The sequence below is a fragment of the Serratia sp. 22278 genome (genome assembly GCF_052045405.1).
Taxonomy (GTDB): Bacteria; Pseudomonadota; Gammaproteobacteria; order Enterobacterales; family Enterobacteriaceae; genus Serratia; species Serratia marcescens.
On sequence record NZ_JBQEOW010000002.1, the window covers coordinates 114597 to 172267 of the forward strand.

The 57671-nt window shown below is 59.7% G+C and carries 49 protein-coding genes, 1 tRNA gene and 1 other RNA gene (2 of these 51 cut by a window edge); 25 read left to right on the plus strand and 26 right to left on the minus strand.

Annotation, left to right across the window (positions count from 1 at the left end):
- Nucleotides 1-967, minus strand: partial view of a fused PTS fructose transporter subunit IIA/HPr protein gene (gene fruB / locus ACTJJ6_RS05160; protein WP_033639846.1) — the 5' portion only. 167 nt of this gene lie to the left of the window's left edge; only the first 967 of its 1134 coding nucleotides appear in the window; its start codon is at nt 965-967; its stop codon lies beyond the left edge, outside the window.
- Between the two features lie 247 nt (nt 968-1214).
- On the opposite strand from fruB, the gene ACTJJ6_RS05165 reads away from it, so the two are divergent.
- The 4 genes from ACTJJ6_RS05165 to ACTJJ6_RS05180 all read left to right on the plus strand — a co-directional run bounded on the left by ACTJJ6_RS05165 (nt 1215) and on the right by ACTJJ6_RS05180 (nt 6830).
- Nucleotides 1215-1637 carry a nucleotide triphosphate diphosphatase NUDT15 gene (locus tag ACTJJ6_RS05165; protein ID WP_016926985.1) on the plus strand — a complete coding sequence of 141 codons (423 nt, stop codon included), beginning with the start codon at nt 1215-1217 and terminating at the stop codon, nt 1635-1637.
- Between the two features lie 214 nt (nt 1638-1851).
- Nucleotides 1852-3012 (plus strand): NapC/NirT family cytochrome c, encoded by a 1161-nt coding sequence (locus ACTJJ6_RS05170; RefSeq protein ID WP_016926984.1) that lies wholly within the window; start codon nt 1852-1854, stop codon nt 3010-3012.
- Between the two features lie 12 nt (nt 3013-3024).
- On the plus strand, nt 3025-5499 hold the full coding sequence (torA, locus tag ACTJJ6_RS05175; protein WP_016926983.1) for a trimethylamine-N-oxide reductase TorA: 2475 nt from the start codon (nt 3025-3027) through the stop codon (nt 5497-5499).
- A gap of 155 nt (nt 5500-5654) precedes the next feature.
- Nucleotides 5655-6830, plus strand: coding sequence for a sugar efflux transporter (locus ACTJJ6_RS05180; RefSeq protein ID WP_016926982.1), 1176 nt, complete (start codon nt 5655-5657; stop codon nt 6828-6830).
- Here ACTJJ6_RS05180 and ACTJJ6_RS05185 read toward each other — a convergent pair.
- Nucleotides 6827-7081 carry a YkgJ family cysteine cluster protein gene (locus tag ACTJJ6_RS05185; RefSeq protein ID WP_015378527.1) on the minus strand — a complete coding sequence of 85 codons (255 nt, stop codon included), beginning with the start codon at nt 7079-7081 and terminating at the stop codon, nt 6827-6829. The genes ACTJJ6_RS05180 and ACTJJ6_RS05185 overlap by 4 nt on opposite strands.
- A 271-nt stretch (nt 7082-7352) precedes the next feature.
- Between ACTJJ6_RS05185 and mtr the strand changes: the two genes are divergently transcribed.
- Both mtr and yeiP read left to right on the plus strand, forming a co-directional pair.
- A complete protein-coding gene (gene mtr, locus ACTJJ6_RS05190; protein WP_440803153.1) occupies nt 7353-8597 on the plus strand; it encodes a tryptophan permease in 1245 nt (414 codons plus the stop codon).
- A 126-nt stretch (nt 8598-8723) separates the two neighbouring features.
- On the plus strand, nt 8724-9296 hold the full coding sequence (gene yeiP / locus ACTJJ6_RS05195; RefSeq protein WP_004935725.1) for an elongation factor P-like protein YeiP: 573 nt from the start codon (nt 8724-8726) through the stop codon (nt 9294-9296).
- A 42-nt stretch (nt 9297-9338) separates the two neighbouring features.
- Here yeiP and uxuA read toward each other — a convergent pair whose 3' ends face one another.
- Entirely contained in the window at nt 9339-10529 is a 1191-nt protein-coding gene (gene uxuA / locus ACTJJ6_RS05200) for a mannonate dehydratase (RefSeq protein WP_049300476.1), read from the minus strand.
- Nucleotides 10530-10822: 293 nt separating this feature from the next.
- On the opposite strand from uxuA, the gene ACTJJ6_RS05205 reads away from it, so the two are divergent.
- Entirely contained in the window at nt 10823-12295 is a 1473-nt protein-coding gene (locus ACTJJ6_RS05205) for a mannitol dehydrogenase family protein (RefSeq protein WP_049300475.1), read from the plus strand.
- 62 nt (nt 12296-12357) lie between these two features.
- Here the strand turns inward: ACTJJ6_RS05205 and ACTJJ6_RS05210 are convergent, their stop codons facing one another.
- Complete coding sequence (locus ACTJJ6_RS05210; protein WP_016926977.1) at nt 12358-12666, minus strand: type 1 fimbrial protein; 309 nt, start codon at nt 12664-12666, stop codon at nt 12358-12360.
- Nucleotides 12667-12984: 318 nt separating this feature from the next.
- On the opposite strand from ACTJJ6_RS05210, the gene ACTJJ6_RS05215 reads away from it, so the two are divergent.
- The 8 genes from ACTJJ6_RS05215 to yejF all read left to right on the plus strand — a co-directional run bounded on the left by ACTJJ6_RS05215 (nt 12985) and on the right by yejF (nt 23366).
- Nucleotides 12985-13959 (plus strand): CobW family GTP-binding protein, encoded by a 975-nt coding sequence (locus tag ACTJJ6_RS05215; RefSeq protein WP_049300474.1) that lies wholly within the window; start codon nt 12985-12987, stop codon nt 13957-13959.
- A gap of 77 nt (nt 13960-14036) precedes the next feature.
- Nucleotides 14037-14747, plus strand: a complete 711-nt coding sequence (locus tag ACTJJ6_RS05220) for a phosphatase PAP2 family protein (protein ID WP_049300473.1) — start codon at nt 14037-14039, stop codon at nt 14745-14747.
- Between the two features lie 410 nt (nt 14748-15157).
- Nucleotides 15158-15733: a bifunctional murein DD-endopeptidase/murein LD-carboxypeptidase gene (gene mepS / locus ACTJJ6_RS05225; RefSeq protein WP_025303553.1), complete on the plus strand. Its 576-nt coding sequence runs from the start codon at nt 15158-15160 to the stop codon at nt 15731-15733.
- Between the two features lie 413 nt (nt 15734-16146).
- On the plus strand, nt 16147-17733 hold the full coding sequence (locus tag ACTJJ6_RS05230) for a cyclic di-GMP phosphodiesterase (RefSeq protein WP_440803150.1): 1587 nt from the start codon (nt 16147-16149) through the stop codon (nt 17731-17733).
- Between the two features lie 89 nt (nt 17734-17822).
- A complete protein-coding gene (locus tag ACTJJ6_RS05235; RefSeq protein WP_049300472.1) occupies nt 17823-19631 on the plus strand; it encodes an extracellular solute-binding protein in 1809 nt (602 codons plus the stop codon).
- A 9-nt stretch (nt 19632-19640) separates the two neighbouring features.
- On the plus strand, nt 19641-20732 hold the full coding sequence (locus ACTJJ6_RS05240) for a microcin C ABC transporter permease YejB (RefSeq protein ID WP_016926973.1): 1092 nt from the start codon (nt 19641-19643) through the stop codon (nt 20730-20732).
- Nucleotides 20729-21754: an ABC transporter permease gene (locus tag ACTJJ6_RS05245; RefSeq protein ID WP_016926972.1), complete on the plus strand. Its 1026-nt coding sequence runs from the start codon at nt 20729-20731 to the stop codon at nt 21752-21754. The genes ACTJJ6_RS05240 and ACTJJ6_RS05245 overlap by 4 nt, the downstream gene beginning before the upstream one ends.
- A gap of 1 nt (nt 21755) precedes the next feature.
- Complete coding sequence (yejF, locus tag ACTJJ6_RS05250; protein WP_016926971.1) at nt 21756-23366, plus strand: microcin C ABC transporter ATP-binding protein YejF; 1611 nt, start codon at nt 21756-21758, stop codon at nt 23364-23366.
- An 8-nt stretch (nt 23367-23374) separates the two neighbouring features.
- On the opposite strand, the gene ACTJJ6_RS05255 is transcribed toward yejF, so the two are convergent.
- The 3 genes from ACTJJ6_RS05255 to rsuA all read right to left on the minus strand — a co-directional run bounded on the left by ACTJJ6_RS05255 (nt 23375) and on the right by rsuA (nt 26265).
- Nucleotides 23375-23719, minus strand: a complete 345-nt coding sequence (locus tag ACTJJ6_RS05255) for a YejG family protein (protein WP_004935763.1) — start codon at nt 23717-23719, stop codon at nt 23375-23377.
- A 594-nt stretch (nt 23720-24313) separates the two neighbouring features.
- Complete coding sequence (locus tag ACTJJ6_RS05260; RefSeq protein ID WP_015378537.1) at nt 24314-25510, minus strand: Bcr/CflA family multidrug efflux MFS transporter; 1197 nt, start codon at nt 25508-25510, stop codon at nt 24314-24316.
- Nucleotides 25511-25551: 41 nt separating this feature from the next.
- Nucleotides 25552-26265 carry a 16S rRNA pseudouridine(516) synthase RsuA gene (rsuA, locus tag ACTJJ6_RS05265; RefSeq protein WP_016926969.1) on the minus strand — a complete coding sequence of 238 codons (714 nt, stop codon included), beginning with the start codon at nt 26263-26265 and terminating at the stop codon, nt 25552-25554.
- Between the two features lie 319 nt (nt 26266-26584).
- Between rsuA and ACTJJ6_RS05270 the strand changes: the two genes are divergently transcribed.
- Together ACTJJ6_RS05270 and rplY are read left to right on the plus strand one after the other, a co-directional pair.
- Nucleotides 26585-28342, plus strand: a complete 1758-nt coding sequence (locus ACTJJ6_RS05270; RefSeq protein WP_440803146.1) for a DEAD/DEAH box helicase — start codon at nt 26585-26587, stop codon at nt 28340-28342.
- A 162-nt stretch (nt 28343-28504) separates the two neighbouring features.
- Nucleotides 28505-28789 carry a 50S ribosomal protein L25 gene (gene rplY / locus ACTJJ6_RS05275; protein ID WP_004935776.1) on the plus strand — a complete coding sequence of 95 codons (285 nt, stop codon included), beginning with the start codon at nt 28505-28507 and terminating at the stop codon, nt 28787-28789.
- Between the two features lie 84 nt (nt 28790-28873).
- On the opposite strand, the gene yejK is transcribed toward rplY, so the two are convergent.
- The gene (gene yejK / locus ACTJJ6_RS05280) at nt 28874-29881 is read right to left on the minus strand and encodes a nucleoid-associated protein YejK (RefSeq protein WP_004935779.1); all 1008 of its coding nucleotides are present in this window, start codon (nt 29879-29881) and stop codon (nt 28874-28876) included.
- A gap of 211 nt (nt 29882-30092) precedes the next feature.
- Between yejK and ACTJJ6_RS05285 the strand changes: the two genes are divergently transcribed.
- The 4 genes from ACTJJ6_RS05285 (at nt 30093) to ACTJJ6_RS05300 (ending at nt 32431) form a co-directional block, all read left to right on the plus strand.
- Entirely contained in the window at nt 30093-30320 is a 228-nt protein-coding gene (locus ACTJJ6_RS05285; RefSeq protein ID WP_004935782.1) for a YejL family protein, read from the plus strand.
- Nucleotides 30321-30329: 9 nt separating this feature from the next.
- Nucleotides 30330-32111 (plus strand): LPS biosynthesis-modulating metalloenzyme YejM, encoded by a 1782-nt coding sequence (yejM, locus tag ACTJJ6_RS05290; RefSeq protein ID WP_016926966.1) that lies wholly within the window; start codon nt 30330-30332, stop codon nt 32109-32111.
- Between the two features lie 78 nt (nt 32112-32189).
- Nucleotides 32190-32266 (plus strand) — tRNA-Pro (locus tag ACTJJ6_RS05295).
- Nucleotides 32267-32301: 35 nt separating this feature from the next.
- Nucleotides 32302-32431: non-coding RNA, RtT sRNA (locus tag ACTJJ6_RS05300), on the plus strand.
- A 139-nt stretch (nt 32432-32570) separates the two neighbouring features.
- On the opposite strand, the gene maiA is transcribed toward ACTJJ6_RS05300, so the two are convergent.
- The 4 genes from maiA to mhbT are packed head-to-tail and all read right to left on the minus strand — an operon-like array spanning nt 32571 to nt 36358.
- Nucleotides 32571-33215: a maleylacetoacetate isomerase gene (maiA, locus tag ACTJJ6_RS05305; RefSeq protein WP_028127735.1), complete on the minus strand. Its 645-nt coding sequence runs from the start codon at nt 33213-33215 to the stop codon at nt 32571-32573.
- 20 nt (nt 33216-33235) lie between these two features.
- The gene (locus ACTJJ6_RS05310; RefSeq protein ID WP_176062883.1) at nt 33236-33937 is read right to left on the minus strand and encodes a fumarylacetoacetate hydrolase family protein; all 702 of its coding nucleotides are present in this window, start codon (nt 33935-33937) and stop codon (nt 33236-33238) included.
- A 15-nt stretch (nt 33938-33952) separates the two neighbouring features.
- Complete coding sequence (gtdA, locus tag ACTJJ6_RS05315; protein WP_440803143.1) at nt 33953-34990, minus strand: gentisate 1,2-dioxygenase; 1038 nt, start codon at nt 34988-34990, stop codon at nt 33953-33955.
- An 18-nt stretch (nt 34991-35008) separates the two neighbouring features.
- Nucleotides 35009-36358 (minus strand): 3-hydroxybenzoate transporter MhbT, encoded by a 1350-nt coding sequence (mhbT, locus tag ACTJJ6_RS05320; RefSeq protein WP_440803141.1) that lies wholly within the window; start codon nt 36356-36358, stop codon nt 35009-35011.
- 125 nt (nt 36359-36483) lie between these two features.
- Between mhbT and ACTJJ6_RS05325 the strand changes: the two genes are divergently transcribed.
- Nucleotides 36484-37392: a LysR family transcriptional regulator gene (locus ACTJJ6_RS05325; protein ID WP_016926961.1), complete on the plus strand. Its 909-nt coding sequence runs from the start codon at nt 36484-36486 to the stop codon at nt 37390-37392.
- Between the two features lie 38 nt (nt 37393-37430).
- Here the strand turns inward: ACTJJ6_RS05325 and ttrA are convergent, their stop codons facing one another.
- Genes ttrA through ttrB form a run of 3 tightly spaced genes read right to left on the minus strand, consistent with a single transcriptional unit; the run spans nt 37431 to nt 42254 of the window.
- A complete protein-coding gene (ttrA, locus tag ACTJJ6_RS05330) occupies nt 37431-40502 on the minus strand; it encodes a tetrathionate reductase subunit TtrA (protein ID WP_440803139.1) in 3072 nt (1023 codons plus the stop codon).
- Nucleotides 40495-41520 (minus strand): tetrathionate reductase subunit TtrC, encoded by a 1026-nt coding sequence (gene ttrC, locus ACTJJ6_RS05335; RefSeq protein WP_016926959.1) that lies wholly within the window; start codon nt 41518-41520, stop codon nt 40495-40497. The genes ttrA and ttrC overlap by 8 nt, the downstream gene beginning before the upstream one ends.
- Nucleotides 41517-42254, minus strand: a complete 738-nt coding sequence (ttrB, locus tag ACTJJ6_RS05340; RefSeq protein ID WP_143778331.1) for a tetrathionate reductase subunit TtrB — start codon at nt 42252-42254, stop codon at nt 41517-41519. The genes ttrC and ttrB overlap by 4 nt, the downstream gene beginning before the upstream one ends.
- Before the next feature lie 229 nt (nt 42255-42483).
- On the opposite strand from ttrB, the gene ttrS reads away from it, so the two are divergent.
- The 3 genes from ttrS (at nt 42484) to ACTJJ6_RS05355 (ending at nt 45110) form a co-directional block, all read left to right on the plus strand.
- Nucleotides 42484-44202 (plus strand): tetrathionate respiration histidine kinase TtrS, encoded by a 1719-nt coding sequence (gene ttrS / locus ACTJJ6_RS05345; protein ID WP_239044589.1) that lies wholly within the window; start codon nt 42484-42486, stop codon nt 44200-44202.
- Nucleotides 44177-44776, plus strand: a complete 600-nt coding sequence (ttrR, locus tag ACTJJ6_RS05350) for a tetrathionate respiration response regulator TtrR (protein WP_164053377.1) — start codon at nt 44177-44179, stop codon at nt 44774-44776. The genes ttrS and ttrR overlap by 26 nt, the downstream gene beginning before the upstream one ends.
- Nucleotides 44777-44867: 91 nt before the next feature.
- Entirely contained in the window at nt 44868-45110 is a 243-nt protein-coding gene (locus ACTJJ6_RS05355) for a DinI family protein (RefSeq protein WP_004935803.1), read from the plus strand.
- 154 nt (nt 45111-45264) lie between these two features.
- Here the strand turns inward: ACTJJ6_RS05355 and ACTJJ6_RS05360 are convergent, their stop codons facing one another.
- The 11 genes in view from ACTJJ6_RS05360 to ACTJJ6_RS05410 are tightly spaced (at most 56 nt apart) and all read right to left on the minus strand, a layout consistent with a single transcriptional unit that may run on beyond the window.
- Nucleotides 45265-47286, minus strand: a complete 2022-nt coding sequence (locus tag ACTJJ6_RS05360) for a prophage tail fiber N-terminal domain-containing protein (protein WP_440803135.1) — start codon at nt 47284-47286, stop codon at nt 45265-45267.
- Nucleotides 47283-48440 carry a tail fiber domain-containing protein gene (locus tag ACTJJ6_RS05365; protein ID WP_049300463.1) on the minus strand — a complete coding sequence of 386 codons (1158 nt, stop codon included), beginning with the start codon at nt 48438-48440 and terminating at the stop codon, nt 47283-47285. Before ACTJJ6_RS05365 ends, ACTJJ6_RS05360 begins: the two co-directional genes overlap by 4 nt.
- Before the next feature lie 49 nt (nt 48441-48489).
- Nucleotides 48490-52077, minus strand: a complete 3588-nt coding sequence (gpJ, locus tag ACTJJ6_RS05370) for a TipJ family phage tail tip protein (protein WP_440803133.1) — start codon at nt 52075-52077, stop codon at nt 48490-48492.
- A 53-nt stretch (nt 52078-52130) separates the two neighbouring features.
- Nucleotides 52131-52757: a tail assembly protein gene (locus ACTJJ6_RS05375; RefSeq protein ID WP_049300461.1), complete on the minus strand. Its 627-nt coding sequence runs from the start codon at nt 52755-52757 to the stop codon at nt 52131-52133.
- A 56-nt stretch (nt 52758-52813) separates the two neighbouring features.
- On the minus strand, nt 52814-53173 hold the full coding sequence (locus ACTJJ6_RS05380) for a hypothetical protein (protein WP_143778336.1): 360 nt from the start codon (nt 53171-53173) through the stop codon (nt 52814-52816).
- A gap of 39 nt (nt 53174-53212) precedes the next feature.
- Nucleotides 53213-53917: a C40 family peptidase gene (locus ACTJJ6_RS05385; protein ID WP_049300460.1), complete on the minus strand. Its 705-nt coding sequence runs from the start codon at nt 53915-53917 to the stop codon at nt 53213-53215.
- A 9-nt stretch (nt 53918-53926) separates the two neighbouring features.
- Complete coding sequence (locus tag ACTJJ6_RS05390; protein WP_049300459.1) at nt 53927-54679, minus strand: phage minor tail protein L; 753 nt, start codon at nt 54677-54679, stop codon at nt 53927-53929.
- A gap of 9 nt (nt 54680-54688) precedes the next feature.
- Nucleotides 54689-55027: a phage tail protein gene (locus tag ACTJJ6_RS05395; RefSeq protein WP_019453671.1), complete on the minus strand. Its 339-nt coding sequence runs from the start codon at nt 55025-55027 to the stop codon at nt 54689-54691.
- Nucleotides 55027-57204 (minus strand): phage tail tape measure protein, encoded by a 2178-nt coding sequence (locus ACTJJ6_RS05400; protein ID WP_143778339.1) that lies wholly within the window; start codon nt 57202-57204, stop codon nt 55027-55029. The genes ACTJJ6_RS05395 and ACTJJ6_RS05400 overlap by 1 nt, the downstream gene beginning before the upstream one ends.
- Nucleotides 57197-57418 (minus strand): hypothetical protein, encoded by a 222-nt coding sequence (locus tag ACTJJ6_RS05405; protein ID WP_004935830.1) that lies wholly within the window; start codon nt 57416-57418, stop codon nt 57197-57199. Before ACTJJ6_RS05405 ends, ACTJJ6_RS05400 begins: the two co-directional genes overlap by 8 nt.
- Before the next feature lie 17 nt (nt 57419-57435).
- Nucleotides 57436-57671, minus strand: partial view of a phage tail protein gene (locus tag ACTJJ6_RS05410; RefSeq protein WP_016926947.1) — the 3' portion only. It continues 130 nt past the right edge of the window; 236 of the gene's 366 nt are visible here — the last part of the coding sequence; its start codon lies beyond the right edge, outside the window; the stop codon is at nt 57436-57438.

Sequence of the window (57671 nt, forward strand, 5' to 3'; positions counted from 1 at the left end):
CCAGGTTGGTGACGGTGATGTCACTGTTGAAACTTTTGATCACGTTGACCAGCGCCGTGCCCGGCCGCGCGTGCAGACCATGCTCGTTGCGGATCACGAATTCGGCGCTCAGCACGCTGCTTTCCTCAGCCACTTCACTGGTCAGCAGCGCCAGCACCCCGGCGGCATCCGCCTTCAGCAAACGTTCAGCTTTACTGGCCAGCAGCAGATCGCTGAGGTAGTTGAGCACCGCCAGCGGCTGCGCGTCGGCGACCGACACCGTCAGCAGCAGCGCCACCGGCTCGCCGTCTTCCACGAAAGCCTGCGCCGGGCGGCTGACGGTGGCCGCGCTGGCCAGGTTGCCTTCGACGCTGTCGCTCAGCCAGATGCCCTGCCCCAGGTTCAGCGGCTTGCGGGTGATGACATCACTGACGAACTGCGCGTTGACCGCGCCGGCCTTTTGCAGCCGGCCGGCGTTCAGCGCCTGCAGCGTCATCAGGCTGTCGGCGGCGACGTCGAGCGCAATCAGCGAGACGTCGAACTGGAATTCGGCGCTCTGCTGTTCGCCCATCAGCAGGCTGCGCAGTTCCTCCGCAGAGGTGGTTTGCGCCAGCCGCTCCGCCACGCTGTCATCGCTCAGGACGTGAGTGAGCTGGCGCAGCAGCGCCAAATGCTCGTCGGAGCGGGCGGCGATGCCGATCGCCACATAGGCGGTCTGGCCTTCGCCCCACGCAATGCCCTGCGGGAACTGGAACACCTGCACGCCGGTTTTCAACACCAGATCGCGAGTATCGGTGGTGCCGTGCGGAATGGCGATGCCGTTACCCAGATAGGTGGACGTCTGCAGTTCGCGCTGCAGCATGCCGTCCACGTAACCGGCGCTGACGCAGCCGGCGTCGGTCAGGGCGGCGGCCACCAGGCGGATGGCCTCTTGCTTACCGTCGGCAACGGCGCCCAGATGAATGTCTTGCGGTGACAACTGGAACATGATTCTCCTCTCCTGCTGAATTGAATCGTTTCAGCTTTATTGAGAAAAAGGAGCGTTACCCGTTCGCCACAAGCGGCCGGACAACGCTGAAACGTTTCAAGGAGTGTGTGAGCTGCACAAGACGAAAGCAAGCTTTCTCCCTTTCGCCATTGCAGATTTTTGAGCTTACGCACACTTTCATCGGCTCATTGGTCAGCGCCGGAGCAAAATGACATACTGTGCTGAAACTTTGCTGACGGAGAAAAGCATGAACGTAGTGACGGGCGTCGGGGTGATCATCGTCAACCCTCAAGGCGAGATTTTGTTGGGTAAACGCTGCGGCTCCCACGCGCCCTTTTGGTCGATCCCCGGCGGGCATCTGGATGCCGGTGAAACCTTCGAGCAGTGCGCCCAGCGCGAAATCGCCGAAGAAACCGGGTTGCTTATCGATCCGCCGCGCTTCGTTGGCGTCAGCAACAATCTGCAAACCTGGCGCGCCGAAGGCAAACACACCGTGTCTATCTGCCTGCAGGTGGATCACCCCGGCGGCAACGCCGAGCTGAAAGAGCCCGAGAAATGCGCCGAATGGCGCTGGTGCGCGCCGGACGCCCTGCCGGAACCCCATTTCGAAGCCAGCCGCACGGCGATCCGCCTGTGGCTGAGCGGCCAGGCCTATCTGCCCACGGCCTGACCCATCGCGAGCGCGCGCTGCGCCGCCCACCGCTATATAAAATAGAATATAACGCTATTTTTTGCGATATATGCCATTTTTTTGACTACGGATAACCCTATAGGGTTAACCCTCTTCTATCATTACCCCTGCAATCGACGTGGCATTCTGACCTCCGGTCGGTGGCCTTTTGGCAAGATTTTATTTTAAATTCATAATTATAAGCGGGTTTACCATGAGCAAAAAACTGACTGGCTTTGAAAAAAAGCGCCGGTGGGGATGGCTATGGCTTTTGCTGCTGGGGATTATCCTCGGCGCGGCGCTGTTGGCCGGGACCGCCACCGTCTTCCATAAAACCAGCGATACCACCTTCTGCGTTTCCTGCCACACCATGCAACAGCCGCTGGCCGAATATCAGGGCAGCGTCCACTTCCAAAACACCAAGGGCATCCGCGCCGAGTGCGCCGACTGCCACGTGCCGCACCAGCCGATCGACTACCTGTGGACCAAGATCCGCGCGGTGAAAGACATTTACGGCGAGATGGTCGGCACCATCGATACGCCGGAAAAATACGAAGCGCACAAGCTGGCGATGGCGCAGTCGGTCTGGAAAACGCTGAAAGAGAACGACTCGGCCACCTGCCGTTCCTGCCACAGCTACGACGCCATGGACATCACCGCCCAGCGCCCTGAGGCGCGCCTGCAACACCCGGTGGCGATCAAACAGGGCGAAACCTGCATCGACTGCCACAAGGGCGTGGCCCACATCCTGCCGGACATGAGCGGCGAAACCCAGGCCGGCGCCGCCGAGCTGGCGAAGGCCGCGGCGTTGACCGCCCCGGGCGCCACCACCCTCTACACCATCGCCACCGAACCGTTCTTCCTCGGCGCGGACGACAGCCATAACGCCGGCAACCTGATGCCGTCCACCGAAGTGCAGGTGGTGAAACAGGAGGGCGACAAGGTGCTGGCCACCGTGAGCGGCTGGCAGCAAGACGGCGTCAGCGAAGTGTTTTACGCCGCGCAGGGCAAGCGCATCCTCAGCGTGCTGCTGGGTGAGGACGCGCGCCAACAGCTGAAGACCGCGTCGACTCAGACCGATGCGGAAACCGGCCTGGTCTGGCATCAGGTTTCTTTGCAGGTGTGGCTGCCGCGCAAGCAGCTGATCGACGATCAGCAAAAAATCTGGCGTTACGCCGCGGACATGATGTCGGCCAACTGCACCGGCTGCCACGGGCTGACCGCGCTCGATCGCTTCAACGCCAACCAATGGATCGGCGTCATCAAAGGCATGGCGCCGCGCACCTCGCTGACGCAGGAACAGCTGCGCGTGCTGACGCAATACGTACAAAAACACGCCAGCGACATGCCACCTGCCGCACCGGCCAAGCTTTAAGGGAGAAGCGCAATGAGCAACCAACAACCGTTAAAAATGAGCCGCCGCCGCTTCCTGACCGGCGCCGCCGCGCTGACCGCCGCCCCGCTGCTGGCGGGCTTATGGCCCAAAGCGGCACTGGCGCAGGCCATCAGCGAAGCGCTGCCGCAGTTCATCGTCTTGCGTCAGGCGCAAAAAGGCATCCTGACCGGCGCCCACTGGGGCGCGTTTGAGGCCATCGTGCAGGACGGCAAGATGGTCGGCGTGCAGCCGGTGCAGGACGATCCGTATCCCAATGAGCTGATCACCATGGCGCCTTATCAGGTGCACGCCGAGAACCGCATCAAATACCCGATGGTGCGCAAAAGCTGGCTGGAAGGCGGCCCCGGCAGCCGCACCGAGCTGCGCGGCCGCGATGAGTGGGTGCGCGTCAGCTGGGACAAAGCGACCGAGCTGGTGTGCAATGAGATCGTTCGCCTGCAGAAAGATCACGGCCCGCAGTCGATCTACGCCGGTTCCTACGGCTGGAAAAGCGTCGGCATGCTGCACAACAGCCGCACGCTGCTGCAGCGCCTGATGAACCTGACCGGTGGTTTCCTCGGCTACGCCGGCGACTACTCCACCGGCGCGGCGCAGGTGATCATGTCGCACGTGGTCGGTTCGATGGAGGTCTACGAACAGCAGACCGCCTGGCCGAACGTGATCGAGAACAGCGAGTTGGTGATCCTGTGGGGCTGCAACCCGATGGTCACGCTGAAGAACAGTTGGAACGTGCCGGATCACGTCGGCCAGACCGGCTTCGAAGCGCTGAAGAAGAAAGGCACCCGGGTGATCAGCATCGATCCGGTGCACAATGACAGCGCCAAGTTCGTCAATGCGCAGTGGATCGCCCCGCGCCCTTACACCGACGGCGCCATGCTGATCGGCATCGCCCACACGCTGCTGACCGAGAAGCTGCATAACCCGGACTTCCTGAAAACCTATACCGTCGGCTTCGACAAGTTCCAGGCCTACCTGCTGGGCGAGAACGACGGCGTGGCGAAAACCGCCGAATGGGCGGCCGACATCAGCGGCGTCGATGCCGACACGCTGCGCGCGTTGGCGCGCGAGATGGCGAAGAGCCGCACCATGATCATGGGCGGCTGGGGCATTCAGCGTCAGCACCACGGCGAACAGCAGCACTGGCTGTTGGTGACGGTGGCGGCGATGCTCGGCCAAATCGGCCTGCCGGGCGGCGGCTTCGGCTTCAGCTACCACTATTCGTCCGGCGGCAGCCCGACCGCCAAGGGCGGCATCATCGCCGGCATCTCCGCCGGCAATGCGCCGAAGAACTCGCCGGCGCCGATCCCGGTGGCGCGCATCGCCGAATGCCTGAGCAATCCGGGCAAAACCATCGACTTCAACGGCGCCAAGGTCACCTACCCCGAGGTGAAAATGGTGTATGTGGCGGGCGGCAACACCTTCCACCAGCATCAGGACACCAATAACCTGGTCAAAGCCTGGCAGCGGCCGGACACCATCGTGGTCAACGAGCCTTACTGGACCGCCACCGCCAAGCATGCCGATATCGTGCTGCCGGCCACCACCAGCTACGAGCGCAACGATCTGGAAATGGGCGGCGACTATTCGCAGCTCTACGTGTTCCCGATGCATCAATGCGTGCCGCCGCAGCACGAATCGCGCAGCGACTTCGACATCTTCTCGGCGATGGCGGCCAGGCTGGGCGTGCAGGAAGCCTTTACCGAAGGCAAGGACGAAACCCAGTGGCTGAAAGGCATGTACGACGACATGAAAAACCAGGCGCGCGCCGCGCGGGTGGCGCTGCCGCCGTTCGACATGTTCTGGCAATCCAACAACTACGTGCGTTTCCCGGTGCCGGAGGCCAATAAGCAGTGGGTGCGCTTTGCCGACTATCGCGACAACCCGCTGCTTAACCCGCTGGGCACGCCGTCGGGCAAGATCGAAATCTACTCCGACGCCATCGCCAAAATGCATTATGCGGATTGCCCCGGCATCCCGACCTGGATGCCGCCGCACGAGTGGTATCGCGGGCCGGAAGCGGCCAAGTATCCGCTGTCGCTCAATACCGCGCACCCGACCAATCGGCTGCATTCCCAGCTCGACAATACGCCGCTGCGCAAGAAATACGCGGTGGCGGATCGTGAGGCGATCCTGATCCACCCGCAGGACGCGCAGCCGCGCGGCATCACCGGCGGCGATCTGGTGCGGGCGTTTAACGATCGCGGCCAGATCCTGGTGGGGGCGGTGGTCAGCGAAGACGTGCGGCCCGGCGTGGTGCGCATCAGCGAAGGCGCCTGGTTCGATCCGGCCGATCCGGCGCAGCCCGGCTCGCTGTGCAAGAACGGCAACGTCAACTGCCTGACCTTCGACATCGGCTCTTCCAGCCTGGCGCAGGGCAACTGCGGGCAGATGGCGCAGCTGCAGATCGAGAAATATCAGGGGCCGGCGCTGAAAAATACCGCACACGCGGTGCCGCAAGGCGCCTGATTTACCGGCAAGCAAGGGGGCGCGGCGCGCCCCTGTTTTCCTCGTCGCCGCGCGACAGAGTCGCTGACTCTGCGCCGAGGGATAGCGGTTTGCGTTTCTTTTCAACGGGCGTATGATGCGCGCGACCTCCCTTTTTCGACGAATTATCAACCGCCATGCCGACTTCATCCGCAGTAACGCGACGCACGCCCGATCTCACTTCACTGGCCTTTTTGGCGGTGGCCTTCCTGACCGGTATCGCCGGCGCGTTGCAAACCCCGACGCTGAGCCTGTTTCTGGAAACCGAAGTCAAGGTGCGGCCGGCGCTGGTTGGGTTGTTCTTTACCGGCAGCGCGGTGATCGGCATTCTGGTCAGCCAGTTTCTCGCCGGCCGTTCGGATAAAAAAGGCGACCGCAAATCACTGATCTTCCTCTGCTGCATGCTGGGCGCGTTGGGGTTCACCCTGTTCGCCTGGAGCCGCAACTATTACCTGCTGCTGCTCGTCGGCGTGCTGCTCACCAGCTTCGGCTCCACCGCTAACCCGCAAATGTTCGCGCTGGCGCGCGAACACGCCGATCGCACCGGGCGCGAGGCGGTGATGTTCACCTCTATCATGCGCGCCCAGGTCTCGCTCGCCTGGGTAATCGGCCCGCCGATCGCCTTCGCGCTGGCGCTGGGATTCGGCTTCAAGACCCTGTATCTGGCGGGCGCGGCGGCCTTTGTGTTGTGCGGCCTGCTGGTGTGGCAGCGGTTGCCTTCGATGCCGAAAGCCGTGGCGACGGGCGCCCCGCTGGCCGCGCCGCGGCAGCATCGCCGCGATGCGCTGCTGCTGTTCGCCGCCTGCACCCTGATGTGGACCGCCAACAGCATGTACCTGATCACTATGCCGTTGTATGTAGTGCACGAACTGCGGCTGCCGGAGCGGCTGGCCGGGATATTGATGGGCGCCGCCGCCGGGCTGGAGATCCCCATCATGCTGCTCGCCGGGCTGGCGGCGAAACGCTGCGGCAAGCGTTTCCTGATGCGCGTGGCGGCGGCCGCCGGCGTGCTGTTCTACGCTGGTCTGCTGCTTATCACCGGCAGTGGGCAACTCATCGCTCTGCAGCTGCTGAATGCGGCGTTTATCGGCGTGCTGGCGGGGATAGGCATGCTCTATTTCCAGGATTTGATGCCCGGTCAGGCCGGCACGGCCACCACGCTGTTCACCAATACCATTCGGGTGGGTTGGATCATCGCCGGCGCCCTCGCCGGCGCAGTGGCGGAAATCTGGAGCTACCATGCGGTGTTTTACGCCGCGCTGGCGATGGCGGCAGGCGCGACGCTGTGTCTGTGGCGGTTGAAAGACGCTTAAGGCGCGGTGTCCGCTTCCAGCCTGGCGAGATAAATCAGCGCCTGATCGCGGTGATCGTGGCACATGTCGCGGCTCGGCTGCAGGCTGCCGCACACCTTCGGCCGCAACGGCGAATGAAACAGGCCGCAGCGCAGCCGTTCATCCAGATGAATGCAGCGGGTATTGGCGGGCTTGCCGTTCGGCATGCCGGGGATCGGGCTGGATATTGACGGCGCGATACAGCAGGCGCCGCAGTCGCTGCGACAGTCCATCAGCGCTACTCCTGGCGGGCTGGGGAAAAGAAGCGCGACAATAGCAGCCGCGCGCGGTGGCCGCCAGCAGAATCCCTGCGCCTTGGCGATCTTTACACTCGTCCCGCACCCCTCTTACCCCGGCCGATTCACCGCATGGCGAATAAACGCCCAAAAAGCCGCAATTTAAAGACAAAAACGCGTGAAGCGTGCAATTCCCACGCTTTACATGCGCCACACACACATGTACCATTGAGCTAGTACAAAAGAACCTCTTCCCTCAGGAGCACGCATGTCTACGGACACCATCCAGAAGCTGGCCCGCCCTTCCGTCCTCGGCGGCGCGATGATCATTGCCGGAACCGCCGTTGGCGCCGGCATGTTTTCCATTCCGATCGTCACTTCCGGTGTCTGGTTCAGCGGCTCCGTCGCGCTGCTGGTGTATACCTGGGCCTGCATGCTGCTTTCCGGCCTGATGATCCTCGAAGCCACGCTGAACTACCCGAGCGGCGCCAGCTTCAACACCATGGTCAAGGATCTGCTGGGCAAAGGCTGGAACGCCGTGAACGGCCTGTCGGTGGCGTTCGTGCTGTACATCCTGACCTACGCCTATATCTCCGCCGGCGGCTCGATCATCGCGCACACGCTGGAGGGCATCGTCGGCGTCGGCCAGACCACCGCCGGCCTGGTGTTCGCGCTGGTCGTGGCGTTTATCGTCTGGCTCTCCACCCGCGCGGTCGACCGCCTGAGCACCATTCTGATCGGCGGTATGGTGATCACCTTCGTGATGTCGGTGGGCGACATGTTTACCCACGTGCAGCCCGCGGTGCTGTTCAACACCGGCGATGACCAGGCCAGCTATCTGCCTTACGCCCTGGCGGCGCTGCCTTACCTGCTGACCTCATTCGGCTACCACGGCAACATTCCCGGGCTGGTGAAGTACTACCGCAAGGACAGCGGCTCCGTGGTGCGCAGCCTGGTGTACGGCACCCTGCTGGCATTGGCGATCTACATCCTGTGGCAGTATGTGATTCAGGGCAATATCGCGCGCGACGCCTTTAAGCAGGTGATCGCCGAGGGCGGCAATATCGGCAGCCTGCTCAAGCAAATGGGCAACGTCTCCAGCAGCCAGACCGTCAGCCAACTGCTGAACGCCTTCTCTTATATGGCGCTGGCCAGCTCGTTCCTCGGCGTGTCGCTGGGCCTGTTCGACTACCTGGCGGACTTCTGCAAGTTCAAGGACGACGCCGTCGGGCGCAGCAAGACCGCGCTGGTGACCTTTGTGCCGCCGACCCTGGCCGCGCTGCTGTTCCCGAACGGTTTCCTGTACGCCATCGGCTTCGCCGGGCTGGCGGCCACCATCTGGGCGGTGATCGTGCCGGCGCTGATGGCGCGCGCCAGCCGCCGCCGCTATCCGCAGGCCGGTTACCGCGCACCGGGCGGCAACGGCGTGATCCTGTTCGTCATCCTGTTCGGCTTGATCAACGCCGCCGCGCATATTCTGTCGCTGTTCGGCCTGCTGCCGGTCTTCCGGTAATCCTCGAAGGGAGAGCGCCTGCTCTCCCTTTCCCGCACTGTTTTTACGCCGGGCTATTGCCTGAAATCGGCGGCGCGAGTACCTTGTCGCAACTTCTCTAATACTCTTCATTGCGGATGAATTGAAATGGCAAGAGCTAACGAAATTAAGCGCGGCATGGCGATCAGCTACAACGGCAAGCTGCTGCTGGTAAAAGATATCGACGTGCAGAGCCCGAGCGCCCGCGGCGCCAGCACCCTGTACAAAATGCGCTTCTCCGACGTGCGCACCGGCCTGAAAGTGGAAGAACGCTTCAAGGGCGACGATATCCTGGACACCATTTCCCTGTCGCGCCGCAAGGTGAACTTCTCCTATATCGACGGCGAAGAATACGTGTTCATGGATGACGAAGATTACACGCCGTACATCTTCAAGAAAGACCAGATCGAAGACGAGCTGCTGTTCATTCCGGAAGGCGGCCTGCCGGGCATGCAGGTGCTGACGCTGGATGGCCAGGTGCTGGCGCTGGAGCTGCCGCAGACCGTGGATATGGAAATCGTCGAGACCGCGCCGGGCATCAAAGGCGCTTCCGCCAGCGCCCGCAACAAACCGGCCACCATGGCGACCGGTCTGGTGATCCATGTGCCGGAATACCTCAGCGCCGGCGACAAGATCCGCATTCATATCGCCGAACGCCGCTACATGAGCCGCGCCGACTAGTCGCGCCAGCGGGGCCGATGCTCGGCCCCGTTTCATTTTCCGCTACGGCAATTCCGGGAAAAAGCGCCGCTTGAGCGCCAGCTCGACGCCGCGCAGCTCCGCCAGCCCTTTCAACCGCCCGATGGCCGAATAGCCCGGATTGGTTTTCTTTTTCAAATCGTCCAGCATCTGATGCCCATGATCGGGGCGCATCGGGATCGGCCGCCGATCGCCCGCCCGCTGCCGACGCAGTTCTTCGGTCAGGATCGCTTCGATCACCGCCACCATGTCCACATCGCCCTGCAGATGCGCCCCCTCGTGGAAGCTTTTCGGGTTCTCCTCGCGGCAGGTGGCGCGCAGGTGGGTAAAGTGAATGCGATCGCCGAAGGTTTCAATCATCCGCACCAGATCGTTGTCGGCGCGCACGCCGTAGGAACCGGTGCACAGGGTGAAGCCGTTATGAATGCTGTCGACGGTCTGCTTCAGCCACTGCATGTCTTCAATCGTGGAGACGATGCGCGGCAGGCCGAGGATCGGCCGCGGCGGATCGTCGGGATGCACCGCCAGCCGGATGCCGGCCTCTTCCGCCACCGGCACGATGGCGCGCAGAAAGGCCGCCATGTTTTCGCGCAGCTGCGCCTTGTCGATGCCGTCGTATTCCGCCAGGCGGCGGCGGAACTGCTCCAGCGTATAACCTTCTTCCGCCCCAGGCAGCCCGGCGATGATATTGCCCGTCAGCGTGGCTTTCTCCTCCTCGCTCATGGCGGCGAAATAGGCTGCCGCCTGACTGCGCTCTTGCGGCGTATAGTCAGCCTCGGCGCCGGCGCGCTGCAGGATATGCAGCTCGAACGCGGCGAAGGCGATCTGATCGAAACGCAGCGCTTTGGCGCCGTCCGGCAGCGAATAGGCCAGATCGGTGCGCGTCCAGTCGAGGATCGGCATGAAGTTGTAGCAGACGGTATCGATGCCGCAGGCCGCCAGGTTGCGCAGCGTCTGCTGGTAATGGGCGATATGCCGCTGCCAGTCACCGCTGTGAGTTTTGATTTCCTCATGCACCGGCACGCTCTCGACCACCGACCACACCAGTCCTTTTTCCGCCAGTAACGTCTGGCGCGCGCGGATCTCATCGATCGGCCAGACTTCGCCGTTCGCGATATGATGCAGCGCCGTCACCACCCCGGTCGCCCCGGCCTGACGCACGTCGTCCAAAGAAACCGGATCGTTCGGGCCATACCAACGCCATGTTTGTTCCATGTATTGTCCTTATGCCTGTCTCGCACCGCAATGCTGTTATACCAGTTTAATTTAGATGTCAGTTATCTTTAACTTACTCTTTCGCCACGCGCTGTCAAAACCGAACCCCTCATTGGTTGATCCACTTCACGCTTCTGGCTTATTTTGGGCTGACCAATTCCTTTAACCGGCCGACATCCTTACACTGGTCGCAGTTTTTTATCGCCGGCGCCACCCTGTCTATGTGGCAGAAAACTGGTCTGCTAACTTGGCGCAAGTGGCCCGCCAGCTGTCTTACACGCTTTGGAGATGAGATGAAAACGATCGCCAACACCCCGCTGCCCGGCGCCGTCCGGCAGCCGGGCTATGACCGCCGGGCCCTGCGCAGCCGCATCGTGCACCTTGGCTTCGGCGCGTTCCACCGCGCGCATCAGGCGCTGCTGACCGATCGGGTGCTGAACGCCCACGGCGGCGACTGGGGCATTTGCGAGATCAGTCTTTCCGGCGGCGTGCCGCTGTTTGAGGCGCTGCGGCAACAGGATCATCTGTACAGCGTGCTGGAGAAAGGCGCGGACGGCCATCAGGCCATCGTGGTCGGCGCGGTGCATGAGAGCCTGCACCGCAAGCTGGAGGGCATCGCCGCGGTGCTGGAGAAGCTGGCCGAACCGCAGGTGGCGATCGTCTCGATGACCATCACCGAAAAAGGCTACTGCATCGAACCCGGCAGCGGACGGTTGGATCGACAGCATTCGGGGATCGTCGCCGATCTGGCGTGGCCGCATCAGCCGCAGACCGCGCCCGGCATTTTGGTGGAAGCGCTGCGGTTGCGGCGCGAACGCGGCCTGCCCGCCTTCTCCCTGCTTTCCTGCGACAATATTCCGGAGAACGGCCACGTGTTGCGCCGGGCGGTGCTCGATCTGGCGCAGGCGCGGGATCCGTCGCTCGCCGACTGGATCGCCACCGCCGCCACCTTCCCCTGCACCATGGTGGATCGCATCGTGCCGGCCGCCACGCCGGCCACGCTGGATGAGATCGCCGCCGCGCTGGGCGGCGTGCGCGACGAATGCGCCATCGCCTGCGAGCCCTTCATTCAATGGGTAGTGGAAGACAACTTCACCGCCGGACGCCCGGCGTGGGAGTTGGCCGGCGCCCAGTTGGTCAGCGATGTGCTGCCGTTTGAACACATGAAACTGCGCATGCTGAACGGCAGCCACTCGTTCCTGGCTTACTTAGGCTACCTGGGCGGCTACCGCTATATCAACGAGTGCATGGCGGATGAGCACTACCGCCGCGCCGCCCTGCGGTTGATGCTGGACGAACAGGCGCCGACGCTGAGCGTCACCGGCATCAGCCTGCCCGACTACGCCGCGCAGCTCATCGCGCGCTTTAGCAATCCGGCGCTGCAACACCTCACCTGGCAGATCGCCATGGACGGCACGCAAAAGCTGCCGCAGCGCCTGCTGGACGCCGTGCGCTGGCATCTGCGGCACGGTGGCGACTATAGCGGGCTGGCGCTGGGCGTGGCGGGCTGGATGCGTTACGTCGGCGGCGTCGATGACGCCGGTGAGCCGATCGACATTCGCGATCCGCTGGCAGACGTGCTGAAGCAGACGATCGCCGCAACGCCGGACGATCGGCGGCGCGTAGCGGCGCTGTTGGCGTTGAAATCGGTATTCGGCGAAGCGCTGGCGGCGCATGCGGCATTTACCGACGCGGTGACGCAAGCCTATTTATCGCTGCGCGATCGCGGCGCGCGTGAAACGGTGAAGGAGTGGGTGATGCGGTGAGGAGCCTGCAGGGCCGAGAATAACCATGCCGGCGTAACGTTACGCCGGCATGGCGGAACGACTTAACGATAAACGACCGTCATAACAGCGAGTTTCTTCTGTTGGTCCACCCACTTCATTTCGGTTGTGCCTAGATTTAGCGGAAGTTCTTTGCGTGTAGCATCAAAACCTGACAACGCTTGCTGGGCCTGATAACGCTGGCCGTTGCGGTAACATTGCGTATTCGCCTTAGAATCTGCAATCTTGACCGTGCAAGGACTTTCAACGATAGAACCGACGAAGCGAATTACCCCACCGGCCACGCCTGCATGACTCACTGCCGTCCATGAAAACAACATTCCTACGATCAAAAATAACCGAAAGGCATTCATGGCAACCTCATTTTTAGTTAAGCCAATTTAACCATAGAGGATCTTGTTAGGAATAATCGCAAGGAAAGGGACAGGATTTGATCGTTAATCGCGTCATTAACAATGTAAAAACAAGCTACTAACAAAAGTTAACCGTATCTAATACAGGGTTTTATCTAAGAATTTTCTTGCAAAGAAAGATGGATTTTATCGGTTGAAAAGCGCAGGGTGACGTGCAAAATTTGCGAGATAGAGCACAAATTAAATCGCGGTCGTTTCACCGATACGGCTGCGTAACTCATTTATTAAGCAGGTTAATTTTTGCGCCAGGAATGATTAATGACCAAAACCAATTTGATTACCGGTTTCCTCGGCAGCGGTAAAACCACCACTATCCGCCATTTGCTGGCTCATAAACCCGAACATGAACGCTGGGCGGTATTGGTCAATGAATTCGGCGAGATTGGCATCGACGGCGCGCTGCTGGCGGACAGCGGCGCGGTGCTCAAAGAGATCCCCGGTGGCTGCATGTGCTGCGTCAACGGCCTGCCGATGCAGGTGGGCTTGAATATGCTGTTGCAGCAGGCCAAACCGGACCGGCTGCTGATCGAGCCGACCGGGCTCGGGCATCCGAAACAAATCCTGTCGCTGCTGACCCAGGAGAGTTATGCCGGCTGGATCGATCTGCAGGCCACCCTGTGCCTGCTGGATGCCCGCCAGCTCAGCCAGCCCCGCTACCGCGACAACGAAAACTTCCGCGATCAGCTGGCCGCGGCCGACGTTATTTTGGCCAGCAAAAGCGACACCTATCAGCCGGAAGACAGGCGGGCGCTGGAGGCCTGGAGGGCGCAAGACCCGCTGCAGCGGCCCTGCTACGCCATCGCGCAAGGCGAAACGGATGTCGCGCTGTTGTCACTTCCGCGCACGAATCGTACAGAATTGCCGGACGCACAGCATCATCATGGTCAGGCGAAAAAGCAGGGGCTGGCGGCGCTGCGGCTGCCGGAGCACGCCCGCTGGCGGCGAGCGTTGAATGAAGGGCAAGGCTTCACCAGCTGCGGCTGGATTTTTGACGGCGATACCCGGTTCGACACCGTCGGTTTCATGGAATGGGTGCGACTCGCGCCGGTCGAACGCGCCAAAGGCGTGGTGCGCATCCCCGAAGGCACATTGCTGATCAATCGTCAGGGGCAGGATCTCAACATCGAAACCCGCCCGGTCGCGCCGCTCGACAGCCGAATTGAGCTTATCCACAGCGAAAATGCCGATTGGAATGCCCTGCAATCCGCCTTGTTTAAGATTCGTTTAAGTTAGACCCCGTACCGTTGCCCCCCGGTTGCCGCAGGGTAGCCGGGTTTTATTTCGTTTTCATTTTTCCAACAGGTTATGTCATGACACGCCGCAATTTACCCTTCATTCTCTTCTTCAATTTACTGGGCGTTGCGCTGTTTCTGTCCTGGTTCCTGCCGGCCAATCACGGCGGCTGGTTTACCCTGGATTCGGCGATCTTCTTCTTCTTTAACCGCCATCTGGCCACCGACCCGGCGTTTTTGCATCTGGTCGCCATCACCAACAACCGCGCGTTCGACGCGATCTCGCTGCTCGCCATGGGGCTGCTGTATCTGTACTTTTATCTGAAGCAGGACGCCGCCGGCCGCCGCCGCCTGGTGATCACCGGCGTGGTGATGCTGCTGACCGCCGTGGTGCTGAACCAGCTTGGCCACCTGCTGCCGGTGAAACATCCAAGCCCCACCCTGACCTTTGACAATATCCATCGCGTCAGCGAGCTGACCGGCATCCCCACCAAGGACGCTTCTGGCGACAGCTTCCCCGGCGACCACGGCATGATGCTGATTATTTTTTCCTGCTTTATGCTGCGCTATTTCGGCCGCGGCGCCTTCGCCGTCGCCCTGCTGATTACGGTGGTCTTCTCATTGCCGCGCGTGATGATTGGCGCCCACTGGTTTACCGATATCGCCGTCGGCTCATTGTCCGTAGTGCTGGTTGGCGCCAGCTGGGTGCTGATGACGCCTTGCAGCGACTGGATCGTCGATCGGTTGAATCGCCTGTTGCCCGGCAAGCACCGCCCCGGCCAACCATAATTTGTGTCTATGACTCATTCCGGGAGGCGCCCGCCTCCCGTCCTCTCCCCCTCGCCGCGCGCAAAAATTTCCCCGCCGTTCGTTAACGCTTTTGCAACCTGATTTCACGCCAGATTCATACATCGGACAATTGGCGTTTTTTATATGAAGATTTACATTATGTTACATCACAAATTCATATAAAAAAGACGGGAAAAAGGCTCGCAATCCCCTATTGGTTCCGGTAATCTCAGATGCGTTTGTGCCTGGTTTAAGTCGAATCAGTATGAAATCCGATAAAAATGTGCGTTCTCGCACGTTTTCAACGGTAACTGGTTGTCGATGCAACAGGTGCGGACTAGGCTCGTTTCGTTTGGCATTTTTCAGGTAGCGACTTTCGTCGTTAAGGACTTCAAGGGAAAACAACAACAATGGTCAAATCTCAACCGTTTCTGAGATATTTTTTGCGGGTAGTCCCTGCAATTGCCGCTGCGGTTATGCTGTCAGCGTGCAGCTCGACTCACACTTCGAACTTGAATAACGCACAAACTGAGATGCGTGCAGTTAATGACAAAGACGGTCTTTTACTGCAAGCCTCTCAGGATGAATTCGAAGCGATGGTCCGCAACGTTGACGTCAAGTCAAAGATTATGGATCAGTACGCGGACTGGAAAGGCGTTCGCTACCGCTTAGGCGGTGACACCAAGCGCGGCATCGATTGCTCGGCGTTTGTGCAGCGCACCTTCCGCGAACAGTTCGGCATGGATTTACCGCGTTCAACCTATGAACAGGAAGATCTCGGCAAGAAAATCCAGCGCACCAAGCTGCGCGCCGGCGATTTGGTGCTGTTCCGCGCCGGTTCTACCGGGCGCCATGTCGGCATCTATTTAGGCAACGATCAGTTCGTTCACGCCTCCACCAGCAGTGGGGTCATGATTTCCAAGCTGACCGATAACTATTGGAATAAACGTTATCGAGAAGCGCGCCGGGTGCTGACCAACGGCTGACGGCGCAACGCCCTGAAGATCCTGAATACCAAACGAGCGATAAGCGCCGCCCACGGGCGGCGTTTTTTTTGGGCTGTCGAACGGGTATCATCAAGATTGATCCCTGCCTTATCGTCACCGTTCCCCACTTAACACTGCCGCACGTCGTTATTTTGATAAACTGTTGGCAGGAAATCGCGCCGTCGAGGAAAAACTCGCCTATTATCGTCAGATGACGGCAACGGCGCCCCGGCGTTATTTAAAACGTTTCCGCTGATATTATGCGCATGATATTTCTGTCGGCGACGCCGCATATTTAAACGGCGCCGCCGGTTGGTACGGGATAAAAAGGCAAAAATGAAAAAAAAGCCGCTGGCACAATCCATTAACTGGCTGCGCGACACGCCTGACGCCCTGTTGCAGAGGGCTCGGTTATGGGCTTGAAAAGAGCTTTCGCCCGCAGCGTGTCTCACCGACAACGCAGCCTGGCCAAAAGCGGTGTCGCCGCCCTGGTATTTTTTACGCTATTCACCGCGGTCACGCTTTCTTTGATCAATCACCAGCGCACGCAATATCAACATAAGGTCGAAGCGCGCACGCAAAAGTTCACGCTGGGTTATATCTCGCATCTGACGGCGGTGATGCGGCAAATGATGCCGCTGCTGGACAAGCCTTGCCTCTCCAGCCAGTCGGACATTACCTACCAGGCGGCCTTTACCAGCGGCGTGCGCACCTTCCTGTTGGTGAAGGACGGTTACGCCTATTGCTCCTCCGCCACGGGCGACATGATGTTGCCGATGAAAAATATCTACCAGGATATCGACTGGGATCTGCCTCTGGATCTCAAGCTGCAGCAGGGTACGCCGATGGTGCCAAACAAACCGGCGGTTGCGGTTTGGCTGCGGCATCCCGGCGAAAAGGCCACCGGCATCCTCGCTACGCTGGACATCGATCTGATGCCCTACCTGCTGTTCACCTCGCACGACGAACAGGCGCCGGGCATCGCCATCGTGATGGGCAACCGCGCGCTGACCACTTTCAGCCCGAACCTGATGCCGGTCAATCAGCTGCCGAAGGGCAAGGCGGATAACCTGACGCTGCCCAATCTGCCGCTGACCATCCTGTTCTACAACGAGAAACTGACCCCCAACGACATTCGCCTGACGCTGCTGGGCAGCTTGGTGCTGTCATTGATGACCGGCGTACTCTGCTACTACATGCTGCTGCTGCGGCAAAGCCCGGAACGCGCGCTGCTGCGTGGCATCAAGCGCAACGAGTTCTTTATCGAATACCAGCCGGTGTTCCACACCGACAGCAACAGCATCGGCGGGCTGGAAGCGCTGATCCGCTGGCAGCATCCGATCGAGGGCCGTATTCCGCCCGATGTCTTTATCCCCTACGCCGAAAGCAACGGGCTGATCGTGCCGCTTACCCGCCACCTGTTCAGGCTGATCGCCGAAGATGTGCCACAGCTCGCCAAAGCGCTGCCACGGAGAGGTAAAGTTGGCCTCAACATTTCCCCCGCCCACCTCAGCGCGCCGTCGTTCCACCAGGACGTGTATGAACTGTTGACGCAGCTGCCGGGCGATTACTTTACGCTGGTGTTTGAAATCACCGAACGCGGCATGGTGGAAGAAGAGAGCGCGCTGGCGGAGTTTGACTGGCTGCACAAACAGGGCATCGAGATCGCAGTGGACGATTTTGGCACCGGGCACAGCGCGTTGATCTATCTTGAGCGCTTCACCATGGATTATCTGAAGATTGACCGTGGCTTCGTCAACACCATCGGCCAGGATACGGTCACCGCGCCGGTGCTGGATGCGGTGATCTCGCTGGCGAAAAAGCTGAAAATGCTGACAGTGGCCGAGGGCGTGGAAACCGCCGAGCAGATGCAGTTCCTGCAAGAGCACGGCGTCAACTTCATGCAGGGGTACTACTTCAGCAAGCCGCTGAGCATCGATGATTTCGTCGCTTACTGCAATGCTCATCAGGTCTTTGATTATCAGGAAAAAAATAGTTAATCTTTAAGCATCTTTACCCTGCGCCCGCCCGAAGAATGTTATGCTGGGCGCAGGCTGTACTTTATTCCACAGCAGGAGCTTACCGTCTGATGTCCGTGCGCATTTTCGCTGCTCTGGTGCTCTCGGCACTGAGCTTCGGTCTGCGGGCCGAAGCCCTCAACGAAAGCTACGCTTTCGCCCTTCTCGGTGAACCGAAATACGCCACCGACTTCAGCCATTTCGACTACGTCAACCCGGCGGCGCCCAAGGGCGGCGACGTGCGGCTGGCGGCCATCGGCACCTACGACAACTTCAACCGCTTCGCTACCCGCGGCGTGCCCGGCGAGCGCACGATGGAGCTGTACGATACGCTGTTCACCAACTCCGACGACGAACCCGGCAGCTATTACCCGCTGATTGCCGAATCGGCCCGTTTCCCGGCCGACATGCGCTGGATGGAATTGGATATCAACGCCCGCGCCCGCTTCCAGGACGGCAGCCCGATCACCGCCGCCGACGTGGCCTTTACCTTCAATAAATTCATGGCCGAAGGCGTGCCGCAGTTTCGCTCCTATTACAAAGGCGTCACGGTCAAGGCCATTTCCCGGCTGACGGTGCGCATCGAGCTGCCTAAGGCGAACCGTGAGCAAATCCTCAGTCTGCTCAGCCTGCGCGTATTGCCGGAAAGCTTCTGGAAAAACCATAAGCTCAACGAACCGCTCAGCACCCCGCCGCTCGCCAGCGGCCCGTATAAAATCGGCGATTACCGCCTCGGCCAGTACATCATCTATCAGCGGGTGCGCGACTACTGGGCCGCCAATCTGCCGGTGAACCGCGGCCGCTACAACTTCGACAGCATTCGTTACGATTATTACCTGGACGATAAGGTATCGCTGGAAGCCTTCAAGGCCGGCGCTTACGATTTCCGCATCGAGCCGTCGCCCAAAAGCTGGGCCACCCAATATCAGGGCGGCAACTTCGCGCGCAACTACATCATCAAGCAAGACGAGACCAACCAGGCGGCGCAGAATACCCGCTGGCTGGCGTTCAATCTGCAAAAACCGCTGTTCGCCGATCGTCGGATACGGGAAGCGATCGGCCTGGCTTTCGATTTTAACTGGATGAACAAGGCGCTGTATTACAACGCCTATCAGCGCGCCGACAGCTATTTCCAAAACACCGCCTACGCCGCCCGCGGCTACCCGGACGCCGCTGAACTGGCCTTGCTGGCACCGCTCAAGGGCCAGATACCGCCGGAGGTATTTACCAGCATCTACCAACCGCCCTCCTCCGACGGTAGCGGCAACGATCGACAAAACCTGCTGAAGGCGACCCAACTGCTGAAAGAAGCCGGTTGGGTGGTCAAAAATCAAAAGCTGGTCAACGCCAAAACCGGCCAGCCGTTCACCTTTGAACTGATGTTGCTGAGCGGCAGCAACTTCCAGTACGTGCTGCCGTTCCGCCACAACCTGCAACGGTTGGGCATCGAGATGCAAATCCGCGAGATTGACGCCTCTCAGTACACCCGCCGCATGCGCGAGCGCGATTTCGACATGATGTCGACGGTGTATATGGCGATGCCGTTCCCCAGCGCCGATCTGCAAATTCTGTGGGATTCGCAGTACATTGATTCCAGCTATAACACCCCCGGCGTCAAAGATCCGGCGGTCGACAGCCTGGTCAGGCAAATCGCCGCCCATCAGGGCGACGAAAAAGCCCTCTTGCCGCTCGGCCGCGCGCTGGACCGGGTGCTGACCTGGAACAACTACATGCTGCCGATGTGGTACTCCAACCACGACCGCTACGCCTATTGGGACAAATTCTCCACGCCGTCGATTCGCCCGGCCTATGCGATCGGCTTCGACAACTGGTGGTACGACGTCAACAAGGCGGCGCGCTTACCGGCTCAGCGGCAATAAGGAGTCGGAATGGCGGCCTATCTGATACGCAGACTGTTATTGGTGATCCCCACGCTGTGGGCGATCATCACCATCAACTTTTTTATCGTGCAAATCGCCCCCGGCGGTCCGGTCGATCAGGCCATCGCCGCCATCGAGCTCGGGCACGGCAGCGGGTTTGGCAGCGGCGGTGTCGGCGAAGGCCTGGGCCACGCCCGGACGGGCATCGCGGCTGGCGACGGCCAATATCGCGGTTCGCGCGGCCTGGATCCGGAGGTGATCGCCGAGATCACCCAACGTTACGGTTTCGACAAACCGCTGCACGAGCGCTACTTCACCATGCTGTGGAACTATATGCGCTTCGACTTCGGCGACAGCCTGTTTCGCGGCGCTTCGGTGATGCAGCTGATCGGCCAGAGCCTGCCGGTCTCCATCACGTTGGGCCTCTGGAGCACGCTGATCATCTATCTGGTGTCGATCCCGCTCGGCATCCGCAAGGCCGTCCACAACGGCAGCGCGTTCGATACCTGGAGCAGCACGCTGATTATCATCGGCTACGCCATTCCGGCTTTTCTGTTCGCCATTCTGATGATCGTGCTGTTCGCCGGCGGCAGCTACCTGGACTGGTTCCCGCTGCGCGGCCTGGTATCGAGCAACTTCGACACCCTCTCATGGCCGGCGAAGATCGCCGACTATCTGTGGCATATCACCCTGCCGGTGCTGGCGACGGTGATCGGCGGCTTCGCCACCCTGACCATGCTGACCAAAAACGCGTTCCTCGACGAGATCCGCAAACAGTACGTCACCACCGCCCGTGCCAAAGGGCTGGACGAGAAAAAAATCTTGTACCGCCACGTGTTCCGCAACGCCATGCTGCTGGTGATCGCCGGTTTTCCAGCCACCTTTATCAGCATGTTCTTCACCGGCTCACTGCTGATTGAGGTGATGTTCTCGCTCAACGGCCTGGGGCTGCTGGGTTACGACGCCACGCTGCAGCGCGACTACCCGGTGATGTTCGGCACGCTGTATATCTTCACCCTGATCGGCCTGCTGTTGAATATCCTCAGCGATATCACCTACACCCTGGTCGATCCGCGCATTGACTTCGAGGCCCGCCAATGAGCCGCCTTAGCCCGATCAACCAGGCGCGCTGGGCGCGTTTTCGCCGCAACCGCCGCGGCTACTGGTCGCTGTGGATCTTTTTGGTGCTATTCACCCTGAGCCTGGCCGCCGATCTGATCGCCAACGACAAACCGCTGTTGGTGCGTTATGAAGGCCGGTTGTACCTGCCGTTTATGATTAGCTACAGCGAAACCACCTTCGGCGGCGAACTGAATACCGAAGCCGACTATCAGGATCCGTTCGTGCAGCGGCAGATCGAACGGCACGGCTGGGCGGTCTGGGCACCGATCCGCTTCAGTTACGACACCATCAACTTCGCCACCGAGGTGCCCTTCCCTTCGCCGCCTTCGCGGCACAACCTGCTGGGCACCGACAGCAACGGCGGCGACGTGCTGGCCCGGGTGCTGTACGGTTTTCGCATTTCGATGCTTTTCGGCCTGGCGCTGACGCTGTTTTCCAGCCTGATCGGCGTGTGCGTCGGCGCGACGCAGGGGTATTACGGCGGGCGTTTCGATCTGTGGGGGCAACGCTTTATCGAAGTGTGGTCGGGCATGCCGACGCTGTTTCTGATCATTCTGCTGTCTAGCATCGTCCAGCCCAATTTCTGGTGGCTGCTCGGCATCACCATCCTGTTCGGCTGGATGAGCCTGGTGGGCGTGGTGCGCGCCGAATTCCTGCGCACCCGCAATTTTGACTATATCCGCGCCGCGCGCGCCATGGGCGTGCCGGATCGGGTAATCATGTCCCGCCATATGCTGCCCAACGCCATGGTGGCGACGCTGACCTTCCTGCCGTTTATCCTCTGCGGCTCGATCACCACCCTGACGTCGCTCGATTTCCTCGGTTTCGGTCTGCCGATAGGCTCGCCGTCGCTCGGCGAATTGCTGCTGCAAGGCAAAAACAATCTGCAGGCGCCGTGGCTCGGCATCACCGCATTCCTGGTATTGGCAGTGCTGCTGTCGTTATTAATCTTTATCGGCGAAGCGGTGCGCGACGCCTTTGACCCCAGCAAGGCGCATTGATATGGCCACTCCTTTGCTCGCTATTCAGGATCTCAGCATCGCCTTCCGCCAGGGCGACACCGTCACGCCGGTGGTCAACGAACTCTCGCTGCAAATAGCGCCGGCGGAAACGCTGGCGCTGGTAGGGGAATCCGGCTCCGGCAAAAGCGTCACCGCCCTGTCGATACTGCGTCTGCTGCCCGCGCCGCCGGTGGTTTACCCTGCCGGCGATATTCTGTTCAACGGCGAGTCGTTGTTGCATGCGCCGGAAGCGGCACTGCGCAAGGTGCGCGGCAATCAGATCGCGATGATCTTTCAGGAACCGATGGTGTCGCTCAATCCGCTGCACACCATCGAGAAGCAACTGGCGGAAGTGCTGATGCTGCACCGCGGCCTGCGGCGCGAAGCCGCGCGCGCAGAGATCGTCGAATGCCTGGAGCGCGTCGGCATCCGTCAGGCCAAGAGCCGGCTGCAGGATTACCCGCATCAGCTGTCCGGCGGCGAACGCCAGCGGGTGATGATCGCCATGGCGGTGTTGACCCGCCCGAAACTGCTGATCGCCGACGAGCCCACCACCGCGCTCGACGTGACTATCCAGGCGCAGATCCTGACGCTGCTGCAAGAGCTGAAGCAAGAGATGGGCATGGGGTTGCTGTTCATCACCCATAATCTGAATATCGTGCGCCGCCTGGCGGACAACGTGGCGGTGATGCGCCAGGGGCGCTGCGTAGAGCAAAACGGCCGCGCGCAGCTGTTCAGCCGGCCGCAGCATCCCTACACGCAGCAGTTGCTGGCCGCCGAAGACGTCGGTGAGCCGCTGCCGTTGCCTGCCGCGGCCAACGCGCGCTCCGGTGACGAGCGGCCGCTGCTCAAGGTGGAAGATCTGCAGGTGCGCTTCCCCATTCGGCGTGGCCTGCTGCGCCGCACGGTGGATTATCATTATGCATTGAAATCATTGAGTTTCGAGCTGCGCGCCGGGGAAAGCGTCGGGCTGGTGGGAGAATCCGGCTCGGGTAAAAGCACCACCGGGCTTGCGCTATTGCGTCTGCTGGCCTCGCAGGGCGCCATCTGGTTCGACGGCGAACCGCTGCACCCGCTCACGATGAAACAGATGCTGCCCTACCGCAGCCGAATGCAAATCGTCTTCCAGGATCCTTATTCCGCACTGAATCCGCGCCTGAGCGTGCAGCAGATCATCGCCGAGGGGCTGGAGGTGCACCAGCGACTTAGCCCCGAGCAGCGGGAACAACGCGTGATCGAGGTGTTGCGGGAAGTCGGCCTGGATCCGCAACTTCGCCACCGCTATCCCACCGAGTTCTCCGGCGGCCAACGCCAGCGCATCGCCATCGCGCGCGCGCTGATCCTGCAGCCGCAGCTGCTGATCCTCGACGAGCCGACCTCTTCACTGGATAAATCGGTGCAGGCGCAAATCCTGACGCTGCTGAAATCGCTGCAGCAACGCCATCGGTTGGCATATCTGTTCATCAGCCATGACCTGCAGGTGGTGCGTTCGCTATGTCACCAGGTCATCGTACTGCGACAGGGGGAAGTGGTTGAACAGGGAGACTGCCGGGCGATTTTCGCGGCGCCCGCGGCCGACTATACCCGTCAACTGCTGCAGTTGGCGGATTAGCGGCGAATTCAGAAGGGGTATTGCGCGCTGAGCGGTTCGGCGATCGCGGCACCGACGTTTTTCAGGCGGCACATGGTGGCGCTCTCGTCGCTGCGCTGCACGAACAGGCAAGGTTCCCCTTCCCATTCGACGATCGCACAGTCGACCTGAATCTCCTGCAACGACAGATTGAGCTGTTGCATGACCTGCCAGGCCTCGGCTCCTTCATGGCTGAGCAACTTCAGCCCAATCAGGTTGTTATCTTCGTCTATTCCGTTAAACGGAATCGGTTCGACCTTCACGCCGGTGAAACCGGATAGCCAACGATAACTTTGCGGCAAGCGATGCACTACCGAAAGTTGGATACTCTCCACATGAAATCCCTAGTTTGAAAAGGTGAAACACTTTTACCTGACAGGGTTACTAAGTTATAGCCGTTGACTCCCGACTCTGCCGCGCACAAATGTTATTTAAATGTAAATTTTGCCGCAAGCCATTAACCTGACCCCGTGCTTGCCGATGCCGTGCCACTTTTTGGCGCGCCGTGCGGTGTTATTTCACGGCATTTTGCGACTCAGCTCGCATTTTTGCGTTATATGTAACCCTTTCCCGCAGCGATCTCAACTCTTTTTTCTTGCAATGCGACTACTTTTTCGTCGCCATATTTTTACAATGAAGAAACATCTTACCCGTCACGTTAGCGCAGGCACTGTTGCTAATACCTTGATTTACATCAACCCTAATACAAACCCCCCGCGCGGCTCAGCCAACAGCGCGCCGCGCTACTCGGGGAATATTGGGCGGCACGCTGGCGGATTTTTTTAACAAAAAGCACACAGATGGGAAAACGGCCAATTAATTAGCTTGCGTATATTTAGCAACAAATTTTTCATTGCCGGTTGCCCCCTGAAATGGCAGGGCGCAACCCCGTGACGATGCGGAGCGACACGCCCCGCATCGGGAGAACATCAGGCTGCGCGATCGCGCGGCCGGCTCGCGTAAACATAGAACAGCACCGCCACGATGCTGCACAGCGCCATCGAGGTGACCATTGGCCAAGCGCTTTTGCCCGGCGCCATCGACAGCACCGCCCCCACCAGCGCACCGATGCTGAAGCGCAACGTGCCGGCCAGGGAAGAAGCGGTGCCCGCCATATGCGGAAAATCATCCAGGATCACCGCCATGGCGTTGGAGGAGATCATCGCGATGCACCCCAGATAGACCGCAACGCCGATCACCAGCGCCCAGAATCCCAGGCCCACGGTGCTCACCGCCATCAGCCACAGCCCCATCGCCAACTGTACCAGCAGCCCCAGCTTGAACATCTTGACCGCACCGAAGCGCCGCACGTTGCGGCTGTTGATCAGCGTCGTCAGGAACAGGAAGACGATGTTCAGCGCAAAATAGTAACCGAAATGCTGCGGCGAAACGTGGTTCAGTTCGATGTAGACGAACGGCCCGGCGCTGAGGAACGAGAACATGCCCGCAAACGAGAAGGCGCTGGCCAACATATAACTCAGCACCCGCTTATGGCGGAACAGCGAACCGAAGTTGCCCAGCGTGGTGCGCAGGTGGAACCGTTGTCGCCGCTCTTTCGGCAACGTCTCCTTGATGAACAAGGCTACCAGCAGCGAACCGATCAGCGCCGCGGCGCCCATGGTCCAGAAGATGGCGTGCCAGCTGAACCACAGCAACAGCGCACCGCCGATCATCGGTGCCAGCAGCGGCGCAATGGTCATCACCAGAATGACGAACGACATCATGCGCGAGAACTCATCCTTGGTGAACATATCGCGCATCAGGGCGTTGATCACCACGCTGGCGGCCGCCGCCGCCAAACCGTGCAGGAAACGCAGCCCGATCAACTGATCGATAGACTGCGCCATGGCACAGGCGCAGCCGGCGATGGCGAAGATCAGCGTTCCCCACAGGATCACCGGCTTGCGGCCGATGCTGTCCGACATCGGCCCATAGAACAGCTGCCCGAAGGCGAAGCCGAGCATATAGGCGCTGAGCGTCATCTGCACGCTGCCGGACTCGACGCCAAACTGGGCGGCGATCACCGGCATGCTGGGCAGGTACATGTCGATGGCCAACGGCATCAACATGGACAACAGGCCCAGAATGAAAATCAAACCGAGATGAGAGGTTCGGTTCTGTTGCACGTTCCACGACTCCTTAATCGGCCGCAATCAATGATCGGTTATCAGTCCTGCAGGTGCGGCGCGCCCACGCTGGCGATCTCTTCTTCCGTCAATGGGCGGTATTCGCCCGGCGCCAGATCGTCATCCAGCGCGATGGCGCCGATGCGCTCACGGTGCAACGCGATCACCCGGTTGCCGACGGCGGCGAACATCCGCTTCACCTGGTGGTAGCGCCCTTCGCTGATGGTCAGGCGCACCACGTGCTCGTCGACCTGCTCCAGCGTCGCCGGCCGCGTCAGATCTTTCTCGTTGTGCAGTTGCACCCCTTCAGCGAAACGCTGCGCAGTGTCTTCCGCCAACGGGTGCTCCAGCGTGACCAAATAGGTTTTCTCGCAGTGGTGGCGCGGCGACGTGACGCGGTGCGACCATTGACCGTCGTCGGTCATCAGCACCAGCCCGGTGGTGTCGATATCCAGCCGCCCGGCGGCGTGCAGCTTGTACGCGACCGGCTCATCGAGGAAATACAGCACCGTCGGATGATCGGGATCGTCGGTAGAGCAGACGTAGCCCTGCGGTTTGTTGAGCATGAAATAGCGCGGGCCGTTCTGCTGCTGCAGCGGATTGCCGTCGAACGCCACTTCTTGCTCCGGGGTCAGTTTAATCGCCCCGCTCTTCACCACCTCACCGTCCACGGTGACGCGTTTAGCCCGAAGTTCGCGCGCGACCAGCGCACGGCTGATGCCTAACTGCTGAGATAAAAACTTGTCCAATCGCATGGGATCTGCTTTGCCTGTCGTTGTTATGATCGCATTGATCGTATTGCCAAAATATGACGCCCGCCGTTGCACCGGGTGCAAATAGCAGGTTCAGGGGGGGAATCGCGTGGGGGAACAGCGATTGCTGTCACACAAGTATAGCGACACAACGCGTTGCCCGACAGAGGTAATTTTCACGCTTCTCGCACCGCGCGTGCGCAGAAGGCATAATAGTAGAAATTTTTCGGCCGCCCGGGGCGTAAAATGTCGCTGTTTCTATGGGAACGGGGGCGACAAGACCTGTACCCGGCGGCCCATTCCACTCTACGGCGTTCATTTTATGGCCTTTACCCTACGCCCCTACCAACTGGAAGCGGTCGAAGCCACCATCAACCATTTCCGGCGGCGTCCCGAACCGGCGCTGATCGTGCTGCCGACCGGCGCCGGCAAAAGCCTGGTGATCGCCGAACTGGCGAAGCGCGCCCGTGGGCGAGTGCTGGTGTTGGCGCACGTCAAGGAACTGGTGGCGCAAAACCACGCCAAATACTGCGCCTACGGCCTGGAGGCGGACATCTTCGCCGCCGGCCTGCAACAAAAAGAAAGCGCCGGCAAAGTGGTGTTCGGCAGCGTGCAGTCGGTGGCGCGCAACCTGCCGCTGTTCAACGGCGCCTTTTCGCTGCTGATCGTCGATGAATGCCACCGCATCAGCGATGACGACGACAGCCAGTACCAACAAATCATCCAGCATTTGCAGAAAACCAACCCGCAGCTGCGGCTGCTGGGGTTGACCGCCACGCCCTATCGTCTGGGCAAGGGCTGGATTTACCAGTATCACTACCACGGTTTCACCCGTGGCGACGGCGCCAGCCTGTTTCGCGACTGCATCTATGAGCTGCCGCTGCGCTATATGATTAAGAACGGCTTCCTGGTGCCGCCTGAGCGGCTGGACATGCCGATTGTGCAGTACGATTTCAGCCGGCTGGAGGCCAGAAGCAACGGCCTGTTCAGCGAAACGGATCTGAACCGCGAGCTGAAGCGGCAAAACCGCGTCACGCCGCACATCATCAGCCAGATTGTGGAATACGCAGAGGATCGCAAAGGCGTGATGATCTTCGCCGCCACCGTCGAACACGCCCACGAGATCCACGGCCTGCTGCCGAACGGCGAAGCCGCGCTGGTCAGCGCCGAAACGCCACCCGCCGAGCGCGATGCGCTGATCGAGGCGTTCAAACAGCAGCGGCTGCGCTATCTGGTCAACGTCGCGGTATTGACCACCGGTTTCGACGCGCCGCACGTCGATCTGATCGCGATCCTCCGCCCGACCGAGTCCGTCAGTCTGTATCAGCAGATCGTCGGCCGCGGGCTGCGGCTGGCGCCCGGCAAGGAAGATTGTCTGATCCTCGACTACGCCGGCAACCCGCACGATCTGTTTACGCCGGAGGTCGGCGTCAGCAAGCCGCACGGCGACAGCCAGCCGGTGCAGGTGTTCTGCCCGGCCTGCGGCTTCGCCAATCTGTTCTGGGGCAAGTGCACCGAGAACGGCGACATTATCGAGCACTACGGCCGCCGCTGCCAGGGGTGGCTGGAAGACGACGACGGCCACCGCGAACAGTGCGATTACCGCTTCCGGTTCAAGAGCTGCCCGCACTGCGGCGCGGAGAACGACATCGCCGCACGCCGCTGCCATCAGTGTCAGGAGGTGCTGGTCGATCCCGACGACATGCTGAAGGCGGCGCTGAAGCTGAAAGACGCGCTGGTGCTGCGCTGCGGCGGCATGGAGCTGCAGAGCGGCCGCGATGACAAGGGCGAATGGCTGAAGGCCACCTATTACGACGAGGACGGCACCAGCACCAGCGAGCGTTTCCGCCTGCAGACGCCGGCGCAGCGCAAAGCGTTCGAGATGCTGTTCCTGCGCCCGCACCAGCGCGCGCCGGGCGTGCCGTTCGCCTGGCACACCGCCGCCGACGTGCTGGCGCAACAGCAGGCGCTGCGCCATCCGGATTTCGTGGTGGCGCGCAAACGCGGCCAGTTTTGGCAGGTGCGCGAGAAAGTGTTCGATTATCAAGGCCGTTTCCGCCGCGCCAATCAGTTGGCCTGAGCGAACGGCCCTCAATCTGGGCAGGTTTTCGTTGCCCTGCGGGCGGCTTTCCGTTAAAATGCCGCGCGCTTTACCTGGGCCTGCCCAGCGTTAAAGCGGAATTCCGAACTTGCTACTTGGGTCGCCTGTAGCAGGGTAAATTTTCTTTTAAGAGAAAAAACAATGTTCACTATCAATGCAGAAGTACGTAAAGACCAGGGTAAAGGTGCGAGCCGCCGCCTGCGTGCAGCAAACAAATTCCCAGCTATCGTTTACGGTGGCAAAGAAGCTGCAGTTTCCATCGAATTGGACCATGATTCTGTTAAGAACATGGAAGCTAAACCAGAATTCTACAGCGAAGCAGTAACTCTGGTTATCGACGGTAAAGAAACCAAAGTTAAGGTTCAGGCTGTACAGCGTCACCCGTTCAAGCCAAAACTGGCTCACATCGACTTCGTTCGCGTTTAATCGCTACGTTTTCGAACCTTTCGGGACGCCGAAATAAAGAACGCCGCAATTGCGGCGTTTTTTATTGTCTGCGATTCGGCACGCTTACTTGCCGCTGCCGGTCCGGCGTTGCAGCTGATCGCGCAGGTTCGGCGGCGTGCCTCTGATGGTCAGCGTGTCGGTGGCCGCATCCCAGAAAATGCGCTCGCCCAGCAGCATGGCGTCGAAATTCAGGCTGATGCCGCCGCCGCTGCCGGCAAATTTGGTCAGCTGGCGCAGCGTGCCGCGATCCGCCGGGAAGCTTTCCTCCAACTCATACCCTTGCTCGCTGGAGAACTGCATGAAGTCTTTCTCGCCGACCGGCGACAGCTCCTGCGACAGGGCCTGCAGTTCAATCTCTTCGCCCGCCTGCAGCTGTTCGTTGCAGTAGCTGTACACCTGTTGGCGCACCGACTGGCGCTCGTTCTTGTCCAACTGCGCATCGGCGCAGTAGTCGTCCACCGCCTGCAGCAGCCCACGGTTTTGCGCCTTGGTGTCCAACCCTTCGGACGCCGCCAGGAAATCCATGAAGAAGTCGGCGACCTTGCGGCCTACGCGCCCGCGCAGGAAGGTCAGATAGCGGGTCGATTCCGGGTTGGTTTCCCATTCGGTCAGATCGATGCGCGCGACGATATCGGCGTTGTTGATGTCCAGATAGTGCGTGGTGTTGATATCCAGCTCTTCGTTGACGCGCATGCTGTTACGGCTGTTCAGCACCGCGATCAGCAAGTACTCCACCGCCAGATAACGGTATTGGCCGAACAGCACCACGCCGCCTTCGGCAAACGGATACTTCGCCAGTTCGTCGCGCAGGCGGCCGGTCGCCGCGCGGCTGAAGGCCAGAAAGTCCTTATCGTCCTTGCGGCAAGTGCGCAGCGCTTCCGCCAGCTCGCTGCCTTCGTTGAACAGGCCCAAGGCCTTGCTCTTGGCGCTGTAGACGCGATGCAGTTCCGTCATCATTTCTTCCACCGCCGCGTTGGTGGGAAGCAAGGTATCGCGCAACACCACGTCCAGCGTTTGCTCGTCGCGTTTCACCAATTGGTGCAGAGCGATCTGGTCGATATCCAGACTCATGATAAATCCTCCTGTTCTTTAGGCGCGTATTCAAACACTGAAGACCCCGCCCTGCAATACTAAAAAGCCGCGGCAAACCGGAAAGGCGCTGCGAGGAGCAGCCCCGCCACGGGCGCCCCCTTCCCCAAATGACAGGAAGTGATAAAAGAGCGGAAAATCACTGCCCTATACGGTAAGATAGGGCACTTTGCAGATTACTAAGCGCAATTTTATGCCACAATCATCCCGTTACAGTGACGAACACGTTGAACAACTGCTCTCAGAGCTGGTCAATGTTCTGGAAAAACACCATACCCCCACCGATCTTTCCCTGATGGTGCTGGGCAACATGGTCACTAATTTGATCAACACCAGCGTTGCCCCCGCGCAGCGGAAAACCCTGGCAAGATCGTTCGCGGAAGCCCTGCAGGCTTCTGTCCGTGAAGATAAAGCACATTAATATTGACTTATGGTGACAAACCGTCAGCGTTATCGTGAAAAAGTCTCCCAGATGATCAGCTGGGGGCACTGGTTCGCCTTATTCAACATCCTGCTCGCCCTTGGGCTGGGCAGCCGCTACCTGTTTGTCACCGACTGGCCCGCATCCCTGCTGGGCCGGGTCTATGCCTTTGTCAGCCTGCTGGGGCATTTCAGCTTTATCGTGTTCGCCGGCTATTTGCTGGTGATCTTCCCGCTCACCTTCGTGGTGATGTCGCAGCGGCTGCTGCGATTTATTTCCGCCGCGCTGGCCACCATCGGGCTCACGCTGTTGCTGGTCGACAGCGAAGTGTTCTCCCATTTCCACCTGCACCTCAATCCGGTGGTGTGGGATCTGGTGGTCAACCCGGATCAAAGCGAACTGTCGCGTGACTGGCAGCTGATGTTTATCTGCGTGCCGGTGATCTTCCTGGTGGAGATGCTGTTCGGCACCTGGAGCTGGCAGAAGCTGCGCAGCCTGAACCGCCGCCGCTTCGGCAAGCCGCTGGCGGCGCTGTTTATCAGCGCCTTTTTCGCGTCGCACCTGATTTATATCTGGGCCGACGCCAACTTCTATCGCCCGATCACCATGCAGCGGGCCAACCTGCCGCTCTCGTACCCGATGACCGCGCGCAAGTTCCTCGAAAAACACGGCCTGCTCGACCAGCAAGAGTATGAGCGCCGTCTGGTGCAACAGGGCAACCCGGAAGCAGTGTCGGTGGAGTATCCGCTCAGCGATCTCAGCTACGGCGATAAAGGCAGCGGCTATAACCTGCTGATGATCGTAGTGGACGGCATTCGCGCCAAAGACGTGGCGCAGGACATGCCAACCCTGACCCGCTTCGCCCAGGAAAACGTGCGTTTCAGCGATCATTACAGTTCGGGCAACCATGCCGATACCGGGCTGTTCGGCCTGTTCTACGGCATTTCCCCGACCTATCTGGACAGCGTGCTCGCCGGCCGCAAGCCGTCAGCACTGATCAATGCGCTCGGCGATCGGGGCTACCAGCTGGGGCTGTTCTCCTCCGATGGCTTCAATGCCAGCCTGTACCGCCAGGCCCTGTTGACCGACTTCTCGCTGCCGACGCCGGCGCCGCAAAGCGACGCCCAGACCACCCAGCAATGGCAGCGTTGGCTGGCAGACCAGGGTAGCAAAGAGCCGTGGTTCTCCTATATCAACTTCAGCGGCGCCGAGCCGACCGAAGGCGACAAAAAACCGGTCCCGGCCGACTTTATTCGGCGCTATCGCGCCGGCGCACAAGATGTGGATACCCAGATAGCCCAGGTGCTGGACACGCTGAAACAGCGCGGCCTGCTGGATAAAACCGTGGTGGTAATCACCGCCGAGCACGGCGTCGAGTTCAACGACAGCGGCAAAGGCCAATGGGGCGCCGGCACCGCCTTCAACCAGGCGCAGCTACAGGTGCCGTTGGTGATCCACTGGCCGGGCACCCCAGCGCAGACCATCAGCAAGCTGACCGGCCATAACGACGTCATGCGCACCTTGATGCAACGCCTGTTGCACGTGAAAACCGCGCCGAAAGACTATTCGCAAGGCGAGGATCTGTTCACCGCCCAGCGCCGCAACAACTGGATCGCCACCGGCGATGGCAACCAGCTGGTGATAACCACGCCGACACAAACGCTGATGCTGGACAACAGCGGTAACTATCGCGTCTACGATCAGAACGGCGAAGAGATAAAGGACGAGAAACCGCAGCTTGCTCTGCTGTTGCAGGTGTTGACCGATGTAAAACGCTTTATCGCCAACTAACTGCTTAAAACTAAAGCAATCAAGTGGCGAGGCGCTTGCATTAACATCGGGAATCGGTAGTATGATTTTTCATAGCGTCGGCATGTAGCGCAGCCTGGTAGCGCACCGTCATGGGGTGTCGGGGGTCGGAGGTTCGAATCCTCTCATGCCGACCAAATTTAAGAAAACCTGCTGTAACAGCAGGTTTTTTTTTCGTCTGCACGTCGAGAGGATGAGAATCTCCGAAGGAGGTTTGAGCCGAACGTAGTGAGACCACGTTGCTTTAGCAACGGCCCGCAGGGCAAGCATCGAAGATGCGCATAATCCTCTCATGCCGACCAAATTTAAGAAAACCTGCTGTAACAGCAGGTTTTTTTTCGTCTGCACGTCGAGAGGATGAGAGCGCAACCGCTGCGCCACTGTCTCCCCCAACGATCATTGCGCGCCTCGCTTTCGCGACGGCCTTTCGCCTTATCAAGCTCAGGCTGAAATTTTGTCTTGTTGGTTTTCGGGCGCCGCGGCGATGAACGCCGGGAGCTGAGTACAGGCGTCGTAAACCGCCTTACAGCGCGGATACCCGCTCAGATCGCACCCCATCCGCAGGGCATTCGCCCACTGAGGGATCAGGCAGCAATCCGCCAACGTCGGGGTATCGCCAACGCAGAAGGGGCCTGGCGGCCTCTGGAGCAACAGCTGTTCTACGGCGCTCAGCCCTTGGCGGATCCAGTGCGCATACCAGCGTTTTTTCTCTTCATCGCCCACCTTCAGCTCTTCACTCAGGTAGCGTAACACCCGTAGGTTATTGACCGGGTGAATATCACAGGCAATGACATAGACGATTTCCAGTACCCTGCTGCGCGCCGGATCGGCCGCCGGCAACAGCGGCGACTGAGGGAAATGGCGATCCAGCCAGTCGGTAATCGCCAGCGACTGGCTGAGAGACTCGCCGTCGTCCGTGAGCAGCGTCGGCACCAGCCCGACCGGGTTCATGCGCCGATAAGCCAGCTCATTCTGCTGCCCGATGCGAATATTGACCCCCACCGTCTGGTAATGGAGGCCTTTCAGCGCCAGCGCAATGCGCACGCGATAGGAGGCTGAGCTATTAAAAAAACTGTACAGCTTCATCATTCACCTCTGAATCGGCCTCAGACAATCTTCACGGCGATAGGGGTTAGCCCCTCTACATTGCCGGTAATCACATCGCCTTTCACCACCGCGCCTACCCCTTCCGGCGTGCCGGTAAAAATCAGATCGCCGGGCTGCAGCTCAAAAAAGCCGGACAGATAGCTGATGGTTTCATTCACCGACCAGATCAGATGGCGGATATCGCTGCGCTGGCGATCGCTGCCGTTGACCTGCAGCCAGATAGGCGCGTTGTTCACGTCTGCGCTGTCGCCGGCTTTATGCAATGGCGCGATGGGCGCAGAAAGATCGAACGACTTGCCGATTTCCCATGGGCGCCCCATCTGACGCATGTCCATCTGCCGATCGCGGCGGGTCATGTCCAGGCCTGTGGCATATCCCCAAATGTATTCATGCGCCTTTTCCAGCGGAATATCGCTCCCCCGTTTACCAATCGCCACCACCAGTTCGATTTCGTAGTGATAGTTGTCGGTTTGCGACGGATACGGCAACGCCAGCGTTTCGCCGGCCGCCACCGGCACCACCGCATCGGCAGGCTTGCAGAAGAAAAACGGCGGCTCACGATCCGGGTCAAAGCCCATTTCGCGGGCATGCGCGGCATAGTTGCGCCCGACGCAGTAGACACGGCGCACGGGAAACTGTTTATCACTCCCCACGACAGGAACCGTCACGGGGGCTGGCGGTGCAAATACGTATTGCGTCATTTTGTCTCTCCCAAATTAATAACGTGCTTCACGGAACAGTCCCAGGGCTTCCTGAACCGGCCGGTCCGAAAAACTGAATAACACGGTGTCTTCGTCCGCCAGGAACGACACGTCGAACCAGGTCGGCGCCACGAAGATATCTTTTGCCGAAAAGTGAAGGGTTTCGCTGCCGATGCTGACCTGACCGCGCCCTTCCACCACGTGATAAATGGTGCTGTCCGTGGTTCGCGCTTTCCGTGAGGAAAAGCCTTTCGGCAGCAGCTGCAGGAAGGCGCCCATCGAAGGCATGGGGTAGCCGCCGGTCACCGGGTTGGCGTAGCGCATCTTGTACCCTTCCCATTCGTCGGCGTCCCCCATGCGGGTGAGGTCATGCAGCGCTTCCCGGCTGCGATCGTAGCGGTAGTTGAAAATGGGCGATGAGTTGCCTTTCTGGTGGCGCAGCGGCAGCATATTGGCCGCATAGCGCGGTAAATAATCCCCCTCCTGGCGCGTCACGGACTGCTGCTCTTGCGGATAGTCTTCCGCGAAACCGCAACCCAGCAGGTTCACCAGCGGCAAATCCAGCCCGTCCAGCCATACCACCGGCTCCTCGCCGGGATTACCGTGATCGTGCCAGCGCCACTGCGGCGTCAAAATGAAGTCGCCTTCATGCATTTGCGTACGTTCACCGTCAACGGCGGTAAATGCCCCTTTCCCTTCGACGATAAACCGCAATGCCGACTGATTATGGCGATGGCTCGGCGCGACTTCGCCCGGCATGATCAACTGCAATCCGGCATACAGCGTCGGGGTAATGGAGGACTGTCCGCGCAGCATCGGGTTTTCCAGCACCAGCACGCGACGAACCGCCTCTTTGGCGCCAATCAACTCGCCGCTGGCCAGCAGATGCGGGCGAATCGCCTGATAGTTCCAGTAAGCCGGGGCGCAGTTTGCACTCGGCGTCGGCGGCACCAAATGGTGCAGCGACTCCCACAATGGGGTCAGGTTCTGCCCTGAAATATGCCGGTAGAACTGCTGGCGGCTGGGATTAACATCCTGATTGCGTTCAGGCATAGGGATTCTCCTTTTCATTCACGACGCTGCGCGAGGCAACGTATCAGGGGCTGGGGCAGACTGGCGAACGACAGCCGTCAGCAGCATTAACATCACCGTACTGATCGCCGCCGGCACGGCAATAATGAAAAATAGCGTATCGAATGAGAAATTCATCGCCATCATCACGCCGCCGGCAAGCGAGCCGACAATCGCGCCGCAGCGGCCAATGGCATTGGACCAGCTGACGCCGGTCGCCCGGCTTTGCGTCGGATAGAGCGTGGCGGTCAAGGCATTCAGCCCAACCTGCGAACCGCTGATGCCGATGCCGGTGCCGAAGATCGCCAGCGCCATCGGCCATAGGCCGTTCTCGCTCAGGCCAATCATGGCGATACAGACGGCGCCTAAGGCGTAGCTCACCGCCAAGACCCGGAAGGGATTGTATTTGTCCATCAACGCGCCCAGCCCCAGCGCCCCCACCGTGCCCCCCATCTGGAAAGCGGCGGTCACCCAGGAGGCATGCTGCAGATCAATACCGCGGTGGTTAAGCAGCGTCGGCAACCAACTGGAGAGCAGGTAGATGATCAGCATGCTCATAAAAAAAACCGCCCAGAGCATGAGGGTGATACGCAACTGGCGGCCGGCAAACAGCGGGATGATGCTGCCTTTGGCCGCCGTGGCGGCTTCGCTCAGATAAAAATGGGTTTCTTCATCGCACTCTCGGGTGATGGTGCTGACCGTTTTGGCAATCACCTTGTGCGGCAGTTGGCGGCGAACCTGCCAGCGCGGGGATTCCGGCAGGGCAAACAGCAGCACCACAAAGAGCATCAGCGGCAAAACGCCACCGAGCACCAAAATGCCGTGCCACCCCATCACCGGCACCAGTTGGGCGCTGACGATCCCGCCCAGGGCTGAACCGAGCGTGAAACCGCAGAACATCAGCGTGACCAGCGCGCCACGGCGGCGAGCGGGCAGATATTCAGAGGTCATCGTGATGGTGTTCGGCATCGCGCCCCCCAACCCCAGGCCGGTGAGAAAACGCAAAACGACCAGCGTTGACAGATCGGGGGAGAAGGCCGAAATCAGGCTCAGCGCGCCAAACAGCGCCACGCAAAGCTCGATGACACGCTTGCGGCCAAAGCGATCAGCAAGCGGGCCGCAAAGCAGTGCACCCGCTGTCAACCCCAGCAGCCCCGCGCCAAACAGCGGCGCCAGTTCACCGGCGGTCAGTTGCCACTGGGCGCGGATGTCGGGTGCGATGAAACCAATGGCGGCGGTGTCAAAACCATCCAGCATCACCACCAAAAAGCAGCAGATGATAACGCGCCACTGCGTCTTACCGATGGGAGCAGCATCGATCAGAGCTTGTAAATCACGCCATTGAGTCATAGTGAGCGCCTCGGTGCGGGTAGGGAGATGTCTGTCTTGTTTTAGGTATGTTACGAATTTGTATCCTTAGCGATAAAATGTACAATGGCTTTTCAGGCGGAGACATAACCGGAGGGTTATAGCAAATGGCGAACTGGGCGCAGAAAATGAAACTTCACCATCTGCAAATGTTGGTGGCGTTGGGCGAGCAGGGAAATCTGACCCACGTTGCCCGGATGATGAACATCTCCCAACCCGCTCTGTCAAAATGGTTGTCACAGCTCGAAGATGAGATTGGGATCACGCTGTTTGAGCGGCATAGCAAAGGGCTGCGCCCCTCCGAGGGGGGAAAATTGCTGCTTCAGCATGCGCAGCGTTTGATCAATGATCTGGAGCGTTCGCAGTCTGAAATCGCCCGCTTTAAGCAAGGCGGGCTGGTGGGAAGCCTGAAAATCGGCTGTTCGCCGGTCGCCACCGACTGCGTTTCGCAGGCCATATTGAGCCTGCTGCAAGAAATGCCAACGCTGCATCTCAATATTGAGGAAAAGGTGATGACCCCGCTGCTGCACGATCTGCTCGCGGGCGCGGTGGACGTCGTCGTGGGCCGCGTTGGCGGGCGGGCGCTGCAACTGCCGCTCAACTATCAAGTGCTCTACACCGAACCGGTATGCTTTGTTGCCCGCCCTCACCATCCGCTGGCAAAATTCGCCTCCCTCACCTGGCACGATCTCACCCACTGGCGCTGGATTGTCTGGCCGACCGGCACGCCCATCCGCCTCAGCATTGATAATGCGCTGGCGGATAACGGCGTGATGCTGCCCGAAAACACGGTTGAATCGGCATCCATGAACGTCAGTACCAACCTGCTGCAAAGCAGCGATATGATCTCCATTCTTTCCCTACGGCTGGCGCAGCGTTATGCCAGCCAGGGGCAGTTGGCGATCCTGAATCTGCCGAAGATAGAGCAGAAAGGCAGCGTGGGCGTCTTCTGGCGCAACAGCGAACCGCCTTTTGCCGCGCTGAGCCGCTTTTTGCAGCTGCTGACGCAGGCTTAATACCCCCACCTGCAGCCACAGCAGATTTACGGCTGCGCCTACGCGGAAAGCTTGACGATGGTCGCAGGGATCCCCTGACGCACCGCCGCACCGGTCACCCAATCCAGCCAGGTATTCGGCACTTCGCGCGTCGGATCGGCAAAGCCCAAATCGTTGAGGTTGATGCCGGCGGCGATGCGCTCATCCATCGCCAGCGGTTCGCCGTCCAGGTAGTGCTGACTGGCCCCCATCTCCCGGTGGCCGTAGCCGTGTTCCACCGCGATCACGCCGGGCATCACGCCCGCCAGTAAACTGATCTGCGCCTCGCGGCTGCCGCCCGGCGTGCTGATGCGCACCCGGTCGCCGTGTTGAATGCCGAAACGCGCCCCGTCCGCCGGATTCAGCGCCACCAGGTTCACCGACTTCACGTCGTGCAGGCGCCGGATCACCGCGGTGGAGCTGCTCATCACATTGGATTTGAAGGACATCAGGCGCAGTGGCCACTGCCGTTCAGGGTAGAGCGCTTCCACCGCGCGGCCGTCCGACAAACGCGCCGGATAGCAGGTGGGGCAGCCGCTGAAACGCTCGCCGGTGATCGCATGCCGGTGCTTCGCCACTTCCGCATTCCAGATCTGCAGCGGTTTCTCCCAGCGGTTGCCCACGCTGCCGTCGCGGCGGCCGCTGTCATGATCCGCGAATCGGCCGCCGCGGCTGTAAATAAACGCCACGCGGTCGATTTCATCGGCGCGCAGCGTCTGCGCAAGCTGCGGCAACAAGCGATCGACGCCGCTCAGCGTCAGTTCGTCCGCCCTCACGGCCGGCACCGGCGCCTTGCCGGCAAACGCCACGTTGGCGGCGGCGCGCAGATAATAATCCTCGGCGCGGTTGAGCGGCAGCTGCCCGCCCTGACCGTCGCCGATAGCGCGATCGCCGAACCCCGGCAGCGCCAGGCGTTTAGCGACGGCGATGCAAAACGCCTCCATGGAAATCGGCTGCCCTTGCGCCGTTTTCGCGGTCGCCGGCGTCACTATCGGCCAGCGCGCGGTAGTGGCCTTGCTGGCGACGCCGCCCCAGGGGGCGCTGAACCCCCAGCTCTCAAAATTATGGGTGTCCGGGACGATATAGTCGGCCAGCGCCGTCGTTTCGTTGATAAACGCATCGATGGCGATAAACAGCGGCAAACGCGCCGGATCTTTCAATCGTTCCTCCGCCACGCCGCGCAACCCGGCGATACCGTACAAGGGGTTGGTCATGTTCGAAATCCAGGCTTTCAGCCCGTACGGATACCCCGCCAACGCCGATGTCAGCAGTTCGGTCAGTTGCCCGGCGACGAACGGATACCAGGGCGCCCTGGCCGGCCAGGGGGAAACGCCCGCCGCCACTTTTTCGCGGTATTCGTCAGAGGTTTCATAGGCGGCCTTGCTGCGCGCGATATTCAGCCCCTTCGGTTTTACCAGGCCGGGAAACTCGACCAGGTTATAGCGCGGCCCCTCGGCGAAGCCATTGAATTTACCGCCGCCAACGAACACGCCCCCCGCCAGGCTCAGGTTGCCGATCAGCACGTTAAGCATCATCACCGACCAGGTATTGTAAAACCCGTTCGCCGCCATCATCCCGCCATGGGCGATCACCGCCGCCTTGCGCCCGTGGGCGGTAAAAGCCTCGGCCAGCGCCGCGATGCGTGCCACCGGCACGCCGCATTGCCGGCTGTACGCCTCCGGCGACAGCTTATCGGCGGCCTCTTTCAAACACTGGAAGCCGCTTTTCACCCCCACCTGCGCGCCATCGTGCAGCGTCACCGTACGGCTTACCCACAGCTCTGCGCTGTCGCACGTCTCGGCCGCCACCAGCTCACCCGCGCCGTTGACCACCAGCGGCGACGCCGACCCGGCGCCGTTCAGATCGGCCAGCGTCAAATGCTGCCCCGCGCGCGGATGCTCGTTCTCGGCGATCACCAGATGCGTGGCGTTGGTCCAGCTCTTCTCGCCGGCGCGTTGCATGGCGGCCTCCGACGGGATGGCGAGATAAGCGGCCTGATAACGCCGGTTGGCGAGGATCCAACGGATCATCGCCATCGCCAGCGCCGAGTCGGTACCCGGCAATATCGGGATCCAATGGCCATGATCGTCCGCCAACGTGGTGGTCAGCGGCAGCGCCGGCGCCACCACCGCATAACGGAACTCGCTGCGCAATCTGGCGCTGGCCAGTTGCCGAGCCTGGCGCTTGAACGGGTTGCCGGACTGCGCCGGCGAAGTCCCCATAAACAGTGCGAATTCGACCTGTTCCCAGTCGGGTTTCACATGCGGGTTCTTGTCCAGATCGTTCATCAACGCGCCGGAACCGGCACGGTAGGCCAGCCCGCAGTAAGCGCCGTGCGCGCCGAAGTTTTTGCTGCCGAAACTGTTCTGGGCAAAGCGCCGCAGGAAGCTATCGCGCCCGTCGTCACCGGCGTTGGTCACCAATAGCTGGTTGGCTTTCGGCCCCAGCCCCGGCCGTCGGGCATCGATCGGCGTCTCCAGATCGCGGATCGCCCGCAGGCCGTCCACATGCCCCTCGCCGAACAGATCGCCGCCTTCCACCACGTCGGCGATCAACTGCTCAAAGCTGATGCGTTGCCACTTGCCCTCGCCGCGTTTGCCGACGCGCTTCATCGGCTCCAGCACGCGCAGCGGGCTGTAAAGCCCCTCCAGCAACGTGGCGCCGCGCGCGCAGGCGGTGGAGCGGGCGTCGAGGCCGCTTTCGCCGCCCAGCTGCGCCAACGCGTCCTGCAGCGGCAACGCAGAGTCGACGTGCCGTTCCTGAGACAGCGGATGATACGGGTTGCCGGCAATGCGCAATACCCGGTCGGTCTGCCTGTCCACCCGTACCCGCACGCCGCATTGCGTCCAGCAACCGAAACATTGGGTCATCGAGATGGCCTGCTGCGGATTGCCTTGCCACTCCGGCATTGCCCGTCCTTCGGGCGGCAGGGAGTTGCCGTTGATACGATCCAGAGTCACCCGCCCTGAAGTGCCGTGAATCAAGCCGTCAATCGCCCGTTTGGCGACTTCGCGATAGCTCAGGCCGAAAGCGGACAATCCGCCGAAGGCCAGGCCCACTTTCAACCACTGACGCCGGGTGAATTTAGCCATGTTGTTTTCTCCGCAGTAAAAACGCCTGTGCTTCACGCACCATGATCATTAACGCCAGCCACAACCCGAAGGTGCCGACGATCGCCAGCAAACCGTCGGTGCCGAGCGGCAGGCTATAAGGGGAGTTAGACGCGTTGTATTTCGGAATGGTTTGTACCTCGATCAACAGCGTCCAGCGCATCAGCCAGCTCAGCCCCAGTGCGCCGGCCACCAGCAGCGGCGCGCCGCCGCGCGGCAAGCGCCGATAGCCGGTCCAGGCGGCGCAGGCCAGCGTCAGCCCCCACAGCGCAATCCATCCCGCGGCATACCGGCGCGCCATCGCCTGCGTCTGCAGCCAGTGGCGTACCGCCGCGCCGGATAACGTATCGCCGCATCCCCACAGCAGGATCGCCCCGCCAAGCAGCAGCAACGTCAGCAACATCGCACGCGCCAGCGGCGCTTGCAGATCGGGCCGTTCGCGCAATGTCAGCAGCAGCAAAGCCAAGAGCGCCTGCAGCGCGCTGAGGAACATCACGATCGGAAATCCGTAGCTGAACCAGATTGGGCGGGCGCGCACGATGGAAACCTCTCGCCCGGTGTACAACAGCAGGCCGATAGCCACCAGCGCGCAGGCGGGCGCGATCCCACGCAGCAGCGCAACCGGTCTGCCCGTCAGCCGCGTAAATTCAATCGCGATAAACCACAGGCCGATCAGCAGGGTAAACAGCGGCAAGAACAGCGCGCCCCACGGCATCCACGACCAGGGCGTCGGGTAGGCGTAGAAATGCCAAAAGCGGGCGGTTTGATGCAGGTCGGCGGTCAACGCCAGCGGCGCGGTGATGGCGCACGTCAGCCCGATAAACAGCGCCGCGCGCTCCAGGCGTGCGGCGTTGTCCCCTCCGCGCCAGCGCCACACGCAGGCCAGCAGCGCGGCGCAGGCGGCGATGCCGATAAAGAAGAAATATTGCACGGCCCACGGCAGCCAGCTCACCGCCTGCGGCTGGCTCAGCACTTCTGCGATCATCAGTTGGCGGCTCATCGTCCCTCCCCCCATAAGGCGACCTGCGCCCGCCCCGGCAGCGGCGTGACAAAGGCGTCATCCAGCCCCAGATAAAACACGTGGGGCGCGGTTTGGTTCTCCGGCTTGAGGACCTTGATCTCGGCCTCGTGGCGCCGCAGCAGCTTGCTCAGCGTGCTGTGCGGATCGCGCATATCGCCGATGATCCGCGCCCCACCCACGCACGACTCCACGCACGCCGGCAGCAATCCCGCTTCCAGCCGGTGCGCGCAGAAGGTGCATTTGTCCGCCGTTTGGGTGGCGTGATTGATAAAACGGGCATCGTACGGGCAGGCCTGCACGCAATAGGCGCAACCCACGCAGCGTTTGTTGTCGACCACCACGATCCCGTCCTCGCGCTGGAAGGTGGCCTGTACCGGGCATACCGGCACGCAGGGCGGGTTGTCGCAGTGGTTGCACAGCCTGGGCAGCAGCACGTTGGTCGCGCCGGATTCGCCTTCGAGGCTGACCTGGTACTGGTTTACCGTGGTGCGGAACTCACCGTGCGGCGTCTGGTTTTCAATGGCGCAGCTCACGGTACAAGCCTGGCACCCTACGCAGCGCCGCAGATCGATCAGCATCGCGTAACGGCGGCTCGCATCCCCCTCGCGCCGCGTCGGCGCTAACGTCAGCCCAGCCTCCGCCACGGGGATCAGCGAAGCCCCCGCCGTCAACACGCCCAGCCGCTGTAAAAACTGCCGTTTACCGAAATCCATGCGCCTCTCCCACGTCCTGGGCATCACCCCGATCACGCTATTGATGCCCGTTAGATGAATAAACAATGTCGATGATTTACAGTGTAAAAATGACATTGGGCTCAGCTCTATTGTGGTTAACCACATACCGAACCTAACGTTGATCTAAAACAAGTGACGGCAGGCAGATTGCCCATCAGGAGGGGCTGTGAGGGTCGTGTTATTACTGCTGTTCAGTCTCGGCTGGGGTATGGCGGCACAGGCGGGAGAGTGGTCGGTCGGCGTGCTGGCGATGCGCGGCGATGCGGCGACCGCGCGTGACTGGCAGCCGCTGATCGACAGTCTCAACGGCAGCGTCGGCGGTGAACGCTTCCGCCTGCAGCCGCTCGATCTGGCGCAGATGCGCGAAGCGGTCAATCGGGGCAGCGTGCAGTTCGTGGTCACTAATCCGGCGCAGTTCGTGCAGTTGAACAACCACTATCATCTGCGCTGGCTGGCGTCGTTGCGCGCCGCCAACGGCGATCGGGCAACGGGTAACATCATCGGCAGCGTGATTTTGGTGCGGCGCGACAGCGGCATTACGACGCCGCAGGCGCTGATGGGCAAAACGGTGGGCGCCATCGATCCGCAGGCCTTCGGCGGCTATCTGACCGGTTATAAGGCGCTCAGCGACGCCGGCATACGGCCCGAGCGCGATTTTCACCTGCGCTTTACCGGTTTCCCTGCCGATGCCCTGCTCTATCTGCTGCGCGAGCGCGCCATTCAGGCCGCCATCGTTCCCGTCTGTTTGCTGGAGAAAATGGATCGGGAAGGCCTGATCAACCCGGCGGATTTTCGCCCGCTGTTGCAACGGCCCACATCGGTTCCCTGCGTCACCAGCACGCCGCTTTACCCCAACTGGTCGTTCGCCGCCCTGCCCGGTCTGGATAACTCACTGGTGGATGCGGTGGCAAGAGCCTTGCTGACCGCCCCACCGCAATCTCCCTTCCTGTGGGGCGCCCCGGCCTCGACCAGCGAGGTGGAAGCCTTGCTGCGCGCCGTCAACCAACACCCGGAACAGCGGCGGCTGTGGCTGGACATCAAGAGCTGGCTGATCCAGCATCAGACGGCCGTCGGCCTGTCGCTGGCGGTGCTGGCGCTGTTAATCGTCAACCATATCTGGATCGCGCTGCTGGTACGCCGGCGCGGGCGGCAGTTGCTTCATGCCGGAGAGCAACTGCGGCGACAGGAGCAGGCGCTGGAGAATGCCAGACAGCTGAACGTATTGGGGGAAATGGCCTCCGGCTTCGCACACGAGCTCAATCAACCGCTGGCGGCTATTCGCCACTATGCGCAGGGGTGCCTGATCCAACTGCGCAAAACGGACGCCGGGCACCCGCTGCTGACGCCGCTGGAAAATATCGACCGGCAGGCGCAGCGCGGCGGCGAGACGATTCATAACCTGCGCCAGTGGGTCCAGTCCCCCAGCGAGAAGGGAGACAGAGCGAGCTGGCGCCCCATCGCGGTGAGCGAAACCGCCGAGCGGGTGTGGACACTGTTGCGCCTGACGCAGCGCTATCCCGACCTGACGTTGTTCAACAATGTGGCACCTTCGCTGACGCTAATCCTGCCGCCGGCGCTGCTGGAACAGCTGCTGGCGAACCTGCTGCTGAATGCGGCGCAGGCCGGGGCCAACGCCGTCTGGCTTTCCGCCGTCCAGAGCGAACGGGCGATCGAGTTGCATCTGCAGGACAACGCGGGTGGGATGAGTGCGGCCGGGCTGGAACAGGCTTTTCGCCCCTTCAACACCACCAAAGCCGGCGGCATGGGGCTGGGGTTGGCCATTTGCCGGCGCCTGGCCCGCTATGGCGGCGGCGAGATCCTGCTGGCTAACCGCCTCGCCCCCGACAGCCGCAAGGGGCTGTGCGTAACCCTGCATTTCATATTGAACGATGAGGAAAACCATGTCGCTAATTCATCTGGTGGATGATGACGTCGCCGTCACCGACGCCTGCCATTTTTTGCTGACCAGCCTCGGCCACGACGTGCAATGCTGGAATGACAGCGCCGGCTTTTTGGCGCAGGCCGATCTGTTTCAGACCGGGATCGTCTTGCTGGACATGCGGATGCCGATACTCGATGGGCATCAGGCCTACGCTGAGCTGCGCCGCCGTGGCAGCACGCTGGCGGTGGTGTTCCTGTCCGGCCATGGCGACGTGCCGATGGCGGTGGAGCAGATGAAGTACGGCGCGGTGGATTTCCTGCAAAAACCGATCGCCGCTGAACCGCTGATCGCCGCCCTCGAACGGGCGCAGCAAGTCTCGGCCAAAGCCTGGCGACGCCATGAAACTTGCGGCCGTTACCGCACGCTCACGCCGAAAGAACGCGACATCGCGCAGTTGGTGGTGCGAGGCATGATGAACAGAGAAATGGCGGAACGGTTGAATATCGCCCTGCGCACCGTAGAGGTTCACCGGGCAAAAGTGATGGAGAAAATGCAGGCAGCCAGCCTGGCGGAATTGGTGATTCAGCTGCAGGTTTTAGCGCACGCCGCGCAAGAATGATCGCATCAGGCAAAATTCCGCGCGCCCTCTTGCCAAGCGGTCTTCCTCAGGCCAGAATACTGTACATTAAATCAGTGTTTACAGGTGAGTCATGTTTGTAGAATTGGTGTACGACAAACGCAACGTCGCTGGGCTGCCCAACGCCGCCGAGATTATTCGCAACGAGCTGGAAAAACGCGTGCATGCGCTGTTTCCGGAAGCTGACGTGCGCGTAAAACCGATGCAGGCCAACGGCCTGAACTCCGACGCCAGCAAAAGCGATCGTGAGAAGCTGAACCGAATGTTGGAAGAGATGTTCGAAGAAGCGGATCAGTGGCTGGTCACTGATATTTGACGGGCAGCAACGCTATTGATTCCCACTCAGCGGGAACCTTGCCGGGCAGAACGGGCAGCGTGTTTGCCCGAGCCTCTCGGTGATAATGCCGGCGCCGATGCAATAGGCAGCCAATAACCTACTGCACCGGCATTTTACCTGGCATCCACTTTATTTATGAAACCGCGTTGGTTTCCGATGACACGTCATCGTTTGATACCAGCGCGTCCGGCGGCAACACCTCCACCTCTTCACGCGCCGGCATGGCGAGGCGCAGATCGATCCAGCGCCCTTCAGGAATATCCATCGCTTCGCCGGCCACGACCGTCGCGGTATCGATGTCAAAACGGCGTTTGCTGATTTTCACCGTAATAACGCCGTCGCTGTCGGTGGCGGTTTCTACAAAGCACAGGCGGTTGCCGTTCACGTCCTGCGGTACTTCGATGGTCCAGCCCTCCTTTGCCAACCCCAGCGAACCACTCAACTGATAAACGCCGGTAGAGATTCGCTCTGCGCTCACCCCTGTCGCCTCACCGTTAACGGCGACACAGCCGGCCAGCGCAAAGCCGCCGTCCAGATAGTCAGCCTGCATATGCTCGGGCGCCGCAGACAATCTCGCGATCGGCGAGGCTTTCTTGATAAAACCGTTGCCGTCAACCGTGGTGTTGGCTTCCGACCACATCCAAACCCAGGGGGTAAACGCGGTGCCATTCCAGCTGCGCACGGCAATTTTTCCCGTCTGTGCAGCACTCACGCCATAGCCGTAACAGGTTTGCACCGTTCGATAGCTGTCGTCGGTTCCCGCCTGCGTCACCGCCCATGAGCGCGTATCGAGGAAATATGTGCCAACGTCTTTGAAGGGGTTGCCAATGGGATCCGTGCTCACATAACCGCGCCGGCTTTGCATTTGCGCATTGAAGTTGCCTTTACTCGCCGCCGTCACGCCTTTACTCAACCCCCAGTCCTTCAGGTTTGGAATGTCTGCGACAGTGGGTTGATCGGACGAGCTGAATAACCGCGACCACGTGATGGTCGAAGGCAATGCGGTAGAGGAACTCCCCACCCAGGCCTGCCGCGAAACCGATGTGGCAAAATATGCGCACGACGGTCCGCCATCCACCGGCAGCGTTAATAGCCCCCCAGACACATTGCCCGGCCGATTGGCCGTCGCCACCGTGTAGCGCTGAATGGAAGATTTATTATCCTTCGCGAATGCATCCTCAGTATGAACCGGCCCGATCCCAAAACCGGCGATAGCAGATTGGGCGACCGTGGCATATTCGGGCAACGCCTGGGATTGCGAGAACGAAACGCCCGTACGCATATCAACTTTCATCACCCCGACCGGTTCCACCGATTGTTTTACCGCCTTATGCTCCCAGCGCAGGCCGGCAGCGTTCGCGTAGGTGATTTGCTCAACCGTATACCAGCAGTTGAGTGAAAACGCGTTAATTTTCAAATAGATATCATAATTATCTCGGCTAGATTCAATAACCTGAATATCCAAGATCGCCGTTCCGGTATCGTTAATAAAGGTGCCACCGATACGGTTGACCTTGTTGGTCGAATCGCTGGCGCTCTGATTGCCCGTTCTCAACATCAGACGTGACATGCCCGCGTTATAAGTAAAACCGTTAAAACCATTTGAACCATAAAAATTGAGGGCGACGCCTACGCCATTTTGCCCCGCATTTTTAAACTGCCCCAGCAGGAACCAGGCAGAGGTACTGGTATTGTTCTCCGGCAGCTTAAAGCGCACATTATCAAAGGCGGTCACCACCTGAGCGGCGCTCTTCGCCGCATTTTGCTCGCTCACTTTTGCCGCAGCAGCAGAGGAAGAAGCCTTGTCGGCGGACGCTGCCGCTTCAGCACGCAGACGATCGACGGTCTGCACAATCTCCGGCGTGATATCGCTTTCCCCTGGCCGACGCAGGAAATCATTGAGCGTGCCGGGCAGCGAATCGTTATAAACCTCGATAGCCCCCACTCGCTCCGGCTGCGCGCCATACACCGAGATGATGACCTCGTAAGCGCCCGGCTCCATGGGTAGGGAATATTTACCGCTATCATCCGTCACTGATTGTGATTTAGCCAAGCTCAGGACCGTTGACGAGGTTCTGACTGCGCGCAGGGTAATGGTTACGCCGGAGCGAGGATCGCCGTAAGGGCCTTTTAATACGCCGCTGATTAATGTCATTGTACTTTCTCCATAAGTTCTTTGATTAATTCATCCTGGCGATCGATTCTATCCAGAGCCTGATTCAATGCGGCCAGGGCCACATATCCCAGCGTTGAATAATCGACGGATTTTACTTTTTCGATATTTCTACCATCTTTTAATGTGATAGATCCGCCATCACTGATTAATAACGGCATCGTCTTTTCAATTTCCTGAGCAATTCCACCTATCTGTGGCTTGCCATCACGATTGAAAGAATAAAGCTTCAAGCCTCGAACAAGGGAAATAGGATCATTAATAACTTCAATGTCAGTTTTTATTCGAAGATCGGACCCGGTCACCCAACTTCCTGTCATGTTATTAATGTTCCCGCTAGCCAACCAGCGAGCCTCATGCCAATTCCCGACATAGTCCTGATATGAAATATACCCATAGTCTTCAATGCCAATCTCGCGACGTAACGCCATGACCATCGCGGTTTTCAAACCGTTTTGCTTCAGCGTTGATAAAAAAGTCCCTCCTGTTACTTGCCCAGCCATGGCGGTCGATGTGCGATGACAGATGACTGAGGGAGATTCATTATTTCCCCCATCAGCAATGAGTCCTTTAGGAGAAAAAATTGTATCATCAAATGTCGTTGACTTACGGAAGCGTGAATATCCCCCAACGTCAAGGTTTGCCGTTTGCCCTGTCACCAAAGAACCCTGTAAAGACAGTGAACCTTTAATTTCCTGGGCAGCGCTAATCGTCTTGTCTAACTTATTATTGAGTGAAGCTGAAATATTATTCCAGGCCGGGCCGCTATAGGTGCTGCCATCCGGCAACTTAACGGTAATATTTCCGGTATTGCTGAAGACCTGCTGCCAGTTCTCTTTATCGAGGTTCAGCCCACGCAGGGCTTTGGCCGTCTCAGCGGCCAGTTGGGCGGTGATGACGTTCATCGCGTCGCGCGGAACGGCATACCATGCTGCGCCCGCCTGCGTTGGGCCATCATAGGCTTTAATCAGCGTGGCCTGCGTGGCGTTATCAACGGTTTTCACCGGCAGCGTATAGGTGACGCCGCCGACCACGCTCACGATGAAATCACCGGATTTTAATTCGGTATTAAAGGCCGTTCCGGTACCTTTTACTATTATGGAATTACTCGTTAGGGTGAGAGTGCCTGCTGGCATAAGTATCCTCCTGAATTAGCCTGATAAAACCTCGTTACGGAGGTGATGATTACTCCAGCGCAAAGGCCGTATATTGTGGCGTGGCAAAAATGTTCACAATGAAGGTCGTTGAATGCCCTTGTCCTTGATCGAGTTCTCCTGAAGCAAGCTGCCAAAAGGCAGTCGAAGACTTCCCAATTAATGCATCGACATAAACGATGGATACCGAAGGTTGTCCGCTACCTGAACTGGAACTAACGGGAACCTCTGGCATATAGCCTCCACCGGTTGCATTTTGCCTAACCCCGCCATAACCGTGAGGATAGCCGCGTCCGCTTCTTCTAATTTGAATCTGTCCAAAAACACGAACGGGAATAACATTATTACCGCCAAAACGTAATAACCGACTCTCATTAGTATGATAACCCGTCCAGCTTAACATCGAGCCATCCATGATCGCGCCCTCGATATTTGCGGCGGAAAGTTTTCCCTCAATGGAACAGTTTTCAAGAATTCGACAATTGCCAATCACACCATTTTTAAACTCACCGGTGTCGGCATATATTGCTCCACGGGCGCTAATGTTATTGAATTGTGCCCCACCATCTTTATTTATCGCCCAGCCACGCTGCCCACTTATCCAATTAGAAGACTGGATATGCTGTGCGATCTTTGCGCTATCGATAGTGCCATTGCGAATAAACGCGTCGCTAATAAACACCTGCCCATCCACCACGGCAAACGGCGAATACTGATTGCTGTTGTTGCCGCTCATCAGCACGAACTGATTGGCGTTAAAGCCGACGCGAGTCGTGACAGGCCTGCCGTTTTCCGCCAATACCGCGATCGACATGCCGGCGTTATAGAAGGTGCCGTTCACCCGCACGCCCGCTTTCAGCGTATGGATGGCCGTGGCGCCGTCGGCGTCTACCGTCGCCGTCAGTTTGTCTTCCAGCACCGCCGCCACGTCGTCAATCTGCGCCTGCACTTGGGTTTTCATCTCGGCCAGCCCGCGATCGACCTCCGCGATGGTGGTTTTCACCACCATGATATCGGCGCGCACCGTGCCGTACTGCGCCCACTGGTGATCCACCGTCGCATTGTTTGCCAGCGCATTCTGCAAGATGGCGTCGATGTTGGTGTCGATATCGCCCACTAGCCGCTCGCCGTCTTTCGAGGTCAGAAGATCGTCGCCGATGTTCTCGAGATAATCGCCGGCGTCCGCGTTCGCCTGCCCGGCGCTCCAGCCAGTCCAGTCGCCCTGATTGCCCGTGCGGTCTTGCAGCCGCGCGCGGAACCAGAAGCCCTGTCCCGCCTTCAGCCCGGCCATAGCGTGGGTGTGCAGCGGATACGGGATATCAGCCAGCAGCATCGCGTTATTTCCGGCCGCGTTGTCCGCATACTGAATTTCGGTCTTGAGCGTATCTTCAGCGCCGGTAGGGAACGCCCAGTCGAGCTGGATGCCCCACAGCAAAGGCGATGCCTTGAAGCCGACCGGCATCGGCGGTTTACCCTCTTTGCCCTTGAGGTAGGTTTCCATCGACGTCGCCCAGATAGACGATACGTCACTGGCGTTGATGGCCCGCACCCGCACCCGATAACGACCGGCGTAAATCCCCGGCACTTCAAAGCCGAGCGCCGAGGTGCGCGGCACCGACACCCAGTTGCCGTTATCTTTGCGCCATTCCGCCTCATAGGCGATGGCATTTTCAACCGCGCCCCAGGCGGCGCGCAGGGTGGTAATGGCGATACCCTGACTCACCGAGGAGTAGCTGTCGATGGTGATGTTTTTCGGCGGCGCCTGCACGCCGGGCGGAATGATGGAGATCGGACGATCGTCAATACGCGCGCCGGTATCGATGCGGGCGTACTTGTTCGGATCGTGTTCCGCGGCGTTGACGGTATAGGTGTTATCGCCGTTGTCGGCGATGCCCACCACGCGGTAAAGCTGCACCGCCAGATCGTCCGCATCGATGGACCAGGCCGCTTCCGGCGCCGGCGTCTCGCTGTAGGCGGTAGTGACGGTCACTACGCGATCATTCACCGCCTGCACGGTGCGCGCCTGCGCTTTACCTGAAGGCAGGTTAACGATCAGGCGATCGCCGGCTTTAGTGCCCGGCCTCCTGTCCAACGTCAGTTTACGTCCGTCCACGCCGCTGAGGCGCCCGCCAATCACTCGTCCGGCCAGCATCTGGTCCGCCACGCCGACGATATGCCCCGGCATGGGGATCATACCGTCCAGCCCCACGGAGAAGCTGACCGTACGATCCTTGCTGTTGGTCAACAGCGCCCAGCGGCCGCGGCGGTTCGCTTCGCTCGGCGTGGTGCAGCCGATGGCCGTCAGTTCGGTCTGGTTCACGTCGTAGCGGCGCACCAGATCGCTGTCGAATACCGCCTCTATCGCATCGGCGTAATGGTTGCCCGGATCGGACCAACTGACCATCGCGGTGCTGTAGCGGGTGCGCTCGCTGGCGGACGAGTAGGTAAACTTGCCGTCGATCACGTTGGCGCGGGTGTAGGTGAAGTCCATATCGCGCGGCATGTCCGCCAGGGCGACCATTTGGTTTTGCCCCCAATAGGTCATGCCGCGGAAGATGCCGGCCAAATCGCTCAGCACCGTCCAGGCCTCTTCCCGCGACTGCAGATAAACGTTGCAGGTAAAGCGCGGCTCCATGCCCTCGCCGCCGCGCCCGTCCGGCACCGGCTGATCGCAATACTGCGCGATGCGATACAGCTCGGACTCCGAGACCTGGGAAGCGTCGATGCGGTCGCCCAGGCCGAAACGCTCGGCCAAAATAATGTCGTAAAACACCCACGCCGGGTTGTCGCTGTAGGCCCACTTAAAGCCGCCGCTCCAGATGCCGGTATAGCTGCGCGTTTGCGGATCGTAGTTGTCCGGCACGCGGATCAGGCGGCCGCGCGGTTTGCAGCTGATCTTCGGGATGTTGGGGAACTGCTTTGAGTCGAACTCCACGTAAAGCAGCGCAGTGTTCGGATAGCGCAGCTTGGCGTCAATGATTTCGGTCAGCGCCTCGATGTTCATGCGGTCGGCGATCCGGGCGCTGTTGGCGTTAGGCGTCAACCGGCGCACGCGCAGCTGCCATCCCGTGGTGGCCTTCGGCAAATTGATGCGATGCGAGCGTTCATACAGCGAGGTGGTTTTATCGTCGATCGCCGCCGTTAACACCTCCTGGTAACTGCCGCCGTCGGTCGCCACGTCGATGGCGTACTCGATGCGATAGCCGTTGACGTCGCCGTTGTCCGCCTGCTTTTGCAGCATGGGCCACCCCAGGCGCAGGCGGACGGCGGAAAGTTGCAGGTTAGAGACGGAGCGCACCCACGGCGCGCCGCTTTTCAGTTCGCTGCCGACCGAGATCTCATTTTCAACGGCGGGAATGCCCTGGATATATTCCTGCGCCTGCGAGCCAGGGCGGAACTCCCAGCGGAAACCGGGAAAGTTTTCCGTTCCGTCGCTGCTCAGCACCGGCGTACCGTCAACAAAAATGTTTGTGCCATCCAGCCCGCCGGCAAATTCTCCTTCGCCCAATGCGAACAACATCTTCGCTCTGGCGATCGACTGAATGCTGTCCGGCGATTCTACCGGCGTGTGGCCGCCACCGCCGCCGCCTTTTCGCCCACGGATCATGTTCTGTGCCATATTTCGCCCATAAAAAAAGCCGCTATTGCGGCTGTCTGTTCAAACGGATGTCGTTATTGCTGGTCTTCGGTATAAATGCCTGCGGAGATAATCGCCCCGCCAATTTCACGCGTGCCGTACAGCACGCCGACGGGATTGCCCTGCGCCGTGGTGTTGACCGGCCCGCCAAAGGCATAGCTCGGTTTATTTTCCGGGCCTTGCCGCATGCGCAGCCCGCCCATTTGCGGGGAAAGCATTTGGAGGATGCCGCCGAGGGCCATGGAAGCACCGGCCATCGCCGCCATGCCAGTTCCCCCACCCGCCGTAAATGCCCCCATGGCACCAGCCGCAGTCCCCGCTGAAACATACATAGCCACGGCAACCAGCGCCACGCCCAACACGGTCTGGAATAAGCCTGCGCGCTTGCTGCCAATCACGACGGGAACAAGGTGAATATCTTCCGAGCCTTTGGTGAACTCCAACTCATCCTGTCCGACATTGCGTTTACCAACGAAAATAGAAAATGTCAGGCCGCGTTTGTGCGCTTCAAGCATGTAGCGTTCGAAACCTGGCAATAAGTTCTTCATTGCATCAATAGCCTTGGGTACCGTCGTAGCCCGATATTTGAACTCTCTCCCAAAAGCGTTGATCAACGGTCCGTGAAATCTTACCGTTCTGAGTGGAATTTCAATTAACGACATGTAATTATCCCCATAAAAAAGCCATCAATTGATGGCTTTGATTACTATGTTCGTTTTTACAAACATGATTTAATATCTGCTATTACTTCATCATTTCTATACGTTAGCATTCCGAGCATTGGTCTCGAACCTTCACCACGATATATAACCTTGCTGCCTAATGTCTCTGGTATAATGTCAATATAGTCACCGCCATTAATCAGAGCTAAAGAAACACCACCGTCCCTGGCTGGCTTTTCTGTTGTTTCAATTCGTAGCATATTAAACGTTCTCATGTCTGATTTATCAGCGATGCAAACGGATAAATTCTTTACATCCTTTTTAGATGTAAACTCAGCAGTAACCTTTTTTGTTAGTTCTGGATTTGCGCAACCTGTCAGCATCAGCAACGTGATGAGTAATAGGAGTTTTTTCATCAGTAATCCCTCTGTTATTTTTTTCATCTTAACAGAGAATTACATCATTTTTCTATGCCGCAACACCTTCACCGTCCGCTCCTTCCAATAACCACCATAAGGCACCCGCTGGCTAAGCATGCCGTACATATGGTGCAGCAACAGGCCATCTGCCAGCAGAATGCCGGCGTGGTTGGCCACCGGCGCCGAAACCTGCATGATCGCCATGTCGCCTGGGCGCGGCGGGCCATCGAACTCGCGAAAGCCGCAGGCATGCCAGTTATCCAGATAGCGGTTTTCACCCCGCTCCCACCACGGGTAATCAACGCGGTAATCCTGGAGCGTTATGCCGTGTTCCTGGCGGAAATAGCTCATGACCAGCCCCCAACAGTCGGTATGCCCCAGCACGAACTGGCGCCCCACCAGCGGCAGTTCGCCGCGCGGCAAAATGGTGCGCAAATCCCCCTCCGGCCAGCTGGCTATCGCCCAGGGCAACTCCATCGCGTCGCACTGCGCCTTGTCCAGCTCACTCGGCTGCGTGGTGGCGTCCGGGTGGCTGTGCACAATGAGGGTGATGGTGCCCCATTCGGCGGCGGCCACGTAGTCTTCCGGCGCCAGATGAAACTGCTCGGTGGGGTTGTCCGCCAGGTTGCGACACGGGAAATAGCGCTCCACGCGGGATTTTAGCGCCACCACGCCGCAGCATTCGCGCGGGTACTCGGCCTTGGCGTGCGCCATAATGGCCGCCGCGGTTTTTTCTTTCATACTCGCCCCCTACTGCCGGATTAACGCCGCGCCCGGGAAGCCGCCAAACGGCAGCGGCTCATGCTCGCCAAAGCGTTTCTGACAGTCGCTCAGCAGCCCGCCGCAGCGATCTTGACTCGGGTCCTCCACCGGGTTGCCTTTGTCGTCAAAGTAACGGCTACCGGCGTAATCGCAGCCCTTGCCGGTGCGATAGTCGCCGCGCGAGCACCAGGTGCACAGGCTGTGGATTTGCCGGGTCGGAATGCGCAACCCCCGCAGATCCGCCGGGCTGGAGAGTTCGAACACCACCGCCTCGTCGCTTTCCGTCGCCTTGCGATCGATGTAGAACACCTGCAGCTTTTCCTGCAGCGGATCGGCCGAAGAGTTTCCCTGCGGGAAATTACGGGCGTCAAGGTAGTGCACCAGCGTGTCGTGGATCCGCACCTTGGCCTGCGCCATGTCCTCAAACTGCAGGCAGAGCGCGCTGATCAGGCCGTTGATATTGGCGACCGACAGCTTGGGCGCGTTGCCCTGGCTGTCGGCGGAGATCTCCAGCCCTTCGACGCTAAACGGCCACGGGCCGTACTCCTGCCCCTGCCACCAGACCGATTTCGCCGGCAGTTTGCTTTCATCATCGCCCGCAGCGGCCAGCTCTTGCGGCGTAAAAGGCAGGGTATCGCAATGAAAGCGCAGAATATCGGCGCCAAACCGGGTGCCGTCCACCTCAATCAGGCGGATGCGGTTGCCCGGCTCCAGCTTTTGCAAATCTGAATTCAGCATCATCTCCCCCGATTAAACGTGAAAGGCCTCGGTAAACGTGGCCGTCAGTGAATAGTTGCCCCCGCCCATCGCGACCGGCTTATAACCCTCGCAGCGGTAAAGGCCGGGAACCTGCGTCGGTGGCGTCCATTGAAAGGACTTCACCCCATGATGATTTTCCAGAAAGACGATGATCGGCGTGATGTAGTCATACTTGCCGACAAAGGTCAGATCCCAGGAGCGCACGATCGGGTTAATGCCGTCGCCGGAGACCTGCGCATAGCCGTCGCCGAACTGCGCCTTTCTGACACGAAAGCGCATATCGCCGGCGGCATTGACGCGCGCCGGAAATTCAAATGTCTGAATGCCCATTACATCCCCTTGATTGCTTTCCAAATCGGCTGGCCCGGCATCAGGTTGCGGTTGATCACCTTCTGGCTTTCCTGCGCGGCGATATTGCCCATCCGTTTACCGAACTCGCCCCATCCCGGATCGGCCTGCGAACTGACGTTGCCGCCGTTCTCGATGGTGATGTAGACATTCGGCGCCGCCGCAGACTGTTGGCCACCGCCGATCGCCCGCACGCCGAGCGAACCGTCCGCGCCGCGTTTGAGCGGCATAATGGCCTCCGGCCCGGCTTCGCCCATCAAGCCGGCGCCTCTGGCGAACGCGAACAACGTGGGATTGCTGACGATCTGGCCGCTGAATGCGCTCAGCGAAGGCGAGGCGTATACGCCGCCCTTGGCGTTGGGGAACATCGGCACAGGCCCCGGATCGTTACCGGTAGGCAAAAAGAAACTCATACCGGTTTTAAGGGCGTTAAACATCGCCATCTTAATCATCATACCGGTTAGGTCGGTCAGGATGGATTTGGCAAAATCACCGAAACTGGCTTTACCGACGGTGACAAAGTTAGTCAAGGCGTTGGCCATGCCATCAAACGTTTGGGTCGTTATGTTTTTGACTTGCTCAAAAACGTTACCGCTATCACCCGTCCAGGCAAACAGGCCCTTTTTCAACCCGGCGACATAATCCCCTTTAATCGCCGCTTTTTTCTGTTCGGCATCGCGAACAATATCCAGTTGGCGTTGCTGTTCACTCGCGAGAATGTCTGCCTGTTGCACATATTGCTCGGAGTTTTTATCTGCCACTTCCTTGTCCAACTGCAAGCGACGTTGATGGAACGACTCTCTGATCTGCTGCTCTGCGACCATTTGATCATAAGCTTCAGGCGACAAAGTCATTTGTGCGTTCCGGTTAGAGTACTCCAGCTGTTTCGCGTCGGTTTCGACTTTCAAACGCTGGCGCATATTTTCTTGCTGCTGTGCCAGACTGGCGATCTGATATTCGCGTTCGTTCGACAGACGCTTACCATAAAGCGTTTTCAGTTCTTCGCTGGCCTCCTGCTCTTTACGTACCGTCGTCTGCCCAGGAGCGTACTGTTCCGCGAGTTGTTGAAGCAGCTGCATGTACTGCTCCTGCTGCTTTTCTTGTCTACTCTTATCTGCCCCTGACCTACCAGCAGGAGTGACAGCAGCTGGATCATCTTTAGGCTGATCGGGAGCTATCATTGCATTAACATCAGATTGAAACTGGCTAATACGTTGACCAAGCTCTGTATAAGCCAAAAAGCGAGCATCATTTACATTGTCAAGATTGCGTTTAGCTTTTTCGATGGCCTTATCCATCGACTCCATTTCCGCCGCCGTTCTGGTCAATTCGTCCTTCCGATCCTCCGGCTTACCAAACAAGACACTGCCAATCCACCCTGCTTTATTAGCCTGCTCTATCCGTGTTTTCAGATATGTTTCATTACGTTGCAGCTGCTTTTTTTCATCAAAAAGCTTCTGAAGCTGATCTCTATAATCCAGTTGCTTTACAGCTAATTGTTTATTAGACATCTTAGCCAATGTCGGGACGGTCTCTATTACAGCATCTTTCAATGCCAAAGCCGATTGACGTGCTAATTTGTTTTGCTCATGGAAGTACAGCATCGCCAATCCCGCCTGTATGGCGACACCGATCGGGCCGCCAAGCACACCCAGCGCGACATTGGCGACACGAGACGCCGCGCCGACGCCCGATGTCGCCTGAGCCGCCCCGCGCGCCGCCGCCGCCTGATCGCGCCAGGCCGCCGCGCTGTCATTCAGGCCACCGGCCAGTTTCAGCATCTCCTCCGCCCGGCTGCCACCTTCGCCGGAAGCGCTGCTCGCCTGGCGAGCCGCGTCGTCCAACTGTTTCATCTGCGCCGTCGCGGCGACGGTGATGGACGCGAGTTCGGTGAGCGCCTGCCCATACTGGCGCGAGGTGGCGGCGAGGCCCTGCAGCGACAGCTCAACGCCGGCCAGCCCCGCCAGTTTCCCCGCCAGGCCGCCAAGCGTGCCACCGATGCGTTGATACGACTCGTCGGTCTTCTTCGCGTCCTGCTGAGCCTGGCGGTTAAATTTGGCGGATTGTTCCCCGGCGGTACGGTAAGCCGCCGTCAGTTTGTTTTTAAAGTTGGTGTCATTCAGTTGCAACCCGACGACCAACTGTGCGGTATCAGCCATTTCCCAGCACTCGCATAACGTCAGCACACTGCATATCAATACTGCTTTGCGCGGGCTGACCGGATTGATGAACGGGGGCACTCTCCGCCGCATCGGCCGTCATGCCTTGCAGTTTGAAGTATGCCCGCCAGTGATTCAGGATGTGCGCCGGCATCGCGGCGATCTTGCGAGGATCCGACTCACCCCAGCGATCGGCCAGTTGGAACACCAACATCAGCCAGGGCGAGTCAGTCAGTTTTTTTCCGCTTCCTCCAGGCTGCCGACCGCATGGCGCTTGACGGCGCCGATGGCTTCGACCAGCGTCGGGTTGTCGTGCGCCGCCAGCAGATCGTCTACGCTCGGCAAGGCGCCGGCCGGGATGCGTTTGCCGTCCGGCGTCATCAGGCAAGACAGCAGAAGCTGCACGTTGAGCTGCGCGGCTTTGTTCATGTCACCGCTATCGATGGCGGCCTTCATGCCGTCTTCGT

Coding starts and splice junctions, on each gene's coding strand:
- ACTJJ6_RS05165 (WP_016926985.1), top strand. CDS start 1,215: ATGAACGTAGTGACGGGCGTCGGGGTGATCATCGTCAACCCTCAAGGC.
- ACTJJ6_RS05170 (WP_016926984.1), top strand. CDS start 1,852: ATGAGCAAAAAACTGACTGGCTTTGAAAAAAAGCGCCGGTGGGGATGG.
- torA (WP_016926983.1), top strand. CDS start 3,025: ATGAGCAACCAACAACCGTTAAAAATGAGCCGCCGCCGCTTCCTGACC.
- ACTJJ6_RS05180 (WP_016926982.1), top strand. CDS start 5,655: ATGCCGACTTCATCCGCAGTAACGCGACGCACGCCCGATCTCACTTCA.
- ACTJJ6_RS05185 (WP_015378527.1), bottom strand. CDS start 7,081: ATGGACTGTCGCAGCGACTGCGGCGCCTGCTGTATCGCGCCGTCAATA.
- mtr (WP_440803153.1), top strand. CDS start 7,353: ATGTCTACGGACACCATCCAGAAGCTGGCCCGCCCTTCCGTCCTCGGC.
- yeiP (WP_004935725.1), top strand. CDS start 8,724: ATGGCAAGAGCTAACGAAATTAAGCGCGGCATGGCGATCAGCTACAAC.
- uxuA (WP_049300476.1), bottom strand. CDS start 10,529: ATGGAACAAACATGGCGTTGGTATGGCCCGAACGATCCGGTTTCTTTG.
- ACTJJ6_RS05205 (WP_049300475.1), top strand. CDS start 10,823: ATGAAAACGATCGCCAACACCCCGCTGCCCGGCGCCGTCCGGCAGCCG.
- ACTJJ6_RS05210 (WP_016926977.1), bottom strand. CDS start 12,666: ATGAATGCCTTTCGGTTATTTTTGATCGTAGGAATGTTGTTTTCATGG.
- ACTJJ6_RS05215 (WP_049300474.1), top strand. CDS start 12,985: ATGACCAAAACCAATTTGATTACCGGTTTCCTCGGCAGCGGTAAAACC.
- ACTJJ6_RS05220 (WP_049300473.1), top strand. CDS start 14,037: ATGACACGCCGCAATTTACCCTTCATTCTCTTCTTCAATTTACTGGGC.
- mepS (WP_025303553.1), top strand. CDS start 15,158: ATGGTCAAATCTCAACCGTTTCTGAGATATTTTTTGCGGGTAGTCCCT.
- ACTJJ6_RS05230 (WP_440803150.1), top strand. CDS start 16,147: ATGGGCTTGAAAAGAGCTTTCGCCCGCAGCGTGTCTCACCGACAACGC.
- ACTJJ6_RS05235 (WP_049300472.1), top strand. CDS start 17,823: ATGTCCGTGCGCATTTTCGCTGCTCTGGTGCTCTCGGCACTGAGCTTC.
- ACTJJ6_RS05240 (WP_016926973.1), top strand. CDS start 19,641: ATGGCGGCCTATCTGATACGCAGACTGTTATTGGTGATCCCCACGCTG.
- ACTJJ6_RS05245 (WP_016926972.1), top strand. CDS start 20,729: ATGAGCCGCCTTAGCCCGATCAACCAGGCGCGCTGGGCGCGTTTTCGC.
- yejF (WP_016926971.1), top strand. CDS start 21,756: ATGGCCACTCCTTTGCTCGCTATTCAGGATCTCAGCATCGCCTTCCGC.
- rsuA (WP_016926969.1), bottom strand. CDS start 26,265: ATGCGATTGGACAAGTTTTTATCTCAGCAGTTAGGCATCAGCCGTGCG.
- ACTJJ6_RS05270 (WP_440803146.1), top strand. CDS start 26,585: ATGGCCTTTACCCTACGCCCCTACCAACTGGAAGCGGTCGAAGCCACC.
- rplY (WP_004935776.1), top strand. CDS start 28,505: ATGTTCACTATCAATGCAGAAGTACGTAAAGACCAGGGTAAAGGTGCG.
- yejK (WP_004935779.1), bottom strand. CDS start 29,881: ATGAGTCTGGATATCGACCAGATCGCTCTGCACCAATTGGTGAAACGC.
- ACTJJ6_RS05285 (WP_004935782.1), top strand. CDS start 30,093: ATGCCACAATCATCCCGTTACAGTGACGAACACGTTGAACAACTGCTC.
- yejM (WP_016926966.1), top strand. CDS start 30,330: ATGGTGACAAACCGTCAGCGTTATCGTGAAAAAGTCTCCCAGATGATC.
- maiA (WP_028127735.1), bottom strand. CDS start 33,215: ATGAAGCTGTACAGTTTTTTTAATAGCTCAGCCTCCTATCGCGTGCGC.
- ACTJJ6_RS05310 (WP_176062883.1), bottom strand. CDS start 33,937: ATGACGCAATACGTATTTGCACCGCCAGCCCCCGTGACGGTTCCTGTC.
- gtdA (WP_440803143.1), bottom strand. CDS start 34,990: ATGCCTGAACGCAATCAGGATGTTAATCCCAGCCGCCAGCAGTTCTAC.
- mhbT (WP_440803141.1), bottom strand. CDS start 36,358: ATGACTCAATGGCGTGATTTACAAGCTCTGATCGATGCTGCTCCCATC.
- ACTJJ6_RS05325 (WP_016926961.1), top strand. CDS start 36,484: ATGGCGAACTGGGCGCAGAAAATGAAACTTCACCATCTGCAAATGTTG.
- ttrA (WP_440803139.1), bottom strand. CDS start 40,502: ATGGCTAAATTCACCCGGCGTCAGTGGTTGAAAGTGGGCCTGGCCTTC.
- ttrC (WP_016926959.1), bottom strand. CDS start 41,520: ATGAGCCGCCAACTGATGATCGCAGAAGTGCTGAGCCAGCCGCAGGCG.
- ttrB (WP_143778331.1), bottom strand. CDS start 42,254: ATGGATTTCGGTAAACGGCAGTTTTTACAGCGGCTGGGCGTGTTGACG.
- ttrS (WP_239044589.1), top strand. CDS start 42,484: ATGGCGGCACAGGCGGGAGAGTGGTCGGTCGGCGTGCTGGCGATGCGC.
- ttrR (WP_164053377.1), top strand. CDS start 44,177: ATGTCGCTAATTCATCTGGTGGATGATGACGTCGCCGTCACCGACGCC.
- ACTJJ6_RS05355 (WP_004935803.1), top strand. CDS start 44,868: ATGTTTGTAGAATTGGTGTACGACAAACGCAACGTCGCTGGGCTGCCC.
- ACTJJ6_RS05360 (WP_440803135.1), bottom strand. CDS start 47,286: ATGACATTAATCAGCGGCGTATTAAAAGGCCCTTACGGCGATCCTCGC.
- ACTJJ6_RS05365 (WP_049300463.1), bottom strand. CDS start 48,440: ATGCCAGCAGGCACTCTCACCCTAACGAGTAATTCCATAATAGTAAAA.
- gpJ (WP_440803133.1), bottom strand. CDS start 52,077: ATGGCACAGAACATGATCCGTGGGCGAAAAGGCGGCGGCGGTGGCGGC.
- ACTJJ6_RS05375 (WP_049300461.1), bottom strand. CDS start 52,757: ATGTCGTTAATTGAAATTCCACTCAGAACGGTAAGATTTCACGGACCG.
- ACTJJ6_RS05380 (WP_143778336.1), bottom strand. CDS start 53,173: ATGAAAAAACTCCTATTACTCATCACGTTGCTGATGCTGACAGGTTGC.
- ACTJJ6_RS05385 (WP_049300460.1), bottom strand. CDS start 53,917: ATGAAAGAAAAAACCGCGGCGGCCATTATGGCGCACGCCAAGGCCGAG.
- ACTJJ6_RS05390 (WP_049300459.1), bottom strand. CDS start 54,679: ATGATGCTGAATTCAGATTTGCAAAAGCTGGAGCCGGGCAACCGCATC.
- ACTJJ6_RS05395 (WP_019453671.1), bottom strand. CDS start 55,027: ATGGGCATTCAGACATTTGAATTTCCGGCGCGCGTCAATGCCGCCGGC.
- ACTJJ6_RS05400 (WP_143778339.1), bottom strand. CDS start 57,204: ATGGCTGATACCGCACAGTTGGTCGTCGGGTTGCAACTGAATGACACC.
- ACTJJ6_RS05405 (WP_004935830.1), bottom strand. CDS start 57,418: ATGTTGGTGTTCCAACTGGCCGATCGCTGGGGTGAGTCGGATCCTCGC.